This is a genomic window from Clostridium sp. Ade.TY (assembly GCF_000498355.1).
In the GTDB taxonomy this organism is placed as follows: Bacteria; Bacillota; Clostridia; order Clostridiales; family Clostridiaceae; genus Clostridium.
Genome location: NZ_AVSV01000034.1, coordinates 1 through 57533 on the forward strand (window position 1 = coordinate 1; position 57533 = coordinate 57533).

Genomic DNA, 57533 nt, shown 5'->3' on the forward strand with positions numbered 1-57533 from the left:
GCATAATCGAATAGTAATAAATCTTTTCTATAAAAATAGTAAGGGAGACGTCCCTTACTATTTTTTTTGTTTTTGTTTTAAAATTTTTACTTTGGATAAAATAATAAGAAAGTAAGTTAAAAGTTTACATTATAATAGAGAAATTTACTTTAAGAAAATACTTGCTATTTATATAAAATACTATTAAAATATAAAAAGCGAACTAATTCTAACACGGGAAAATAAATTGCATAAAATGTGATGAAAATTACTTGAAAAGTGGGTAAAATCATAGTATAATGTAGAAGTTGTAAAGCATGCGGCGATGAGTCAAGAGGTTGCCGGACTTCCGGGTAATTCTTGATGAGTATGTCAGGATCTAGAATCCGACGACAGGGATTCTATAATTTTGTCTAAAAAGTGTGAAACACCAGGAACAGTTTATAGAAGAACCGCTGTTGTGCGTTAGAAGTAAAGCGTACATGAAAAGGAGGGAAACCAAGATGTCAAAACAAAAAATAAGAATCAGATTAAAAGCTTTTGATCACACAATATTAGATCAATCAGCAGAAAAAATCGTTGAAACTGCTAAATCAACAGGAGCAAAGGTTGCAGGTCCAGTACCACTACCAACTGAAAAAGATGTTGTTACTATATTAAGAGCAGTTCACAAATATAAGGACTCAAGAGAGCAATTCGAAATAAGAACTCACAAGAGACTTATAGATATCGTTAATCCATCACCAAAAACTGTTGATGCATTAATGAGATTAAATCTACCAGCAGGTGTAGATATAGAAATAAAGCTATAATAGCAAATTACAATAAAGACATTGAACTATTATGATTGCAAGGCAATCCGCTAATAAGTTTGGGAGGTGTAGATACATGAAAAAAGCTATAATTGGTAAAAAAATAGGAATGACTCAAATTTTTGATGAAAATGGTAAAGTTCTTCCTGTAACAGTTGTAGAAGCAGGTCCATGTGTTGTAACTCAAAAGAAAACTATCGAAAACGATGGTTATGATGCAATACAAGTTGGTTTTGGAGAAATAAGAGAAAAATTAGTTAACAAGCCAGCTAAAGGACACTTCGCAAAAGCAGGAGTTTCATTAAGAAGAACTCTTAAAGAATTCAGATTAGAAGACACTAGTGCATATGAAGTAGGCCAAGAAATAAAGGCTGATTTATTTGCAGTAGGAGATAAAGTAGATGTATCAGGAGTTTCTAAAGGTAAGGGATTCCAAGGTGTTATTAAGAGATGGAACCAACAAAGAGGACCTATGTCACACGGTTCAAAATTCAAGAGAGCACCAGGTTCAATGGGAGCTGCTTCAGACCCATCAAGAACATTCAAAAACAAAAAGATGCCAGGACATATGGGAGCTGCTAACACTACAGTATTAAACTTAGAAGTAGTTAAAGTTATCGCAGAAAAGAACTTAATATTAATTAAGGGTGGAATTCCAGGTCCAAACAAGAGCACAGTAGTAATAAGAAATACAGTTAAGGCTTAATTTCTTAAGGAAAGGAGGAAGCAGGAATGCCTACAGTAGGATTATTTAATAAAGAAGGTAAACAAGTTGGAGATTTCCAATTAAACGAAAATATATTCGCAGTTGAAGTAAACGAAAATGCTATGCACCAAGTTGTTGTTGCATTATTAGCTAACAAGAGACAAGGAACTCAATCAGCTAAAACTAGAGCTGAAGTTAGAGGAGGCGGAATCAAGCCTTGGAGACAAAAAGGAACTGGTAGAGCAAGACAAGGTTCAATCAGAGCTCCACAATGGATCAAAGGTGGTATTGTATTCGCACCAAAGCCAAGAGATTACAGAATGGCTATACCAAAGAGCATGAAGAGAGTTGCTATGTTATCAGCATTAACAAGCAAAGTTCAAGAAGGACAAATGGTTGTTGTTGAAGATTTAGCATTCGATTCAATAAAGACTAAGAACGTAGTTAACATGCTAAAAGCAATGGAAACTAAGAAGACTTTAATCGTGACAGCTGAGTCAAACGAAGTTGTTTATAAGTCAGCAAGAAACATTGAGGGAGTAGCAGTTATGCCTGCAAACAACATCAACGTTTATGACTTACTTAAGTTTGAAAAAGTAGTTATGACTAAAGACGCTGTATCAAAGATTGAGGAGGTGTACGCATAATGAAATTAACAAGCCATGATATCATAAGAAAGCCTGTTATCACTGAAAAAAGTATGGCAGCAATGGCAGAAAACAAGTACACTTTCATAGTTCATATCAACGCTAACAAATCTCAAATAAAGAGAGCTGTTGAAGAAGTATTCAACGTTAAAGTTGCTAACGTAGCTACTTTAAGAACTATGGGAAAAACTAAGAGAATGGGCGTACATGTAGGAAAGAGAGCTGACTTTAAGAAAGCGATCATTACATTAGCTGAAGGCAGCACTATTGAATTCTTCGAAGGAATGCAATAGACGTCAATAAGGTGATTTATTGGTGTTTACACACCAGATAAGCTGAAAGAAGGAGGGAATTTAAATGGCAGTTAAAACATTTAGACCGATAACACCATCAAGAAGAAACATGACTATGCCAACATTTGAAGAAATAACTACAAATGAACCAGAAAAGTCATTATTAGTTTCTTTAAAGAAAACTGGTGGTAGAAATGCACAAGGTAAAATAACTGTAAGACACCACGGTGGTGGAGCTAAAAGAAAATACAGAATAATAGATTTCAAGAGAAATAAGGATGGTATTCCAGCAAAAGTTGCTACTATAGAATATGATCCAAACAGAACAGCATACATTGCATTAGTTGTATACGCAGATGGGGAAAAGAGATACATAATCGCTCCTGCAGGATTAAAAGTTGGAGATACAGTTGTATCAGGACCAGAAGCTGATATTAAACCAGGTAACGCATTACCATTACTTAATATCCCAGTTGGTACATTCATCCATAACATCGAATTACAAGTTGGTAAGGGAGCTCAATTAGTAAGAGCTGCTGGATTATCAGCACAATTAATGGCTAAAGAAGGTAAGTATGCTACATTAAGATTACCTTCAGGAGAAATGAGATATGTTAGAATCGAATGTAGAGCTACAATTGGAGCTGTATCAAACGCTACTAACGATATCGTTAAGATAGGTAAAGCTGGAAGAAAGAGACACATGGGAATCAGACCTACAGTTAGAGGTTCTGTAATGAACCCTTGCGATCACCCTCACGGTGGTGGAGAAGGTAAGTCACCAGTAGGTAGACCAAGTCCAATGACTCCATGGGGTAAACCAGCTCTTGGATACAAGACTAGAAAAACTAAGAAATACTCAGATAAGTTAATTATTAAGGGTAGAAATAAGAAGTAGTTTGAAGAGAATATTCATTCTCTTCAAGGCTAGAGCCTAAGAAATGAAGGGAGGCAAATATAGTGAGTAGATCAATTAAAAAAGGACCTTTCGTCCATGCAGGACTTTTAAAGAAAATAGAAGAAATGAACGCTAACGGAGAAAAGAAAGTTGTTAAAACTTGGTCAAGAAGTTCAACAATTTTCCCTCAAATGATAGGACACACAATAGCTGTTCATGATGGAAGAAAGCATATCCCAGTTTACATTTCAGAGGATATGGTAGGACACAAGTTAGGAGAATTTTCACTAACTAGAACATACAGAGGACATGATGATAAATCATCAAAAAGAAAGTAGTAAGAGCCTGGAAAGGAGGATCATAAATGGAAGCTAGAGCTATAGCTAAATATGTAAGAATGTCTCCAGTAAAGGTAGGAGCTGTTCTTGATTTAATAAGAGGAAAAGATGTAAGAGAAGCAAGTGCTATTTTACAATACACTCCAAGAGAAGCAGCAGTAGCTATTAACAAAGTGTTAAAATCAGCTGTTGCAAACGCAGAAAATAATAATGGATTAGAAGCTGATAGATTATACGTAGCAGAAGCATACGTAGGTCAAGGTCCAACACTAAAGAGATTTAGACCAATGGATCACGGTAAAGCATTCAGAATCAATAAGAGAACAAGCAACATTACAGTAGTTGTAAGAGAAAGATAGAAGAAGGAGGGAAATCGAAGTGGGTCAAAAAGTACATCCTCACGGACTTAGAGTAGGTGTTATCAAGGGATGGGATGCAAAATGGTACGCTAACAAGAAAGATTTTGCTGACAACCTAATTGAAGATAACAAGATCAGAGAATTCGTTAAGAAAGAACTTTTCACTGCTGGAATTTCAAAGATTGAAATTGAAAGAGCAGCAAAAAGAGTTAAATTAAACATATATACTGCTAAACCAGGAGTAATCATCGGTAGAGGTGGTTCAGGAATAGAAGCTTTAAAGAAAAAGCTTGCTAAGTTTATATCAGGAAAGAACATCTTAATCAACATCGTTGAAGTTAAGAATGTTGAAGCTGATGCACAACTAATGGCAGAAAATATAGCTGCACAATTAGAAAAGAGAATATCATTCAGAAGAGCTATGAAGCAAGTTATCCAAAGAGGAATGAAGCAAGGAGTTAAAGGAGTTAAAACTGCTTGTTCAGGAAGACTTGGTGGAGCTGAAATAGCTAGAACTGAGCAATATCATGAAGGTACAATTCCACTACAAACTTTAAGAGCAGATATCGATTATGGATTTGCTGAAGCAGATACAACTTACGGAAAAATCGGAGTTAAAGTTTGGGTTTATAATGGAGAAGTTCTTCCAACTAAAAAAGTTGAGAAAGAAGAAGCTAACGCATAAGAGTTAAGAAAGGAGGAATTAATCATGTTAATGCCTAAAAGAGTAAAGCATCGTAAGGTACAACGTGGTAGAATGAAAGGTAAAGCAACAAGAGGAAATTTCCTAGCTTATGGAGATTTCGGTATTCAAGCTACAACTTGTGGATGGATCACAAGCAACCAAATAGAGGCTGCCAGAATTGCTATAAATAGATACATTAAAAGAGGAGGAAAACTTTGGATAAAGATTTTCCCAGATAAGCCAGTTACTGAAAAACCAGCTGAAACAAGAATGGGTTCAGGTAAAGGTTCACCAGAGTACTGGGTTGCAGTAGTTAAACCAGGTAGAGTATTATTCGAATTATCTGGAGTTAATGAAGAAGTTGCAAGAGAAGCTATGAGACTTGCATCACACAAACTTCCTGTAAAAACTAAGTTTGTTACAAGAAGAGATTTTGAGGAAATGGGTGGTGAAGAATAATGAAGGCTAGAGAATTAAAAGATTTAAGAGCAAGTAATCCTCAAGATTTAAAAGCTAAATTAGCTGAACTTAAGGCTGAGTTATTCAACTTAAGATTCCAATTAGCTACAGGACAATTAGAAAATCCTATGAGAATAAGAGAAGTAAAGAAATCTATAGCCCAAATAAAGACCATCTTAAGAGAAGAAGAGTTAAGGGTTGTTGAACAGTAGATCTGGAAGGAGGTAAGCCTTAATGGAAAGAGGACTAAGAAAAAAGAAAGTTGGAAGAGTTGTTTCCGATAAAATGGATAAGACTATCGTAGTTGCAATCGAAACTAAAGTAAGACATCCGCTATATGGAAAAACTGTTAACAGAACAACTAAATTCAAAGTTCATGATGAAAATAATGAAGCTAAAGTTAATGATAGAGTATTAATAATGGAAACAAGACCTTTATCAAAAGATAAGAGATGGAGACTTGTTGAGATAGTTGAAAAAGCTAAGTAGTATAGCTTAAAGACTGAAAGGAGGGTAATCTAATGATACAACAACAAACTAGATTAAAAGTTGCTGATAACTCAGGCGCTAAGGAAATAATGTGTATCAGAGTATTAGGCGGATCTAAGAGAAAGTACGGTAACATTGGAGACATAATAGTTGCCAGCGTTAAAAGTGCAACACCAGGCGGAGTTGTTAAAAAAGGTGACGTTGTTAAAGCTGTTATTGTTAGATCAGTAAAAGGATTAAGAAGAGCAGACGGATCATACATAAGATTTGATGAGAATGCTGCAGTTATAATAAAAGATGATAAGCAACCAAGAGGAACACGTATCTTCGGACCTGTTGCTAGGGAGCTAAGAGATAAAGAATTTAACAAAATATTATCATTAGCACCAGAAGTTCTATAAGAGGAGGTGGCTGATTTGAAAATCCATGTAAAAAAGAACGACACAGTTGTAGTTATATCAGGAAAAGATAAAGGTAAAACAGGTGAAGTTTTAAAGGTATATCCAAAAACTGGTAAGGTACTAGTTCAAGGAGTTAATATAGTAAAGAAGCACCAAAAAGCAGGTAGAACTCAAGCTGAAAGTGCTATAATCGAAAAAGAAGCTGCAATAAACAGCTCAAAAGTAATGTTATATTGTACAAAGTGCAAAAAAGCTACTAGAATTAGCAATAGAATCTTAGAAGATGGTTCTAAGGTTAGAGTATGCAAGAAGTGCGGAGAAACATTCTAAAAACTGAAAGGAGGTTAACAATATGACAAGACTTCAAGAAAAGTATGAAAAAGAAATAATTCCAGCTATGATAGAAAAGTTTGGATATGAAAATATAATGCAAGTCCCAAGACTTGAAAAGATAGTAATCAACATGGGAGTTGGTGAAGCTAAGGACAATCAAAAAGTTTTAGAATCAGCTGTTAGCGATTTAACATTAATATCAGGACAAAAGCCTATATTAACAAGAGCTAAGAAATCAGTTGCTAACTTTAAGATTAGAGAAAATATGGCATTAGGATGTAAAGTTACATTAAGAAAGGCAAACATGTACGAATTTGCTGACAAGTTAATGTCAATTGCTTTACCAAGAGTTAGAGATTTCAGAGGAGTTTCAGCAAAATCATTTGATGGAAGAGGAAACTACTCACTAGGAATTAAAGAACAATTAATATTCCCAGAAATAGAGTACGATAAAATCGACAAAGTAAGAGGAATGGATATTATCTTCGTTACAACAGCAAATACTGACGAAGAAGCAAGAGAATTATTAAGATTCCTTGGTATGCCATTTGCTCAACAATAAGGAGGGATAAAGATGGCACGTAAAGCGATGATAGAAAAGTGGAATAAAACACCTAAGTATAAGACTAGAGCTTATACTAGATGCAGAATATGCGGAAGACCACATTCTGTATTAAAGAAATTCGGTATATGCCGTATCTGTTTCAGAGAACTTGCATATAAAGGCCAAATCCCTGGTTGTAAAAAAGCAAGTTGGTAATACTGAAGATATAGTGAAAGGAGGCACATTAAATGGTTATGACAGATCCTATAGCAGATTTGCTAACACGTATAAGAAACGCAAATGCTGTTAAACATGAAGTAGTAGAGGTACCTTCATCAAATGTAAAGAAGGCCGTTGCAAATATATTATTACAAGAAGGATACATCAAAGAAATTGATGAATACAATGATGGAGTAGTTCCAATGTTAAGAATAACTCTTAAATATGGAGCTAACAATGAAAGAGTAATCACTGGATTAAAGAGAATATCAAAACCAGGATTAAGAGTATACTGCAAGAAGGACGAAACTCCTAAGGTTCTTAACGGTTTAGGAATCGCTGTTATCTCAACATCAAAGGGAATAATGGTTGATAGAGAAGCTAGAAAGAACGGCGTAGGTGGAGAAGTTCTTTGCTACGTTTGGTAGTATTTAATTAAGATTATACAATCGATAGATTTTAACATATGTATGCAGATAGAGAAAACAGGAGGTGCAATTATGTCAAGAGTAGGTAGATTACCAATTGCTATCCCTGCTGGTATCACAGTTACAGTAACACCAGATAACGTTGTTACTGTAAAGGGACCTAAGGGTGAGTTAGTAGAAGCTATGCACAAAGACATTAATATTACGGTTGAAAACAACGAAGTTGTTGTAACTAGACCTAGTGACGTTAAAGAGCACAGAGCTCTTCACGGATTAACAAGAGCACTTATAAACAACATGGTTATGGGAGTTCAAAATGGATTCCAAAAGACTTTAATCTTAAACGGTGTTGGTTACAGAGCTCAAAAACAAGGAAATAAACTTGTTATGAACCTTGGATATTCACATCCAGTTGAAATAGAAATTATGGATGGTATCGAAATCGAAATACCTGAAAACACAAAAGTTGTTGTAAAAGGAATCAACAAGCAAAAAGTTGGAGAAGCAGCAGCTCAAATCAGAAAATGGAGAAAACCAGAACCATACAAGGGTAAAGGTATAAGATACGAAGGCGAAGTTATCAGACGTAAAGAAGGTAAAACTGGTAAGTAATAAAAGAAAGGAGTGAGCTTTATATGTTCAAAAAAGCAGACAGAAAAGCTAGCAGAAAGAGACGTCACTTAAGAGTGCGTAAGAAAGTTTTCGGTACTCCTGAAAGACCAAGACTTTCAGTATACAGAAGTGAAAAAAATATCTATGCACAAATAATAGATGATATAAACGCTGTAACAATAGTTGCTGCTTCAAGCTTAGAAAAAGATTTCTCAGCTAAAGGCGGAAACAAAGAAGGCGCTAAACTAGTTGGTGAATTAGTTGCTAAGAAAGCAGTTGAAAAAGGATTAACAGAAGTTGTTTTCGATAGAGGCGGATACGTATATCACGGAAGAGTTCAAGCATTAGCTGAAGGTGCTAGAGAAGCAGGCTTAAAATTCTAAGAAACGAGGAGGGAAATACATGAGAATCGATCCTAGTACACTAGACCTTAAAGAAAAGGTTGTTAACATAAACAGAGTTACTAAGGTTGTTAAAGGTGGTAGAAACTTTAGATTCGCAGCTCTAGTTGTTGTTGGAGACGAGAACGGACACGTTGGAGTTGGAATGGGTAAATCTATCGAAATACCTGAAGCAATCAAAAAAGGAATTGAAGACGCTAAGAAAAACTTAGTATCAGTTTCAATGGTAGGAAATACAGTTCCTCACGAAATCCACGGAAGATTTGGAAGAGGAGATGTTCTTATCATGCCAGCTAAAGAAGGTACAGGAGTTATCGCTGGAGGTCCAGCTAGAATTGTACTTGAATTAGCAGGAATAAAGGATGTTAGAGCTAAATCATTAGGTTCAAACAATCCTAATAACATGGTAAAAGCTACAATCAACGGATTAGCAAACTTAAGAACAGCTGAAGATATTGCTAAATTAAGAGGAAAATCTGTTGAAGAAATATTAGGTTAGGAGGGGAAATTGCATGGCTAAGTTAAGAGTTACTCTTGTTAAAAGCTTAATCGGTAGAAAAAAAGACCATATCGCTACTGCAAATGCCCTTGGACTTAAGAAAATAGGTAAAACAGTAGAGCATGAGGGAACTCCTCAAATCAACGGTATGATCAACAAGATAAGCTACATGTTAAAAGTAGAAGAAATATAATAAAGAGGAGGTGCAAGACGTATGAAACTTCATGAATTAAAACCAGCAGCTGGAAGCAGAAAAGCTCCTAAAAGAGTAGGAAGAGGAACTGGTTCAGGTTTAGGAAGAAACGCTGGTAAAGGTGAAAAAGGACAAAACGCTAGATCAGGTGGTGGAGTTAGACCAGGATTCGAAGGTGGTCAAATGCCATTATACAGAAGACTTCCTAAGAGAGGATTCACTAACATCTTCGCTAAAAAGATCGTTAGCATCAATGTAGATAGATTAAACATCTTTGAAGATGGTACAGAAGTTACTCCAGAAGTATTACTAGAAAGAAGAGTTGTTTCAAAAGTAATGGACGGAGTAAAAATTCTTGGAAACGGAAACTTAGAAAAGAACTTAACTGTTAAAGGATGTAAGTTCTCAAAATCTGCTATCGAAAAAATCGAAGCAGCTGGAGGAAAAGTTGAGGTGAAATAAGAATGCTATCAACCCTACGTAACGCCTGGAAGGTACCTGAATTAAGAAAGAGATTTTACTGGACAATATTTTTAGTGGCAATCTTTAGGATGGGAAGTCATATTCCTGTTCCTGGGATTAGCGCTGATTATTTGAAAAGTTTAACTCAATCAGGTAATTTAATGGGTTTCTATGATTTAATATCAGGAGGAGCCTTCAGTAGATTTAGTATTTTTGCTCTTGGTGTAATGCCATACATCAATGCATCAATTATAATGCAACTTTTAACAATAGCAATTCCTTCTTTGGAACAACTTCAAAAAGAAGGCGAGGAAGGTAGAAAGAAGATACAAAATGCTACCAGATACGTATCTATTGTAATTGCAATAATTCTTGCGTTTGGAATGTATGCTACTATTTCTCAAATGGGAGCAACTATTGGTATGAAAACTGTACAAATGATAGTAGTCATTTTAGCATTAGTTGTTGGATCTACATTCTGTATGTGGTTAGGAGATCAAATCACTGTTAAAGGTTTCGGAAATGGTGTTTCAATCTTAATCTTTGTAAATATAGTATCTAGATTACCAATGACACTTAAGTCTATGATGATTTTAGAAAACTCAGGAGAAATAAGTATTGTAGAAATAGCATTATTTATAGTGTTTGCTTTAGCAGCACTTGCAGGAGTAATATTCTTCTCACTTGCTGAAAGAAGAATTCCTGTGCAATACGCGGGTAAAGCAGTTGGAAATAAGGTTATGAAGGGACAGTCAACTCATATTCCTTTAAGTATTGTAGGATCAGCTGTAATAGCAATTATATTTGCTATGTCAGTGATGCAATTCTTACCAACAATTGCTGGATTCTTTCCACAACATGAGTGGGCAAAATGGGTTACTAGTAGTCCTTGGAGTATATTTAATAGTAAAACTTGGATGTATCCAATTGTTTATTCAATATTAACTATATTCTTTACATGGTTCTATACTCAAGTTACATTTAAGCCAGAAGAAATGTCAGAAAATCTGCATAAATCTGCTGGATTCATACCGGGTATTAGACCAGGTGAACCTACAACTTTATATTTTGAAAGTATTCTAAATAGAGTATCTTTCATAGGTGGAATATTTGCAGCACTACTTGCTGTAACACCAATAGTTATAAATAACTATACTGCATTCAAAGGAATACAATTTGGGGGAACAGCACTTCTTATTGTAGTGAGTGTTGCTCTAGATTTCACAAGAAAACTAGAATCACAAATGATAATGAGACACTACAAAGGATTTCTTAAATAAGATTAAATAATGGAGATGATGCCCGTGAAAATTATTTTACTAGGTCCTCCTGGAGCAGGAAAAGGAACACAGGCAAAATCAATTAGTAATAGATATTCAATTCCACACATTTCAACAGGAGATATTTTTAGAAAAAATATTTCAGAAAATACTCCTTTAGGAATTGAAGCTAAAAAATATATGGATAACGGACAATTAGTACCGGATTCAGTAACTATAGATATGGTTAAAGATAGACTTCAAGAAGAAGACTGTAAAAATGGATACCTATTAGATGGTTTTCCAAGAACAGTTGCTCAAGCTGAAGCTCTACAAGAATTCTTAGATAGTAGAAACGAGGGATTGGATACAGCGCTATGTATTGAAGTTCCAAGTGAATTTATACTAGAAAGAATGACTGGAAGAAGAGTATGCCCAGCATGCGGAGCAAGTTATCACGTAAAATTCAATCCACCAGCGATTGAAGGAAAATGTGATCTTTGTGGTAGTGATATAGTACAAAGAAAAGATGATACAGAAGAAACTGTAAAAGAAAGACTTGACGTATACGAAAAGCAAACTCAACCACTAATTGATTTTTACAGAGAAAAGAATTTACTTTCAACAGTTGATGGAACAAAAGCTATTAACGAAGTATTTGAAAGTATCTGCGAAATCTTAGGGAGCGCTAAATAATAATGATTCAAATCAAAGATGATTTAGCACTTAACCTGATGAGAAAAGCAGGAAATATAGTAGGAGAAACACTTCTATTATTAGAAAAAAATATTAAACCAGGTATAAGTACTAAAGAATTGGACACAATAGCAGAAAAGTTCATAATTGAGCAAGGAGCTGTACCATCTTTCAAAGGATTATATGGTTTCCCAGCAACATTGTGTATTTCTGTTAATGACCAAGTAGTTCATGGTATACCAGGAGGCTACACGTTAAGAGATGGCGATATAGTCAGTATTGATTGTGGAGCTTGCATTAATGGATATCATGGCGATGCAGCAAGAACTTTTCCAGTAGGAAATGTTTCAGAAAGTGCAAAAAAGCTTATACAAGTTACAAGAGATTGTTTCTTTGAGGGAATTAAATTCGCTCAAATTGGAAATAGATTATCAGATATATCGCATGAAATACAAAGTTATGTTGAAGCAAATGGATTTTCAGTTGTGAAGAACTTTGTAGGACACGGGATAGGCAGAGATCTACATGAAGATCCTGAAGTACCAAATTTCGGTAGACCAGGTAGAGGTCCAATACTTACAAAGGGCATGGTTTTAGCTATAGAACCAATGGTTAATGAAGGATCCTTTAGAGTAAGAACTTTAAAAGATAATTGGACGGTTGTAACAAGTGATGGAAAACTGTCAGCACATTACGAAAATACAGTTGCAATTTTACCAGATGGTCCCGAAATATTAACACTAGTTAAATAAAGTGTTGCTTAGTTATAAATTTGCTTAAGTTATTGAAGCGATTTATTACTAAGGTAATCATCGAGGTGAAAAATTTGCAAAACAATGACTTGATTGGGAAAGTAGTACTTTCTTTAGCTGGTAGAGATAAAAATCATTTATATGTAATAACGGATGTAATTGATGATAAGTTTGTGTTATTATCTAATGGTGATACAAAAACAATCAATGAACCTAAGAAAAAACGGGTTAAGCATTTGAAAGTTTTAGAAAATATAGATGAAGAAATAAAATCAGCCATTGTCAGCGAAAGAAAAGATACTGACTTAAAAATTAAGAGATTTTTAAAATTAAAAGGCATTGTTAAGGAGGGTTGATTACCTTATGTCAAAAGATGATGTTATAGAAATGCAAGGAGTCGTTTTAGAGTCCTTACCTAATGCTAACTTCCAAGTTGAACTTGAAAGTGGCCACAAAATTCTAGCACATATATCAGGAAAATTAAGAATGAACTTCATAAGAATTTTACCAGGAGACAAAGTTACAGTGGAGCTTTCTCCATATGACTTAACAAAAGGTAGAATTACTTGGAGAGCGAAATAAGATAGAAATAGTCTATCAAATATTACAAGGAGGGTTAGCGATGAAAGTAAGACCATCAGTTAAGCCTATTTGCGAAAAGTGCAAAGTAATTAAAAGAAAAGGAAGAGTAATGGTAATCTGTGAAAATCCAAAGCACAAGCAAAAACAAGGCTAATATAAATAAATATTAGACAAAAAATACAAATTAGGTATTTAAAATTTATTGACTTTTTTGTCAAAGTCAAATATCATTATATAGGCATTTAATTAAATAATTAGATTTTAGGAGCGGCTGATAATAGAGAAAAATTTCTCTATTACCTAAAATTTTATTATATATATATTCATATCTTCGATTTGAAGATAATAAACTTTTAGGCATTTCAATTACCAGGAGGTGTAAATTTTAATGGCAAGAATAGCAGGTATAGACCTACCAAGAGAAAAAAGAGTTGAAATAGGTTTAACTTATATTTATGGAATAGGATTATCTACTTCTCATAAGATATTAGCAGCTACAGGAATAAATCCAGATACAAGAGTTAAGGATTTAACTGAAGACGAAGTTAATGCTTTAAGAACTTACATTAAGGATCTTACTATCGAAGGAGACTTAAGAAGAGAAGTGGCTTTAAACATCAAGAGATTAGTAGAAATCGGATGTTATAGAGGAATTAGACATAGAAAAGGTCTTCCAGTAAGAGGACAAAAAACTAAGACTAATGCAAGAACTAGAAAAGGTCCAAAGAAGACTATCGCAAACAAAAAGAAATAGTTAGGAGGGAAAGCAATGGCAAAGGTTAAAAAAACTAGAAGAAAAAAAGATAGAAAAAATGTTGAACATGGTGCAGCACACATCAAGTCAACTTTCAACAATTCAATAGTTACTTTAACAGACGCTCAAGGAAATGCGTTATCATGGTCAAGTGCTGGAGCTCTAGGTTTCAGAGGATCAAGAAAAAGCACTCCATTTGCAGCTCAAATGGCAGCAGAAACTGCAGCTAATGCAGCAATGGAACACGGTTTAAAGAGCGTTGAAGTATATGTAAAAGGACCTGGTGCTGGAAGAGAAGCAGCTATCAGATCATTACAAGCAGCAGGATTAGAGGTAACTTTAATAAAAGACGTTACTCCAATCCCACACAACGGATGTAGACCACCAAAAAGAAGAAGAGTCTAGTATTTGATTCATACAGGAGGTGTAATTAATGGCAAGATATACTGGAGCTACATGTAGATTATGTAGAAGAGAAGGCATGAAATTATTCCTTAAAGGGGATAGATGTTATACAGATAAATGTGCTTTCACAAGAAGAAGTTATGCACCAGGACAACACGGAGCAGCTAGAAAGAAATTATCTAACTACGGTGTACAACTTAGAGAAAAGCAAAAAGCTAGAAGAATATACGGAGTGTTAGAAGGTCAATTCAGATCATACTATGAAAAGGCTGAACACATGAAGGGTATCACTGGTGAAAACTTATTAATGTTATTAGAATTAAGATTAGATAACGTTGTTTATAGATTAGGATACGGTGCTTCAAGAAAAGAAGCAAGACAATTAGTTAACCACGGACATTTCTTAGTAAATGGTAAGAGAGTTGACATTCCTTCATACAGAGTATCAGTTAACGATGTAATAACTGTTGCTGAGAAGAGCAGAGGAAGCGAAAAGTTCAAGACTTTCGTTGAAAATCCAAAGACTTTACCAAAATGGTTAGAAGCTAACGTTGAAAACTACGAAGGCAAAGTAGTTGCTGAACCAACAAGAGAAGATATTGACGTACCAGTTAATGAAACTCTTATCGTTGAGTTATACAGCAAATAATTGTAGTATTTGTTAGAGCAAATAAACTTATAACAAATATAGAATCAGTTGCCCTCAGAATAAGGTTGCCATTTTAAAAATAAGGAGGGTTCGTATGTTAGAAATCGAAAAGCCAATAATTGAATGTGTAGAGGCAAATGAAGACGGTACTTATGGTAAGTACGTTGTTGAGCCATTAGAAAGAGGATATGGTATTACATTAGGAAATGCCCTAAGAAGAATATTATTATCATCATTACCTGGAGTTGCAACTACTTCAGTTAAAATTGATGGTGTACTTCACGAGTTTTCTACAATACAAGGAGTTAAAGAAGATGTTACAGAAATAATTCTTAACATTAAAGCTTTAGCTTTAAGAATGAATGGTGAAGGTCCAAAGACTATATATATAGACGCAAAAGGACCTGGTGTTGTTACAGGAGCAGATATAAAGACTGACGGAGATGTTGAAGTTGTTAATAAAGATTTACATATAGCAACTTTAGATAACGACGGAAGACTTTATATGGAGTTAACTGTAAATAGAGGTAGAGGATACGTTACTCAAAATAAAAATAAGAGTGAAGACCTACCAATATCAGCAATAGCTGTTGATTCAATATATACACCAGTTAAGAGAGTTAACTTTAAAGTTGAAAATACTAGAGTTGGTCAAATTACTGACTACGATAAGTTAACACTTGAAATTTGGACTAATGGAACTATCAAGATTGATGAAGCTATAAGCTTATCAGCAAAAATCTTAATAGAACATTTTAAATTATTCATGTCATTAACAGATGAGACTAATGATGTTGAAATTATGATAGAAAAAGAAGAAGATAAAAAGGAAAAAGTACTAGAGATGACTGTAGAAGAGCTTGACTTATCAGTTAGATCATATAACTGTTTAAAGAGAGCTGGTATTAATACAGTTCAAGAACTTGCTAACAGATCAATGGATGATATGATGAAAGTAAGAAATCTAGGAAAGAAATCCTTAGAAGAAGTTGAAAAGAAGCTTAAAGAGTTAGGCTTAAGCTTAAAGCTAGGCGACGAGTAAGGAGGTAAATCCATGGCAGTTAATCGTAAGTTAGGTCTTTCATCAGACCAAAGAAGAGCTATGCTAAGAAACTTAGTTACTAGTTTTTTAAAGCATGGTAAGATTGAAACAACTGAAACTAGAGCAAAAGAAACTAGAAGTTTAGCTGAAAAAATGATCACTCTTGCTAAAAGAGGAGATCTTCACGCTAGAAGACAAGTATTAGCTTTTGTTCAAGAAGAAGCTGTAGTACAACATTTATTTGATAATATAGCTCCACAATACACTGAAAGAAACGGTGGATATACAAGAATGTATAAAAAAGGTCCTAGAAGAGGAGACGGAGCAGAAATGGTTATACTTGAATTAGTTTAATCATTTTGATGGGGATTAAGATATAATCTTAGTCCCCGTTTTGTTATATAAAAAAGTAAATTATATAGAAGCGTAATGGTTTAAATATTCTGAATACAGTTGAAAGTTGAAATTTATGGTATATAATATTCTTAAGTGTATATACAGTAGAATTACGCTTGTATATAGTATATTATTTAAATAGCGAATTAAAATCTTTAAGATAATTTTATGGAGGACCAAATGAGTCAAGAAATGATAAAATGTGAGAATTTAGTTTTTAAATATACATCACATGAAGAGGGTATTGAAAAGTATGCTATTAATGGAGTTGATTTGACAGTTAAAAAGGGTGAATTTTTAGTTGTATTAGGACATAATGGTTCAGGCAAGTCAACACTTGCTAAACATATGAATGCTCTTTTATTACCTACAAATGGTGTTATATATGTTGATGGAATTAATACAAAGGATGAAGATAAAGTATGGGATGTTAGAGCTAAGGCTGGTATGGTATTTCAAAATCCAGATAATCAAATGGTAGCGACAATAGTTGAAGAAGATGTTGCTTTTGGCCCAGAAAATTTAGGAGTTGATCCTAAAGAAATAAGAAAGCGTGTTGACGAAAGCTTAGAAAAAGTAGGAATGAGTGAATATAAAAGGCATGCTCCACATCTTTTATCAGGTGGTCAAAAACAAAGAGTGGCTATAGCAGGTATATTAGCTATGCAACCAGAATGCATAATATTTGATGAACCAACAGCAATGCTTGATCCATCAGGAAGAAAAGAAGTTATAAATAATATAAAAGAGATAAACAAAGAGTATGGTATTACGATAGTTCTAATAACTCACTATATGGATGAAGCAGCAGAAGCTGATAGGATAGTAGTTATGGATGATGGAAAGCTTATTATGGGTGGAACTCCAAAAGAAGTATTTTCTCAAGTAGAGCTTATGAAGAAAATTGGATTAGATGTGCCACAAGTAACAGAATTAAGTTATGAATTATCAAAAGAAGGTATAGATTTAGATAGTAAAATAATAAATGTAGATGAGATGGTGGATGCGTTATGTCAATTAAAATAGAGAATTTAACACATGTATATATGCAAAATGGACCTTTTGAGAAAAAAGCGTTAGATGATGTTAATATAGATATTAAAGATGGTGAATTTGTTGCATTAATAGGTCATACTGGTTCAGGAAAATCAACATTAATACAACATATGAATGGGCTATTAGAAGCAACTTCAGGTAGGATTATTGTTGATGGTGAAGATATAACAGCAGAAGGTGTTAAGCTTTCAGATGTTAGAAAAAAAGTTGGATTAGTTTTTCAATATCCGGAATATCAGTTATTTGAAGAGACTATTGAGAAAGATATATCATATGGTCCAACAAATTTAGGATTAGATAAAGAAGAAATACATAGACGTGTAGTAAAAGCAATGGAAATGGTTGGACTTGATTATGAGTTTTATAAAGATAAATCTCCATTTGATTTAAGTGGAGGTCAAAAAAGAAGAGTAGCTATAGCAGGGGTTATTGCTATGGAACCTAAAACTCTAATTTTGGATGAGCCTACAGCTGGACTTGATCCAAAAGGAAGAGACGATATATTAGAGCAAATAAAGATTCTTCATGAGAAATATAATATGACAATAATACTTGTAAGTCATAGTATGGAAGATGTAGCAAAGATAGCAGAAAAAGTAATAGTTATGAATAAAGGAAAAGTAGCACTTAAAGGTACTCCTTCAGAGGTGTTTAAAGAAGTTGATACACTAGAAAAAATAGGACTTGGTGTTCCACAAGTTACTTATCTTATGAGAGAGCTTAGAAATAAAGGATTTGATGTAAGTGATGAAGTGTATACAATCGAACAATGTAAAAAAGAGTTATTAAGAATATTTAAAAACAAGAAAAATAGTGAAGGAGTGAAATAGGTGATAAAAGATATAACTATAGGGCAATATGTACCTGGAGAATCATTTACGCATAAATTAGACCCTAGAACAAAGATATTGATATCATTACTATTCATAGTATCTTTGTTTATAATAGATAAATTTGTAGGTTATATTTTTGTTGTAGCTTTTATTGCAGCAGTAATTATAAATTCAAAGGTACCACCAAAATTTATATTAAAAGGGTTAAAACCTATCATATTTTTAGTAGCGTTTACGTCAATATTAAATATATTTATGATAAGGGGAAGTGAAGATACTTTATTATTCCATTTTGGATTTTTAAGAGTTTATACAGAAGGAATTAGAACGGCTATATTTATGGCCCTTAGATTAATATTCTTAGTTGTTGGAACATCACTTCTTACTTTAACAACATCACCTATAGAGTTAACAGATGGTATAGAAAGACTTCTTAGACCTATAGGAAAGGAATTAGCACATGAATTAGCTATGATGATGACTATAGCTTTAAGATTTATACCAACATTAATGGATGAAACAGATAAAATAATGAAAGCGCAAAAAGCTAGAGGTGCAGATTTTGAATCAGGTGGAGTAATTCAAAAAGCAAAAAGTTTAATTCCGCTATTAGTTCCTTTATTTATTAGTTCTTTTAGAAGAGCTGATGAACTTGCTATGGCTATGGAAGCAAGATGTTATAGAGGTGGCTCAGGAAGAACAAGAATGAAACAATTAAAATTTACAAAAAATGATGCTATAGCTTGGGTGATATTTGGTATTTTATTTGTAATTAGTATAGTTATTAGGATTTACTAGTAAAGGTGATTTAAAAATGAAAAATATAAAACTTACAATTGAATATGATGGAACAAATTATTTTGGTTGGCAGAAACAAAAGAGTAATAGTAAAACTATTCAAGAGACAATAGAAAAAGCTATACAAAAAATTGTTAAAAATGAAGTTTCATTAACTGGAAGTTCTAGAACTGACTCAGGGGTACATGCAAAAGGAATGGTTGCTAATTTTTTTACTGATAGTAGAGTACCAGCTGAGAAGTTTAGGGAAGCTATAAATACAAAACTTCCTGATGATATTGCAATAATAAAATCAGAAGAGGTTAATGAAGAATTTCATTCAAGATATGATAGTAAAGGAAAAACATATTGTTATACTATTATAAATAGATTAGAGAAAGTTTCTTTATATAGAAATTATTCTTATCATGTAAGAGAAGAATTAGATATAGATGAAATGAAAAAGGCTTGTAATTACTTTATAGGTAAACATGATTTTAGTGCTTTTAAGAGTAGTGGAAGTTCTGTAAAAACATCTGTTAGAACTATTAAGGATTTACATATAGAAAATAATAATGAATTAATAAAAATATATGTAACTGCTGATGGATTTTTATATAATATGGTAAGAATAATAGTAGGAACTTTAATTGAAGTTGGAAGAGGAAAAATAGCTTCAGATGAGATAAAATCAATAATAGAAGATGGAAAAAGGGAGCGTTCTGGCTTTTGTGTTCCGGCAAATGGGCTTCTTTTAGAAAAAGTTTATTATTAATGAAAAAAAATAAATAAATACATTGACACGCCCGTGAGCGTGTATTATAATAGTGTATGTTTGTTAGAATATTTATGTATATAAGATCCGGATAAAGAGATCTTAACATAAATGCAATATTACATATTGCTAATCGTAAGTTCAAGGAGGGAAACATAGATGAAATCATACATTGCAAAAGCACAAGAAGTTGAAAGAAAATGGTATGTTGTCGATGCTGCTGGTAAGCCACTAGGAAGAGTTGCTAGCCAAGTTGCTTCAATCTTAAGAGGAAAAAATAAGCCAACATTTACACCAAATGTTGACTGCGGAGATTTCGTTATCGTAATCAATGCTGAGAAAGTTGTTTTAACTGGTAAGAAGTTAGATCAAAAAATGATGAGAAAGCACAGCTTATACGTTGGTGGATTAAAAGAAATCCCATACAGAGAAGTTCTTGACAAGAAACCTGAGTTCGCTTTCGAAGAAGCAGTTAGAAGAATGCTTCCAAGCGGAGTTTTAGGAAGAAAAATGTTAAAGAAATTAAATGTATACAGAGGCGAAGAGCATAACCATCAAGCTCAAAAACCAGAAGTATTAGAATTAAGATACTAATAACGGAAACTCGGGAGGAGGATTTAAAATGGCAAAAGTTCAATACATGGGAACTGGTAGAAGAAAAAAATCAGTTGCAAGAGTAAGACTAGTACCTGGAAATGGTAAAGTAGTTATAAATAAGAGAGAAATCGAAAACTTCTTTGGTTTAGAAACTTTAAGAGTTATCGTAAACCAACCTTTAGTTTTAACTGGAACTAAAGATAAGTTTGACGTATTAGTTAATGTTCACGGTGGAGGATTCACAGGTCAAGCTGGAGCAATCAGACACGGAATAGCTAGAGCATTAGTTAAATCAGACGAAGCTTTAAAATCAGAATTAAAGAAAGCTGGATTCTTAACTAGAGACCCAAGAATGGTTGAAAGAAAGAAATACGGTCTTAAAAAAGCAAGAAGAGCTCCACAATTCTCAAAGAGATAATATTTGGAGTACGGATATCAGAAAAGAAGAGTATATACTCAGTATATACCCTTCTTTTTTTTACATAAAATTTGTATAGAAAGCAATTATAGAATTTGATTTGTAAAAAAATGTAATGTTATATTAAATCTACGTTAAAAAACTTTTATAAATCTTAACAAATGTTAAGAAATAATGTACACTTAAGTCATAAAGTTAAGAATTTAAATAAAAGATTAATAAATAATTTGTAGATGGAGGAGACAGGATTGAATTCTATAGTTACAACGGTTATAACTCTAATGGGTGGACTTGGATTATTTCTTTACGGAATGAAATTAATGGGGGATGGTCTTGAAAATGCCGCTGGAGAAGGATTAAAAAAGATTCTTGAAAAAGTTACATCAAATCCAATAGTTGCAGTTTTAGTTGGTGCTGCAGTTACAGCAGTAATACAAAGTTCTAGTGCAACAACAGTTATGGTAGTTGGATTTGTTAATGCAGGTTTAATGAATTTAGCACAAGCTGCTGGTATAATAATGGGAGCTAATATAGGTACAACTATAACTGCTCAGTTAGTTGCGTTTAAGCTTGATGATATAGCTCCAATTTTTGTTTTTGTTGGTGCAGCTATTGTAATGATGGCAAAGGCTCAAAAGAGAAAAGAAATTGGACATATAATTTTAGGATTTGGTATATTATTTACTGGAATGGGAATGATGAGTGATGCAATGAAACCACTTGCAGCATCACCAATGTTTGAGCAATTAGTAATGGCTATTGGAGATAACATGTTTATAGGTGTTATAGCAGGTGCAGCGATAACTGCTATACTTCAAAGTTCATCAGCAACAACAGGTATACTTATAGCTCTTGCAACAGCAGGTGCAATAAATATAGATGCAGCTTTACCAATATTATTTGGTTGTAATATAGGTACATGTATAACAGCAATGCTTGCAAGTATAGGAACAAATAAAACAGCACATAAAGCAGCATTAATACATTTAATATTTAATGTTGGAGGAACTATTATATTCTTACCATTCTTAGGAATGATTGGTCAATTAGTAACTCAAATTAGTCCTGGAGATGTTGAAAGACAAATAGCAAATTCACATACAGTGTTCAATATAGCAAATACACTAATTATGTTACCACTTAGAAATTACTTGATAATGGCGGTAAATAAATTAGTACCGGGAACAGATGAAGTTGAAAAAGTTGGACCTAAGTATATTGATGATAGGTTACTTGAAACACCAGTTATAGCAGCTGGACAAGTTATTAAAGAGACAATAAGAATGGCTAATAAGGCAAAACAAAACCTTGAGTTATCAATGAGTGCTTTCATGAATGAAGATGAAGAGCAAGTGAAAAAGGTTTATGAAAATGAAATTATAATAAACACTTTAGAAGAAGCTATAACAACATATTTAGTAAAATTATCAAAGTGTGAATTATCAGATAAAGAAAAGAGCATAGTTGCATCAACTTTCTATATAGTAAATGATATTGAAAGAGTAGGAGATCATGCTGAAAATATAGCTGACCTTGCTGTTCAAAAATCAAATAAGAAACTACAATATAGTGAAGATGCAATTAAGGAATTAGAAGAAATTTATAATTACACAACAACAGCTTTAGAAATAGCAATAGAAAGTTATGAAAATAGAGATGTTAAAAAAGCAAGAACTCTTGAAAATGTTGAAGAAAGAATTGATTCATCACAAAAAAAATATAGTGAAAAACATATTAAGAGATTGTATGATGGAAAATGTAATGCTTATGCGGGAGCTATATTCTTAGATTTAATATCTAACTTTGAAAGAATCGGAGATCATGCAAAAAATATTGCTGAAAGCGTAATTGAAGGTAGTGAACTTTAATATTATTAAGAACTAGATTTATCTAGTTCTTTTTTATTTAGTGAAAAATTTTAAATAGGGTTAAATGTATAATAAATTTTATTAGTAAAAAGTATTTAAATTAAAGTTGTATAGTAAAGATAACTTTAACTAAGATTAAAATAGCTAATTTTTAATATTAATTAAAGTTAAAAATGTATATTATAATTGAATTTATTTTTATTAATAATTAAACATATAAAATTTAATGTTAATAGAAATCATTACAAGAATAATTAATAACGTTAGTTGCATAATAAAACTATAAGTGTTAATTTAGGAGGAAAATTTATGAGGTTTCTAAAAAGCATAGTTATAGCATTGATGTTTTTTTTACTAGGAACAACTGGAGTAAGTGCTTTAGAAAATGATAATAGTAATTATAAAATATTAATAGATCCAGGACATGGTGGATATGATGGTGGAACAAAGTCTAAAAGTGGAATATTAGAAAAAGATATAAATCTTCAAATATCATTAAAACTTAGAGATTTATTACGTAGTAAAGGATATAAAGTCGATATGACAAGAGAAGAAGATATATCATTATCTAATAAGAAGACAGAGGATTTAGATTTAAGGTGTAAAATGAAAAAGGAAACAGAATGTGATGTATTTATATCAATACATCAAAATGCTTTTAGGACAGTAAACAGCAAGGGATTACAAGTATGGTATTCAAGTAACGAAAAAAGTAAAAGAATAGCCGAGTCTATACAAGTATCTGTTAGAGAAAATCTTCAAAATAATAATAAGAGAGTTGCTAAAGATGCAAAGAATGATTATAAAATTTTAAGAGATGGATATGATTGTGGAAGTGTAATAGTTGAATGTGGGTTTCTTTCAAATTATGAAGATGAACAAAATCTTCAAAGTGATGAATATCAAAATAAGTTAGTAGAGGCAATAACCATTGGAGTAGAAAAATATTTTAATGAAAAACCTTCAGAACCAATATTAAAATAGAAGTCATATTTCCGAGGAAATTAGGGATTAATGTAAAAAACATTAATCCCTTTAAAAATAAATGACTAAATATATTTATTAATATATTGTAAATTAAGTTAAAACTTTATAAACTATAAATTGGGAGGGATTTTATGAGAGAAATAAGTGTAAATGTTGTAAGAGATAAGGTGAAGGAATTATGCATATCAGCAAATTACTACATAGGTGATGATGTAAGAGAGAGGCTTACATATTATAGAGATAATGAGAAATATGAAATAGCAAAAGATGTTTTGGGAAAAATAATTGATAATTCTAATATTGCAAAAAATGAGAATATGCCTATGTGCCAGGACACTGGAATGGCTTGTGTTTTTTTAGAAATTGGACAAGATGTGCATTTTGTAGATGGGAATCTTGAAGATGCTATAAATGATGGTGTTAAACTAGGTTATGATGAAGGATATTTAAGAAAGTCAGTAGTGAAGGATCCGATTGATAGGGTTAATACTAAGGACAATACACCAGCTATTATTAATTATAATATAGTTAGTGGAGATAAAGTTAAAATAACAGTTGCACCTAAAGGATTTGGGTCAGAAAATATGAGTAAGATAGCTATGTTAAAACCTTCAGATGGGTTAGAAGGAGTAAAAAAGTTTATATTAAAGACAGTAGAAGAGGCAGGTCCTAATCCATGTCCACCAATGGTAGTTGGAGTTGGAATTGGAGGAACATTTGAAAAGGCAGCTTTTCTTTCTAAGAAAGCTTTACTTAGAAATCTTAATGAAAAAAATAAAGATGAATTTTATGAGAATTTAGAAAATGAACTTTTAAAGGAAATAAATAAAATGGGTATAGGACCGCAAGGCTTTGGTGGACTTACTACTGCAATTGGAGTAAATATTGAAACTTATCCAACACATATAGCTGGACTTCCTGTTGCAGTAAATATAAGTTGCCATGCAACAAGGCATAAGGATGCGGTAATATAAGGAGGATATATGGTTAAGAAGATAACAACACCTTTAACAATTGAAAAAATCAAAGATTTAAAATGTGGGGATTCTGTTCTTTTATCAGGAACTATATATACAGCAAGAGATGCAGCTCATAAAAGACTTATAGAGCTTGTGGATAAAGATGAAAAATTACCTATAGATATAGAAAACGAAATAATATATTATGTAGGTCCAACACCAGCTAAGGAAGGTCAAGTTATAGGCTCGGCAGGTCCAACAACAAGTTATAGAATGGATGCTTACTCTCCAAAGCTTTTAGAGTTAGGACTTAAAGGTATGATTGGAAAAGGACTAAGAAATAATGAAGTAATTGACTCAATAAAGAAAAATAAAGCAATTTATTTTGGAGCAATTGGCGGTGCTGCTGCACTTATAGGGAAAAGTATAGTAAAATCAGAGATCATATTATATGAAGATTTAGGTGCAGAGGCAATAAGAAAATTAGAAGTTAAAGATTTTCCTGTAGTTGTTATAATAGACTCAGAAGGAAATAATCTTTATTTAGAAGGACGAGAAAAATATAAGAGATTATATTGTAAATAGTATAAATCAATAAAAGGTAAGAGATAATTCTCTTACCTTTTTTATTTATACTGTTTTAAAGCCTTTACCTTTTACCTCGGATGTATCCATTATAGTTATAAATGCCATTGGATCAATTGCATAAATTTTATTTTTTAAAGTTACCATTTCTCTAGTTTTTACAACACAATAAAGCATTTTTGCTTTTTTATGAGTATATTCACCTTCAATAGGAATTGAAGTAACACCTCTATGAATATCTTTAATTACAAAATCTATAACATTTTGACTTTGGCTAGTAATTATAAGCATTAGTTTTTTACTATCTAAACCTCTAAGTACTCTATCTAGAACAACACCTTGTATAAAGATAGAAAGTAATGTATATAGTGCTTTAGGTATTCCGAAAATTATAGCACCTACAATAACTATTATACAGTTTAATATAAATCCAAGCTTACCAATTTCAAAATTAGAGTATTTCTTTCTAATAAGCATAGTTATAATATCAGTTCCGCCTGTAGAACCATTTCTTAAAAATACTATTCCATATCCAGCACCACAAAGAACACCACCATAAATACAATATAGTAAAATATCATTAACTACTATAAGAGATGAAAGTGGTTTTGTTATAATAAGTGCTAAGGATAATGATAACATTCCTATAGCGGAATAAAGTGTAAAAGATTTACTAAGTTTTTTGTAGCTTAATAAAAATAGTGGTACATTTAATAAAAATACAACTATACCTGCTTGGACGCCAGTTAGGTATTGAAATATAAGAGCAACACCAGTAGCTCCGCCACTTAATAATTTAGCATGAGTTAAGAATAAGTTAACTCCAAGTGAAGCTATTATACATCCAATAAAAATTAAAATTACATCCAGTAAAAAAGTTCTACTTTTCAATAGTTTAATCATAAAAATTCTCCTAAAAATTTATCATAAAAATATACAAATACCTTCGTATATTATATATAAAATTTACAATAAAGTTAATGTGTAAAAAGCAGTGCAATTAGCTGGATTTTATGATAATTTACTAATACAGTTAATGTAATCATTAATAGTATTAATACCTTTAAATATAAGGAAATATCTATAGTATGTAATGATAATTTATAGACAATATTATTTAAATAAAACATAATTAAAATATATTATAAAAAGAAAGGGCAATAATAGCATGAATAGAGTTAAATTACCAGGAAATTTAAAGATAAAAAAGATTATATTATTCATATTGGTTATAATATGTATTGGGATTTTAGTAAAAACTTCTATTATTAATAAAAATTCAAATAATAATAATAAAATAGACGTAGAAACTAAAATACAAAATAAATAGTTTAATATTTTCGTAACAAAGGCACATGTTTTTTTATGCTAATTTACGATAATATAAATATAGGGAAGGAGTGTCATTACAATTATGTATAATATCTTAGTAGTAGATGATGAAAAAGAAATAAGAGATGCAATAAATATTTATTTAAGAGGAGAAAACTTAAGTGTATTTAATGCGAGCAATGGTATTGAAGCATTGGAAATTTTAGAAGAAAAGAATGTACATTTGATAATTCTTGACATAATGATGCCTAAACTAGATGGAATAAAGACTTGTTTAAAAATTAGAGAAAATAATAATATTCCTATAATAATGCTTTCAGCTAAAGGCGAAGATTCAGATAAAATATTAGGTTTAAATGTAGGAGCAGATGATTATATAACAAAGCCATTTAATCATTTAGAGTTAGTAGCAAGAGTAAAATCACAGCTTAGAAGATATGAGAACCCATTGTCAGTTGATAATAAAGACTTTATAAAGGTAAAAGATTTAGAAATAGATACTATAGCTAAAAGTGTTAAAGTCAGAGATGAAGAGATTAAAGTTACAGCAACAGAATATAAGATACTTGTACTTTTAGCATCAAATCTTGGAAGAGTTTTTTCAATAAAAGAAATTTATGAAAAAGTTTGGGAAGAGCCTTTTTATAAAAGTGAAAATACAGTAACAGTTCATATTAGAAGAATAAGAGAAAAAATTGAAATTAATACAAAGGACCCAGAATATATAAAGGTGGTATGGGGAATTGGATATAAGATTGAGAAATAAAGTTAAAAAGTACTTTAATAATGTATGGCTTATAGAAATATTATTAGTGCTAGTAATAACAGGAATATGTATGGACTCATTAATAAAATATAGAAATAGTCCAAATACTAAAGCAGGTACTGGTGTTATAGAGGCCGTTTTTGATAGAAGTACATTTTGCAAAAACTCATTGAAAATAGATAGTAAGGCTCTAAGTAAGGATATATATGATAGAACTGATGGCTTGAAGAAGCTACTATATTCTACAGAACAACAAAAAGATGAAATAAGAAAAGAAATTTTCAATAACAGTTTTTATTCAAAAGATAATTCAGGAAATGGTTTGCCAGAAGGAATTTATTTTGTAATAAGAAATAAATATAATGATGATATTTTTACAAATGACCCTTTTTTTGAAGGAGTAAAAAAAGTTCAAGGGGATAGTCTTTATAAAGTTATTGAAGAAAAATATAAGGGTGATCATATAATTACATATAGTTGTAATAATGTTAATGTATTTAATGATTTAATTAATAATCCTGATGATAATATACCAGAATATTCAGGGAAAATACTTAAGAATTTTGAAGAGATATATTATACAAGTGAAATTAAATATGTAAACAAAATAAATTCATATACAAAAGAATTTATTTTATTTGTAATAATGTTTATTATAGACATATTCTTAATATTTAAAATATTATATGTATTTTTAAGCAAAAAGGGAAAAGTAGTAATAAGGGGTAACATAATAAAAGATATAATATATGTATTTAAACATGTATTTAAATATAAGGGACCTAGAAGAACATTAATTACTGCTATAGTTATAAGTATAATTTTTTATATAGTTTATTTATATCTTTTAGCTATTGGAGGAACTGAGAAGAATATTATAGTAAACTTCTTTGCAGCATATCCATTCAAAGGTAGTTTCTTGCTTATAGCATTACAAATGATAGTATTGTTATATTCAATAAAGACAAATATAGAAATTGGAATGGTTAAAGATGACCTTAAAATAATAAATGATGGTAACTTTGAACATACAATAAAAGAGATGGGTGGAGTAGAAACAAAAGAATTAATTGATAACATAAACAAAATGAAAGATGGATATAATATAGCTGTTGAAGAGGCCCTTCAAAATGAAAGGTTAAAAACAGAGCTTATATCAAATGTATCACATGATTTAAAGACTCCATTAACATCAATAATAAATTATGTTAATATTCTTCAAGATGATAGAATATCTGATGAAGAAAGAAAAGATTACTTAAAAATATTAGAGAAAAAATCAAATAAATTAAAATCACTTATAGAGGATTTATTTGAAGTATCAAAAATAAATTCCGGAAAGATACAACTTAAAAAAGAAAAGATAGATATAGTATCATTAATTTATCAAGTTATTGGTGAATATTCATCATTATATGAAGATAAAAAAATTGAATTTAAAGTAGATTGCGAAGAAGACGAAATAATAATGGATTTAGATGGAATAATGATTTCAAGGGTTATTGAAAATATAGTAATAAATGCACTTAAATATTCTCTTAAAGAAACAAGAGTATATGCTTCAATAATCAAAGAGGAAAATGGAGTATTAATTTCATTTAAAAACGTAGCAAATTATGAAATGGAATTTGATGAGACAGAGATGTTTGAAAGATTTGCAAGAGGAGATAAATCAAGAACATCAGCTGTTGAAGGATCAGGACTTGGTCTTGCTATAACAAAAAGTATAGTAGAACTTCATAATGGTGTAACTAGAATAAAAAGAGACGGTGACTTATTCAAAATATATGTTTTCTTGCCATTTGAAGAAAATGATAATATAAAAATAGATGAGATTAATTAAAATATGTGGTATAGTAATAATTAATATTAAGTAATATTGATTTAGAGGAGAGATAATATGAGATATTTATTTGTTGAATACCCAAAATGCACAACTTGTAGAAGAGCTAAAAAATGGTTAGAAGAAAATAAGATAGATTTTGAAGATAGAGATATAAAACTTAATAATCCAAGTAAAAAAGAATTAAAGGAATGGCTTGAAAAAAGTAACTTAGATATAAAAAAATTCTTTAATACAAGTGGTGTTTTATATAGAGAAAAGGGAATGAAAGATAAAGTAAAAGTTTTATCAGAAGATGAACTTTTAGATATATTATCAGAAGATGGCATGATGGTGAAAAGACCATTGGTAATAGGTGAAGATAAAGTTTTAGTTGGCTTTAAAGAAGCTGAATGGGAAGAAAAATTAAAGTAGTTAAAAAAGATCCATATTTTATGGGTCTTTTTTATATTGTTAGTTAAATAATTAATATTTAATAGTTTGTATTGTCAAAGGATAAAGGTTATTAAAATAGTGAGAATTTTAAAGATTATTAAATAAAAAGAGGTAATATAAGAGTATAGTAACCTTTATAAAATTTTACACATTCAATTATAAAAACTATAATATATTAGTCAATATATTGTGTTGGTTTGGAAAAAATACAATATACATACACTATATATAGTTGGAGGGAAGTCTAGTGGAGATGATACGTGAACTTTGTGAGATAGGATTAAAATCAATTAACGATAGAGCGGATATATATACAATAGAAAGATTGGAAGAAAAATTAAATTTAATAATAAGACCTAATATGGATTATAGTGAGATAAGAAACTCATTAATTCAAGTATCTTTAGAGCTTACTACAGATATGGAACCAGATTGGCAAAATGTAGCTTCAAGATTATATGTTCATAGACTTTATGATGAAGTGAAAAATAATAGAGATTTAAAAGATAATGAAAATCCATATAATAATTTATATGAGTTTATAAAAAAGTTAACGGAAGAAAAGTTATATGGTAAGTATATACTTGAAAATTATTCAAAAGAAGATATATACGAATTAGAAAGAGAAATTAAGCCAGAGAGGGATTTTCTTTTTACTTATAGCGGAATCAAGTTATTAAGCGAAAGATATTTAATAGAAAATTTTAATAGAAAAGTATTAGAGTTACCACAACAAATGTTTATGGGAATAGCTATGCACTTAGCGATACCAGAAAAACAAGAAAATAGAATATATTGGGCAAAAAGATTCTATGATGTTTTAAGTTCATTAAAAGCAACAATGGCAACTCCAACAATGGCAAATGCAAGAAAGCCTTTTTATCAATTAAGTTCATGTTTTATAGATACTGTAAATGATAGTTTAAAAGGTATATATAAGTCATTAGATAATTTCTCAGAAGTTTCAAAATTCGGTGGTGGAATGGGAATTTATATAGGTAAAATAAGAGCTCTTGGTTCACCTATTAGAGGATTTAAAGGAGCATCAGGCGGAGTAATACCTTGGGTTAAACTATTTAATGACACAGCAATTGCGGTGGATCAGCTTGGCGTTAGAAATGGATCAGTTGCTATATGGCTTGATGCTTGGCATAAAGATATACCAGAATTTTTACAAGTAAGAACTAATAATGGAGACGATAGAAAAAAAGCTCATGATATATTTCCAGCGCTTTGTTATCCAAATCTTTTTTGGAGACTTGCAGAGGAAGATATAGATGCTAATTGGTACATGATGTGCCCTCATGAGATAAAACAGGTTAAAGGATATTCTTTAGAAGATTTTTATGGGGAAGAATGGGAAGAAAGATATTATGACTGCGTTCATGATGATAGAATAGATAAACGTATAATGAAAATTAAGGATATTGTACGTTTAATAATAAAAAGTGCTGCTGAAACTGGAACACCATTTGCATTTTTTAGAGATGCAGCAAATAAAATGAATCCAAACAAGCATAAAGGAATGATATATTCATCAAATCTTTGTACAGAAATAATGCAAAACATGAGTGCTATGGATATAAGACAATCAGAGATAACTGATGAAAATGGAGAAAAAATTGTAGTTGAAAAAACTAAATCAGGAGACTTCGTTGTATGTAATCTTTCATCAATAGTACTTGGAAATGTTGATGTTACAAGAGAAGAAGAGATAGAATATGTTGTTGAAACACAAATAAGAGCTATGGATAATGTTATTGATTTAAATTATTATTCAGTGCCTTATGCAGAAATAACAAATAAAAAGTATAGAGGGGTAGGACTTGGAACATCAGGTTACCATCATATGCTTGCAAATAATAGTGTTCATTTTACTGCTGAAGAACATAGAGAGTTTGCCGATAAAGTTTATGAAAATATAAATTATTATGCTATAAAAGCTAGTATGAAGATAGCAAAAGAAAAAGGAAGATATAGTGAATTTGAAGGTTCAGATTGGGATAATGGAGATTACTTTAAGCTAAGAGGATATACTTCAGACAAGTGGAATAGACTAAGAGAAGAAATAAATACTTATGGTATGAGAAATGGATATCTTATGGCAATAGCACCAAATGGTTCAACTGCAACTTTGGCTGGAACTTCAGAAGGAGTAGATCCTGTAATATCAAGATTCTGGCTTGAGGAGAAAAAGGGAAGTATAGTTCCAAAGACTGCACCAAATCTTTCAGAAGATACTTATTGGTATTATAATTCAGCTTATAATATAGACCAAAAGTGGTGCATAGAGATGAATGGTGTAAGACAAAGACATATAGACCAAGGTCAATCATTTAATCTTTATATAACAACTAATTATACAATGAGACAAATAATGAACCTTTATATAAGTGCATGTAAGGCAGGAGTTAAATCAATATATTATGTAAGAAGTAAATCACTTGAAGTATCAGATTGTGAAAGTTGTTCTGCATAGAATTTTAGGAGGGTAATACTAAATGTTTGATATAAATAAAAAGCCATTATTTAATGAATTTGGAGATACAGAAACTTCAAAAAAGAAAATGATAAATGGCAATACTACAAATCTTAATGATTTTAATAATATGAAGTATACTTGGGTATCAGATTGGTACAGACAAGGTATGAATAATTTTTGGATTCCAGAAGAAATAAATTTAGCACAAGACTTAAAAGATTATAAGAAGTTAACAGAAGAAGAGAGAACTGCTTATGATAAAATATTATCATTTTTAATATTTTTAGACTCAATTCAAACAGCAAATCTTTCTAATATAAATAACTATATAACTGCTAGTGAAGTTAATCTTTGTTTAACTATTCAAGCTTTCCAAGAAGCTGTTCATTCACAAAGTTATAGTTATATGCTAGATACTATATGTTCACCAGAGAAAAGAAATGAAATATTATATCAATGGAAAGATGATAAAATACTTCTTGAAAGAAATAAGTTTATTGGAGATCAATATAATAAATTTTTAAATGAACCAACAAAATATAATTTATTAAGAACAATAATGGCTAACTATATATTAGAAGGAGTATATTTTTACTCAGGATTTATGTTCTTCTATAACTTAGAAAGAAACGGAAAGATGCCAGGTTCAGCTCAAGAAATAAGATATATAAATAGAGATGAAAATACTCATCTTTGGTTGTTTAGAAATATTATAAGAGAACTTCAAAAGGAAGAGCCAGAAATATTTACAAAAGAACTTAAAGAAGAGTTAGTTGAAATGATGAGAATAGGTGTAGAAAATGAAATAGCTTGGGGACATTATGTAATAGGAGATAATATTCAAGGTATAAATAAAAATCTTATTGAAAGTTATATAAAATATTTAGGCAACATGAGATTAACTGCAATTGGACTTCCTAAATTATATGATGGATATGATGAAAATCCAGCAGAATGGGTTGATAGACAAGCGAATGCAAATTCAGTTAAAACTGATTTCTTTGAGGCAAAATCAACTGCATATGCAAAGGCAGCAACACTTATTGATGATTTATAAAATATATTTTAAGTTTATAAAAGAAACTACGTTAGTATTTATAGCGTTAGTTTCTTTTTATTTTAATTATAAATGTTTTAAATAAAAAATAGTCACAGGAATAAACAAGTTATCCACAAGAATAATAGTTTTTACTGTTAATAACACTGAAATCTGTGAAATTTTTTTACTTATATAAATAGTATAAAAATATTTGTTCTAAAAATATAAAAGTAGTTACATAAAAATAATCATTTATAATATAAAAATTATATTTATAAATGATAGTTATTTTTGTAACCCAAAAATACTATTTTGCAACTTATAAAATTTGATTAATTATCAATAAAAGAAGTAGTTACGTTAAAATAATTTTAATGTAATTACTTCTTTTTGATTATTAAAAATTAATACATTAATTTAATAATATTTTGATAAAATTTTATGTTATTTCATTAAATTTTTATTTTATTAAGAAAATTTAAATTTAATGAAATTAAAGTGTATTGAAAATAAACATTCAAAGAAGCTTGAAAAATTATTAATATTTTATGTTTAAATATAAAATAGGATACGATTTCAAATTATTATATATAAATTGGGGGAATAATTATGAGCGAAGGTAATGGTAAAAAATTAACACTAGTATCATTGATATTAATGATATTCACATCAGTTTTTGGGTTTACAAATATAGCTAGAGCATATTACCTTATGGGATATGCTGCAATTCCTTGGTACATATTATCAGCAGTAACGTTCTTTATACCATATGCATTTATGATGGCAGAGTATGGTGCTGCATTTAGAAAAGAAAAGGGTGGAATTTATTCATGGATGGATAGATCTGTTGGACCTAAATATGCGTTTATTGTTACATTTATGTGGTATGCATCAAATGTAATATGGATGGTTTCAGTTTCATCATCAATATGGGTTCCTTTATCAAATTTGGTGTTCGGTATAGATAGAACTTCAACATTATCTATATTTGGATTAAGTGCACCAAAAACAATGGCATTATTCGCAGTTATCTTATTACTTGTAATTACACTTACTGCATCAAAGGGATTAAATAAAATAGCAAAAGTTACATCTGTTGGAGGTGCTTTTTCAGCATTTGCTAATGTATTATTATTTATTATTTCAATAGTAATATTAGCATTGAATGGATTTAAAGTTGCACAACCAATTACACCACAGGCTTTTGTATCATCTCCTAATCCAGTCTATCAATCACCAATAGGAGTTTTAGGATTTCTAGTTTTTGCAATATTTGCTTATGGTGGTATTGAGGTTATCGGGGGATTAGTTGACCAAACTAAAGATGCTAAGAGAACTTTTCCTAAAGGAATAAAAATTTCAGCTATTGTTATTGCAACAGCATATTCAGTAGAAATTTTATGTGTAGGATTTTTTACTAATTGGAATATAACTTTAAATGATACAACAGTTAATATGGCAAATGTGGCATATATAGTAATGGGTAATTTAGGATATGCATTAGGACAAGCACTAAATTTATCATTATCAACATGTCATTTACTATATAGTATATTTGCAAGATTTATAGGACTTTCAATGTTCCTAGCTTTAATGGGAGCATTCTTTACAATTATATATTCACCACTTAAACAACTTATAGAAGGAACTCCAGAAGGAATATGGCCAAAATCATGGGTTAAGCTTGATAAAAATAATATGCCAAAGAACGCTATGATAATTCAATGTGCCATAGTAATTGCAATAATATTAATTACATCTTTTGGTGGTAAGTCAGTTTCTAAATTCTTAAATTATTTAATACTTATGGGAAATGTTGCAATGACAATACCTTATGCATTTATAGCATTAGCATTTATACAATTTAAGAAGAAGAAAGAAATAGAAAAGCCTTTTGAAGTTTTTAAAAGTCATAAGTCAACTACTATATGGACAATAATAGTTGTTGCGACAATAACATTTGCAAATATATTTACTATAATACAACCTATTATAGAATCAAAGGATTATGTAGCTACAATATTCCAAGTAGCAGGGCCAATAGTATTTGGAGGAATCGCATTGATTCTATATGATAGATATGAGAAAAAACAAAATAAAGTAAATTAATTTAAACTAAGGCATATAATAAAAATTTATTATATGCCTTTTAAATTTTTTAGGAAAATATTTATTGATTTGTATCAAAATTTTTACATTAAAAATATTAAATTGAGAAAAATATAATAAATATGAAAATAAAAATAAGCTATAATTAATACATAAAAAAGAAATAAAGAATATATTTTTTAAATATTGCATTAATTTAAAAAATAAAATAAAAATGTATAAAATATAAAATAAAGAATAAAATGTAATTATTTACAATAAAAAATAGAAAAAATATCGTATTAAACGACAAAAAAAACTATATTAACTCTTAACAAGTCAAATAATTATGGTATAATTATTAAAGGTTGTACTTAACATTGTAAAAGTTATCACGAAACTAGTTATTAAATAACAGTTTTTTTTATGTACTTAATTTTCAGAAAAGTAACATAATTAAGGAGGATTTTATTATGAAAAAAGGGATCGCTGCTTCAAAAGGATACGCTATAGGAAAAGTATTCTTACAAGAGCATGAAGAGATAGTAATAACAGATGAGAAAATAGCAGATGTAGTCGCAGAAAAAGAAAAACTACAAAAAGCATTAGATGCTGCTAGGGAGCAGTTAGAAGGAATCAAAGCTAAAGCTGCTGTTGAAATGGGAGAAGAGAAAGCTGCTGTGTTTGAAGCACATATCACTTTACTTGATGACCCAGAATTTACAGGCGCTATGGCTATGGAAATAGAAAATAATAGCTTAAATGCAATGAAAGCTGTTGAAAATGTAACAAATACTTTCGTTATGATATTTGAATCAATGGAAGATGCTTACATGAGAGAAAGAGCAGCTGATATAAAAGACGTTTCAAAAAGAATAATTTCAAATTTAGCTGGAAGAGGTGGAGATGCATTTGCAATAACTGAAGGAAACACTATAGTTGTTGCTGAAGATTTAACTCCATCAGACACAGCTCAATTAGATAGAAGTAAAGTTGTGGCTTTCTTAACTAACATCGGAGGAAGAACTTCACACTCAGCTATCATGGCTAGAACATTAGAAATTCCTGCAATTGTTGGTCTTGGAGATATAACAAGTTCAGTTAAAACTGGAGATTCAATAATCGTTGATGGTATTGAAGGAATTGTTATTATAAATCCAGATGAAGCTACAGTTAAGGAATATGAAGCAAAAAGAGAAGCTTTCTTAAAGGAACAAGAAGAACTTAAGAAGTTAATTGAAGTTAAAACAGTAACTAAATCAGGAAAAAGAATAGAAGTTTGCGGAAACATCGGAAAAGCAGAAGACGTTGAAGGTGTTCTAGCTAATGGTGGAGACGGAATCGGACTATTCAGAACTGAGTTTTTATATATGGATAGAGACAATGCTCCAACAGAAGAAGAGCAATATGAAGCATACAAATATGTTTTAGAAAGAATGAATGGAAATCAAGTTGTTATAAGAACACTTGATATCGGTGGAGATAAAACTTTACCATACTTACCATTACCAGAAGAAATGAACCCATTCTTAGGATATAGAGCAATTAGACTTTGCTTAGATAGAAAAGAATTATTTAAGGTTCAATTAAGAGCATTACTTAGAGCTTCAGTATACGGAAAACTTGCGGTAATGTTCCCAATGATTTCAGGAATTCAAGAATTCAGAGATGCTAGAGAAGTTGTTGAAGAGTGTAAAGCTGAACTTAAAGCAGAAGGAAAAGAATTCTCAGATTCAATCCAATGGGGTATCATGGTAGAAATACCAGCTGCTGCTGTTATGGCTGATGAATTAGCAAAAGAAGTTGATTTCTTCTCAATAGGAACAAATGACTTAATTCAATATACATTAGCTGCAGACAGAATGAGTGAAAAGGTATCATACCTTTACAACCCAATGCATCCAGCTGTACTTAGATTAATAAAAATGACTATAGATGGAGCACACAAACATGGTAAATGGGTTGGAATGTGTGGAGAAATGGCAGGAGATGAAGCTGCTATACCAACATTAGTAGAATACGGATTAGATGAATTCTCAATGAGTGCATCATCAATATTAACTGCTAAAAAAATTATCTTAGAACAAGAATAAGATTTTTTGAAAATAAATAACACAATTACCCAAAATTTAAACGTGGACGAAAGTCCACGTTTTTTTATATTTTAAAATAGATTATTTACTCATAATTATAATAAGGTGTGATAAAATATGTGTATATTTAAATGGTTATGGAGGGAATTTTGTGGATAAAATTTTAAAGATGTTTATTGCTTTTTTTAAGATAGGAGCATTTACCTTTGGTGGCGGTTATGCAATGATTCCTATAATTGAAGAGGAAGTAGTAAATAAACAGGGTTGGGTATCTAAAGAGGAATTTATGGATATGCTAGTTGTATCACAAAGCTTTCCAGGTGCGATGGCTGTAAATTGCTCTATTTTTATTGGTTATAAAATTTCAGGTGTAATTGGAGGGGTAGTTGCATTACTTGGAGTAGCATTACCATCTTTCTTAATCATACTTTTAATAGCAACTTTATTTATGCAATTTAGACATAATTATTATGTGAATCTTGCTTTTAAAGGTATATCAGCAGCAGTTCCAATTTTAGTTTTAACTGGAGTAGTAAGTTTAGCTAAAGGAGTAAATCGTAATTTAAGAAATGGAATAATATTAGTATTAGCATTATTGGCATTAACAGTATTTAAAATTAATCCAATAATAGTAATAGTAGTAGCTGCTATATATGGTGCCGTATTTTTAAGAAAGAAGGTGGAGTAGTTTGAACTTAGCTTTACAATTATATTTAGTATTTTTAAAGATTGGTGCTGTGAGTTTTGGTGGCGGATATGCTATGATACCTTTTATTCAAAGAGAAATAATATATAATCATAAATGGATAGATGGAAGTCAATTTATGGATATAATTGGAATATCGCAAATGACTCCAGGACCAGTAGCTATAAATTCAGCTACTTTTGTTGGATTTAAAGTTTATGGAGTTATAGGAAGTATAGCAGCAACATTAGGTGTTGTTACAATGTCATTTATATTAGTATCTATTGCATCAAAAGCTATGGAAAAATTTAAAGAGTCTAAAATTTTAAAGGGTGCATTACTTGCTATGAGACCTGTACTTATAGCATTAATAATACAAGCGTTTTTAGATTTAGCAAAGGATGCATATGTGGATGTAAAATCAGTAATTATAACTCTTATAATAGGTGTTTTATTATTTTCTAAGAAAGTTCATCCAATTATAGCTATAATACTTTCAGCTGTATTTGGAATCGTGATATATTCGAATTTTTAACATAAAATCACCATGATTAACACAAGGTAAACGAATTATTAATTAACAATTATTGTTGAGTAACTGTAAGAAATATATAAGAAATTCAGTGAAAAACATCTATAAACAGTAATTTCTAAATAATTTAATAAAATAATAGAATTGAATAATTTATATTAAAGTAATATGATTTAGCCATATTAGGGATAGACATTAAGCATAGTTTAAATATAAATTTAAAGTTTAAATTGTTAGGAGGTTGTTTTTCATGGATACTTTTATGAAAGATATAAAAAAGAATAGTGACGTATTACATGATGTTGCTGAAAAAACAGGGTTTTTAAGAGATTTACTTGATGGAAATATTACAAGAGAAAGTTATTCAGAATATTTATTTAATCTTTATGAAGTATATAAAACTATAGAGTTTAATTTAGAAAAATATTCAGATAATGAAATAGTCAAAGAATTTGCTATTAAAGAAGTATATCGTTCTGAGCAAATATATAGAGATTTAAGATTTTTATTAGGTGAAAAAGTAAAGTCAATGAAGATGCTTGCATCAACAAAAGCTTATATAGAAAGGATTAATGAACTTGGAAGAGAAAATCCAGAGCTTTTAGTTGCACACGCTTATACAAGATATTTAGCAGATCTTTTTGGTGGCAGAACTATATATGCTATGTTAAAAGAAGCATATAAAATAGAAGAAGATGGTTTAAATTATTATGTATATGATTCATTAGATGAGGGAGAAAGTATGAGAGCCTTCATTATGAATTATCATAATAAATTAAATAATATTAATTTAAATGAAAAATTAAAAGAAAAATTTATAGACGAAGTATCTAACTCATATGTTTATAATATTGCAATTTCAAATGAATTAATATTTTCAAAAAAATAAAAATACTTTATAAATTTAAGGGATAATCTAATTTAGATTATCCCTTTTTGTATTATAAAAAAATATAGAAATTATAAAATATGAGTTGCATAATGATTTTTAAAACAAAAAGAAAATTAAGTATTTTAATAAAACTACTTTTTTATTTTTAATAAATTATAAATTGGTAAAACTAAAAATATAATTTATGAGGAGTGATAATTTTATGATTAAAGTTATAAAAAATATAGAAGTGTATAATCCAGAAAAGTTAGGGAAGAAGGATATTGTTATAGTAAACAATAAAATAGAAGGAATATATGATAAAGTTTCTATACCTAAAAATTTTGTAAATATTGATGTTTATGATGGAGAAGGCAAGTATTTATTTCCGGGGTTTATAGATGCTCATGTACATTTAATTGGTGGTGGCGGTGAAGGTGGTTTTAAAACAAGAACACCAGAACTTCAGCTTAGTAATTTAACAAGAGCTGGTATAACAACAGTTAATGGATGTATTGGAACAGATGGAGTATGTAGAAATATGAGATCATTAATTGCTAAAGTTAAATCACTTAATGAAGAAGGAATAACAGCTACTTGTTATACTGGTTCTTATGAAGTTCCAGTAAAAACAATGACAGACAGCATTAAAGGTGACTTAATGCTTGTCAATGAAGTAATTGGGGTTGGAGAAATTGCTCTTTCTGATAATAGAAGTTCTCAACCAACAATTGATGAATTTATAAATTTAGTTGCTCAAGCTAGAGTTGGTGGACTTTTATCAGGAAAAGCTGGAGTTGTTAATGCTCATTTAGGAGGTGGAGCAAGAAGATTAGAGTTTTTATTTAAGATGTTAGATGAATCAGAGATTCCAGCAACACAAGTTATTCCAACTCATATGAGTAGAACAAGAGAACTTTTAGATGCCGGTATTGAATGGGCCAAAAGAGGTGGATACATAGATCTTACAACAAGTTCAGATCCAAACCATTTAGAGAAAGGTGAGATGATAGCTTCAGATGCTTTTGAGTATTTATTGAATAATGGTGTTAAAGTAAATCAAATAACTTTTACTTCAGATGGCAATGGAAGTATGCCACTTTTTAATGAAGCAGGAAAGTTAGAAGGATTGGGGATTTGTAGTGTAGACAGCCTTTATGATGAAGTAAAAAAGATTATTAATAAGGGAAATATAAATATAGAAGATGCAATTAAAGTTATAACATCTAATGTTTCTGATGCACTTAAGTTAAGCAATAAAGGAAGAATAGAAAAAGATAAAGATGCAGATTTAGTTATAGTGAATAAAGGTGATTTATCAATAGATAAGGTTTTTGCTAAAGGCAAATTAATGGTTGATTGTGGAGAACCTATTTTACGTGGAACTTTTGAGGAAGCTATAGAAAAAGCTTTTTATATAAAAAAATAAAATGGTATAATTAGGAAAGGGGGGGAGCGGTATGAGGATAAATAAAATAAGTGAAATTTGGGTTATATGGGTATTGGGTGTTTTAATTATATTTAGTGGGTATTTTACGAATAAAAATTTTAGTTTTATATGTATTGGTATATTGATTTTAGATTTAATAATTAGAACCTTAAGAGGAACAGTTATTAGAAATAGAAGGATAAAATATAGTAATGAAGTGGTAGGTGAATTTAGTATTAATAAAGACTCATTTATTAAGTATTTATCTTTAATAATTATTATTATATGTTTAGTATTTATAGGAGAAATTCCAGAAAAAAGTTTTACTATAAGTGAGTATTTTTTAGAGAATATAGGTATATTAGGAGTTTTGTATTTAATAATTTATTCGATTTTAGAAAATATATTTTTAAAGAATAACAATGTTATATTGACTAATGAAGGAATAATTTTTCCAACTGGAACTTTTTTTAAGTATTCTAATATAAAAACTGTAGAAGTAATACCATATATTGAAATGCATAGAGTGAATATTAAGGCAAAGGGAGCTTTTGGATATTTGGAATTTCGTATACCAAATGAAAGTTTAAATGGGGTTAAAAAGATTAAAGAATTTTCTTTATCTAATTTTAAATAATATAAAATTTCACTGAAATAGTGTAAATATGTACTTTAATTGAGGGTTAAACTTTTAACTAAAAAAGAGATATTTACACTTTTTTATATTAGCGAATATTAAGTTTTATAAAGAATAAATTTACACAAATTTATCCACATACAGTTAGTATAAAATCCTAATTATTAAGACTTTATGTGGATATATTTAATAAATAACTTAAGATTTATAAAAGTAGTGGTTGGTATAAAGTATAAAATAATTAAAAATATTATAGAGATAGAAATTTGAATTTATAAGTTAAAAGATAAAATAGAAGTTTTAAACTATATATAACCTTATGAAAATTTTATATTTAGTTATATAAGAAAAATAAATTTAAGTTAAATTATATAATTATTTTCATTGTATTCATTATAATATTAATATTTTTAAGTATATTATTATAAAAGAAGAAATTTTATAATTTAATTGTTATAAGGAAAGTAAAGCTTTAAATAGACAATAATCTTTTTATATTTTTAATCAATATATTGTTTTATAGGTTGTTACTTATAATAATCATAAAAAATATCTTTTTTACATGCCAAAATAAAGGGAGTAAAATCAATACTAGAGTTTAAAAATTGAAAAAACAATATTAGAGGTGAAGTAAAGTGAATAGATTAAATGAGATATTAAGAGAAGAAATCATTCAGTTTAGAGAAAATGGACATAAGTTCTTAAATAAAGAACTTAATGTAGCACAATTTAAGGGATTATCAGGCGGAATGGGTGCATATGCTCATAGAGGTGGTAAGGAGTTTATGATAAGATTAAAAACTCCTTCAGGTAGAGCATCAAAAGAAGATTTAGCAAAAATATATGAATGGGCAAGTAGATATAATTTAGAATGGGTGCACCCAACAACAAGACAAGCGGTTCAATTACATGGTTTAGGAATAGATGATGTGTGTGACATAATGGAAGAAGCATTAGATTATGGAATATATACAAGAGGTTCAGGTGGAAACTTCCCAAGAAACGTTGCTATATCACCTCTTTCAGGTGTTGAAAAGGGAGAAGTATTTGATGTAACTCCTTATGCAGAAGCATTAAATAAACATATAATGCAAAATGTTTATACATATAAATTACCAAGAAAAATAAAAGTTGCTATGTCAACAAATACTCAAGATGCACCACATGTAACTGCTACAGATTTAGGGTTCTTAGCAGTAAATAAAGATGGAGAAAAGTTTTTTAAAGTTTATTTAGCAGGTGGACTTGGTAGAAATCCAAGACTTTCAATTGAATATGATGAACTTATAAAGCCAGAAGATGTTATATATCATTTTGAAGCAATGAAAAATTTATTTATTGCTGAAGGAGATTATGCAAATAAAAATAAAGCTCGTATAAGATATATTGCAGAAAGAATGGGCGATGAAGAATTTATTAAGTGTTATAAAAAGCATTTAGAAGAAGTTAAATCACAAGATTTAAAAATAGATGTAAAAGAAATAGAAATAAATAAAAAAGGTTCAAAGACAGAAGCTAAAGATGCTAGAATTATAGAACAAAAGCAAGATGGACTTTATAGTGTTTATTTCCATCCATTTGGCGGAATATTAAAAATGGAAGATTTAAAAGCTATAATAGATGCAACAAAAGATATGGAAGCTGTAGATTTTAGATTCACAATGGAAGAAGGTCTTTTCATAAGAAATCTTAATGGAAAAGAAGCTGAAATCTTATTAGAACTTACTAAAGGTAAGGGTGGAGAACTTAAAATAATGCAATCTGTATCATGTATTGGAGTTCCAGTATGCCAAATGGGATTAAGAAACAGTCAAGCATTATTGAAAAATATATTAGATAAATTTGCAGAAGAAAAAGTTTATAAAGATTTATTACCTTTAGTTAATATATCAGGATGTCAAAATTCATGTGGTGTACATGAAATTGGAAGCATAGGATTTACAGGAAAAACAAAGAGAGTTGATGATGCTCCAAGAAATTGCTTTGAATTACATGTTAATGGTAGTTTTGAAGTAGGAAGTACAAGACTTGGAGAAGTTTATGGAGATATTTTAGAAGAAGAAATTCCAAACTTCTTATATGATTTATATTTAGAACTTGAAAAAACTAATAGTGAATTTAATTCATGGTATAAGGATAATAAAGAAGAATTCAAAAAAGTTGTAGACAAATATTTAGTTTAATAAATGTTATAAAAGGCAGACAAATAGTCTGCCTTATTTTTATATAACTATTTTTTTATATAAAAATAGTTATATAAAAACTTCATATAGAAATAATAAATAATAGATTAAAAAACTTTTAATTCTTATCTTTTTAATAAGAATTAAGTAGAAAAACTTTTAATTTTATAATATAATTAATAACAAATATTAATAGAAATAAATTATTAATGGAGGTGTATTATGTTCATACAAGAAATAGACGGTAAAAAAGTTTATGCTAATTTAAAAAATGGTAAATGGGAAATTGAAAATAAAGATAAATTAATAGAAATAAAGTCACCAATAAATGATGAAACTGTAGGGTATGTTGAAGCTATGAGTAAGGATGCTGTAGATGAGGCAATAAGTATAGCTAAAAAAACACAACAAAGTATTTGGAGAGATGTTCCAACAAATCAAAAATCAAGGTTGCTTCATAATGTAGCTGATCTTTTAGAAGAAAGAATTGAAGAAATGGCAGATATCATGGTTCTTGAAATAGGTAAAGACAGAAAGAGTTGTATGTCAGAAATAAAAAGAACAGCAGATTTAATAAGATTTACTGCAGATACTGCTGAAAATATAAAGGGTGAATCAATTCCTGGAGATTCATTCCCAGGATTTAAAAATGATAAAATTTCAATAGTTACAAGGGAACCATTAGGAGTTGTTCTTGCTATATCACCATTTAATTATCCTGTAAATTTAGCTGCATCAAAAATTGCACCAGCACTTATGGCTGGGAATACAGTTGTATTTAAGCCTGCAACTCAAGGAAGTATTTGTGGATTATATTTAGCAAAAGCTTTTAATGAATCAGGAATACCAAGTGGAGTATTAAATACAATAACAGGTAAAGGTAGTGAAATTGGTGATTATGTTGTAACACATAAAGATATTGATTTTGTAAACTTTACTGGAAGTAGTGAAGTTGGTAGAAGAATATCAAAAATTACTGAAATGAAGCCACTTTTAATGGAACTTGGTGGTAAAGATGCTGCAATAGTATTAGAAGATGCTGATTTAGATTTAGCGGCAAAGAATATTGTTGCAGGAGCTTTTTCTTATTCAGGTCAAAGATGTACTGCTGTTAAGAGAGTTCTAGTTATGGAAAATGTAGCAGATGAATTATCTAAAAAAGTATTAGAGCAAATGAGAGGATTAACAGTTGGTAATCCATTAGAAGGAGATTTTATTGTTGGACCTTTAATAAGTTCTAAAGCGTGTGATTTCGTAGAAGGATTAATTGAAGATGCTAAAAATAAAGGTGCTAATCTTTTATTAGGTGGAGATAGAAAAGGTAATATTATAATGCCAACATTATTTGATAATGTAACAACTGATATGAGAATTGCTTGGGAGGAACCATTTGGTCCAGTACTTCCTATAATTAGAGTTAAAAATGAAGATGAGGCAATAAAAATTGCAAATGAATCAGAATATGGACTTCAATCATCTGTATTTACAAAAGATATAAATAAAGCATTTTATGTTGCAAATAGATTAGAAGTGGGTACAGTTCAAGTGAATAATAAAACAGAAAGAGGTCCTGATCATTTCCCATTCTTAGGAGTAAAATCATCAGGTATGGGAACACAAGGAGTTCAATATTCAATTGAGGCTATGTCTAGACCAAAAGCTACAGTAATAAACTTAAAATAAAAATAAAGAGATTCCTATAAAGGAACCTCTTTTTATTTTTTGAAAAATGTATGATTACCTATTGTTTTACTATCCTTTTTTGATGTTTCTTTCATCCATGAGCAAGTTGCTATTGAAGGATTATAAAAGAATAAAGCTTCGTTAGTTGGATCTTTACCTTTTATAGCTTCGTAAACTGCATCATAGCATGCTTTAGTAGGATTAGCTTCTAACTTCCCATTTGTAACGCATGAAAATGCATTCTTTTGAAATATTACACCACTTATTGTATTTGGGAATTTAGGGTTCATAACTCTGTTTAAAACAACAGATGCCACCGCAACTTGACCCTCAAATGGTTCTCCACGACTTTCGCAATAAACTAGCTTAGCCATTAAGTCAATGTCTGTTTTGGATATAGCTAATTGAGTACCATTTTGGTTAAAAACTTCTATATTATTGTTTGAATTTTTTTTATTATCTTTAGCATTTGTTTTGCTTGCATCTTTAGCTTTTAAATTTTTAGAAGTATCCTTATTAGTATTACTTGCGGCTAAGTCTAATTTTTCATCTTGTAATGATATATAATCGAATAAATTAATTACGGAAGCGTGTGCTTCTACGGATGATATCATCATTAAGGAAAATAATATAAGACTTATAAACTTTTTCATAAATAACCTCCTTTTACAAGCCAGTCGAATAATATTATTGCCTGAAAAAAGAGGTTTTATACTTAATTTCTTTTAAATAAATCTAAATTTTGAGTAAAAGTATCAAAAGAAGTTATAAATTTATTGTAATTGTTAAAACATTCATCATAACTAGATAAAGGTAGTTTATTAGTTTCTTTTAAATCTTTATATAACATGGTTTCTAATGAGGAATAATAAGTATCATAATATTTAACTGTTTCCTTTAATAAATCATGTATTTTAATAGCCTCTTCAGGAATGCTTAATGTATACAAATCATTTTTAATATTCTCAAAAATTAATTTTTTATTCTCCAAGTCTTCTATTAAAACATATAAACTTCTGTTGTTGTTTTTTATATCTTCTAATGCAGGTTTTAAATCTTCTTTTATTTCAAGAAACTTATTTAAAGTTTTTTCTACAGCTAAAACATAATCAGAATTTTTTTCTTTAGTAATATCTTTCATTATGTTAATTTTAATCATAGTATTAAAATAAGAAGTTGATTTATCAAAAAATTCAAGTGAATCTTCAGATATTACTTTATTTATTCTAAAGTTAGATAATTTTAAGTTATTATCTTTGAATTCATCTAATTTTGATTTATACTGTGATAATTTATCATTTAATTTATTGTTAGATGGATTCATAAATATAGAAAGACTTTGTTCACATACTGATATATTTAAATTTAATGTAGTAAGTAATTGCTCTTTAGCTAAATTTACTTCATTTGGGACATCAATTGTTTCAAGTGGTATTTTTATATTATTTAAGTTAACTATTGCTAAAGAAAGAGAGCTTTTTGCAGAGTCTGTATTTATTCCTGACTCTTGTACTGATTTTTTAAAAGTATCATTTATTGATGAAATTTCTTTTGAAAATTTATTAAGCTTTCCAATACTTCTGCTAGAAGGAGTCATTTTGGTTATAATAAGCAATATAAGTGGTGTTAACATAATTATTAAAAAAATTATTACAAGTTTCTTTTTGGTTTTGATGTATTCTAGTAATTTTTTGAAGGTTAAAACTTCATTATTTTCCATTTAGATACCTCCTTTTCATAATCTAAATAAAGTAATCTTTAAATTATATTAGGAAAGGTTTTAAATTATTATTAAAAATACAAAAAAGTAAAAGACTTGTTATATTAAGCTTTATATATTTGGTGTATAATTTATAAAAGATACAAGAAAAAAAGGGGTGAAACTGATGCAAGATTTTTTTGTTGGAGCAATGAATTCAATAAGACATATGTCGATTTGGTCTGTAGTTGATATATTAGTTGTTTCATATATCTTTTATAAAGGCTATATGTTAATAAAGGAAACTAGGGCTGAACAATTATTAAAAGGTATAATTTTAATAATAGCATTAATTCCAATAAGCTATATTTTAAGATTAGATATGCTATATTTCATATTAAATAAAACTTTAACTATAGGAGTTCTTTCAGTTGTTATTATATTCCAACCTGAAATAAGGCGTGCTCTTGAACATTTAGGTAGAAGTGCATTTGATGAAACACATAATATTAGGGACGTTCAAGAAAGAGAAAAAATAGTAGATGAAATTGTAACGGCAGTACAAGATTTAGCTGAGACAAAAACAGGAGCATTAATAGCAATAGAACAAGGAACTGGTCTTGGAGAGGTTTTAGCCTCAGGAACAATTATAGATGCTATTGTAAGTTCAGCACTTTTAGAAAATATATTTGTTGTCAATACACCTCTTCATGATGGTGCAACAATTATTAGACAAGATAGAATATATGCTTCAGGATGTGTTCTTCCACTTACAAATAATAATTCTATAAATAAAAAATTAGGTACTAGACATAGAGCTGGAATTGGTCTTTCAGAAAATTCCGATGCTTTAGTAATAATAGTTTCAGAAGAAACTGGAACAATTTCTCTTGCTTTAAGCGGAAGATTAACAAGAAATTATAATAAGGAAAAATTAAAAACAACATTATTAGCTATAATGGAAAATAACGAGAATAGAAAAGTAAAATCAGCTGGTGAGAGGGTGAAAACATGGATAAAAAGGATAAAAGACAAAAAATAATAGTAAAACTAGTATGTGTTTTACTATCCTTTGGTCTATGGATATATGTAACGAATATCCAAAGTTCTATACGTACTTACACATTGAAAGATGTGCCAGTTAGACTACTTAATACAAAATCTTTAAATCAATTTAATTTAGCAATATCACCAGGACAAGATTTTACTGTAGACCTTAAAATAGAGGGAGATTCAAAATATATATATTCAGTAACTAAAGGAGAATTTTCATTAGTTGCAGATATGGGAGAATATGCTTTAAAAACAGGGGTTAATAATATACCTGTTCAAGTAGTAAATTCACCAAGTCAAGTTAATATACAAAATGATAGTAATCTTATAGTATCAGTTAAGTTGGAAAAGTTAGTTAGTAAAGAATTTAATACAGTATCGAATGTAAATGTAACTTATGCAAATGGAGTTTATAAAAAAGAAGAAAGCTTTACATCAGAAAAGGTTCAAGTTTCAGGACCAGAAAGTTCAGTTAATAAAGTAGAGAGAGTAGCATTAGTTGGGCAATTAAATAATGTAAATGGAAACATAACAAAACAATTTCCACTTGAGGCATTAGATTCAAATGGAGAGGTAGTTCAAGGTGTTATATTAAGCAAAAGTACAGGAAGTATTAGTGTTGCTGTAAATAACGGGAAATCTATAAATATAGAACCAACTGTTACTGGAAATTTACCAAGTGGATATACATTATCTAAAGTAATATCAGATATAACAGCGGTTCAGGTAGTAGGTAATCAAAATATAATATCTAATTTAAAATCATTGAAAACAGAGCCCATAGATTTATCAGGTATAACAGAAACAACAGAAAAAAAGGTTAAAATAATTTTACCAGATGGTGTTAAATTAGCTACTGGTGATGGATATACAAATGTAAAAATAGAAGTTTCTAAAGACGAGGGGAAAAAAGATGAGTCTGAAAAAAATATAACAAAAAATTTTGATGTTAATATTAAATATACAGGCTTAAATGATAAATTAGATATTTCAAATAATACTCCTACAATTAATATTACTGTAAGTGGTAAGCAAGGTGATGTAGATAGTTTAACTAGTGGGGATTTTACTGGTATATTTGATTTAAGCTCTTATAGTAAAGCAGGTACTTTTGAAAAGGAGCCTAATGTAAAGTTAAATAAAAATGTTAATGTTACTATACAAAATATAGGTAAGGTTAAATTTACATTAAAGGAAAAGGATACAACAACTTCAACTGATAACAATAAAAACAATGAAGATAATAGTAAAAAAACAACTTAGGAGAAAATGGTATGGCAATAAGAATTAATGGAGTTGCTTTAAATATAGATGAAGATAAATCATTATTAAAAAATAAAGTAGCTAAAAAATTAAAAATAAAAGAAACTGAAATAAAAGAATTAAAAATAATAAAAGAAAGCTTAGATGCTAGAAAAAAGGATAATATAAAGTTTAATTATTGTGTTGATATAAAGTGCAATAATGAGAAGAAGATAGTTAATAAAATTAAAAATAATAATATAAAAATTGAAGAAGACATAAAAGAAGAAGTTTTTATATATGGTGATAAGAAACTAAATTCAAGACCTATTGTAATTGGTCTTGGACCAGCAGGCTTATATGCAGCATTAACTCTTGCAAAGCATGGATATAATCCAATAATATTTGAAAGAGGAGAAGATGTTGATAGTAGAACAAAAACTGTTGAGGAGTTTTGGGAAAATAGAAAGCTTAATATAAATTCAAATGTGCAATTTGGAGAAGGTGGTGCAGGTGCCTTTTCAGATGGAAAGCTTACAACTAGAATAAAAGATAAAAGGTGTTCATTTGTTTTAGAGGAGCTTGTTAAAAATGGAGCTCCAGAAGAAATTACTTATATGGCAAAACCTCACGTTGGAACTGATATATTAAAGACAGTTGTTAAAAATATAAGAGAAGAAATAAAAGCATTAGGTGGAGAAGTTTATTTTAATTCAAAATTAGAAAATATAAATATAGAAGACGGAAAAATAAAAAGTATTATTGTAAACGGAAAAGAAGTTGATTGTGAATGCTTAGTTTTAGCAATAGGACATAGTTCAAGAGATACATATGAAATGCTTCATGAAAGTGGAGTTAAAATGGAACAAAAAGCTTTTGCAATAGGTGTTAGAATAGAGCATCCACAAGAAGTTATAAATGAAAGTCAATATGGAGAATATGCAAATCATCCAAAGCTAAAGGCGGCAGAATATAGACTAGCATATCAAAGTGAAGAACAAAATAGAGGTGTTTATTCTTTCTGTATGTGTCCAGGAGGAGTAGTAGTTGGAGCTGCATCAGAAGAAGGAAGATTAGTTTCAAATGGAATGAGTTATCATGCTAGAGATTTAGATAATGCAAACTCAGCACTTGTTGTGACCGTTGGACCTGAAGATTTTGAAGGAAATCATCCACTTGCAGGTATGGAATTTCAAAGATATTATGAAAGTCTTGCATTTAAAGTTGGTGGAGAAAATTATAATGCTCCAGTACAATTGGTTGGAGATTTTTTAAATGACAGAGTATCAACTAAGATTGGAAGTGTTATTCCAAGTTATAAGCCAGGATATGTTTTTAAAGATTTAAGAGAATGTCTACCTTCATATGTAGTTGATACAATAAAAGAAGGAATACATGTATTTGGAAAAAGAATAAAAGGCTATGATATGGATGATGCTGTATTAACAGCAATAGAAACAAGAACATCAGCACCAGTTAGAATGCCAAGAAATGAAAAGCTTGAAAGTATAACTGTTAGTGGTTTATATCCTACAGGAGAAGGTGCAGGATTTGCAGGTGGAATAGTATCTGCAGCCGTTGATGGAATAAAAGTAGCTGAAAGAATAATGGAAGAATATTTTATAAAATAAAATCAAAAAAAAGTAGTTTTTTAAGCTACTTTTTTTTCAACTAAATTTTCTGACAATTTAACTTTTGAAGTAATTATCTGATACAATGTAAATATAATTTGTTATAAAATTAACGATAAAAATTCCCGCGAATAGTATGAAAAGTACATTAAATCAATGATTTTAAAATATAAAAGGTAAGAGGTGCGTTAAATGAGTAAGAATTTTGAAGATTTATTATCAAAGGTTAAAGAAGTTGAACCAAAAAAAGTAGCTGTAGCTGTAGCGCAAGATGAACCAGTATTAGAAGCAGTAAAGTCAGCTAAAGATCAAGGAATAGCAGATGCTATATTAGTTGGAGATAAGCATGAAATCAAAAAAATAGCTGATAAAATAGGAATGGATTTATCAGGATATGAAATAGTACATGAAAAAGATACTAGAAAAGCAGCTTTATTTGCAGTACAACTAGTGTCAAGCGGAAAAGCTGATATGGTTATGAAAGGATTAGTAGATACTGCTACATTCTTAAGAAGTGTATTAAATAAAGAGGTTGGATTAAGAACTGGAAAGCTTATGTCACACGTTGCAGTATTTGAAATCGAAGGAATAGAAAGATTAATATACTTAACAGATGCAGCTTTCAACACATATCCAGATTTAAAAGCTAAAAAGCAAATAATAGATAATGCAGTTTCAGTAGCTCATGCTTGTGGATTAAAAATGCCAAAAGTAGCACCAGTTTGTGCTGTTGAAGTAGTAAATCCAGATATGCCAGCAACATTAGATGCTTCATTATTATCAAAAATGAACGATAGAGGACAAATAAAAGGTTGTATAGTTGACGGACCTTTAGCACTTGATAATGCATTATCAGAAGAAGCAGCTCATCATAAAGGTATAACAGGACCAGTAGCTGGAAAGGCTGATATAATAATGCTTCCAAATATAGAAACAGCTAATGTTATGTATAAGTGTTTAACATATACTTCTAACTCAAGAAATGGTGGTTTGTTAGTTGGAACATCAGCACCAGTTATATTAACTTCAAGAGCAGACTCATTCGAAACAAAAGTTAATTCAATAGCTTTAGCAGCTTTAGTTGCAGAATCATTAAAGTAGAATTTATTGGGAGGTAATAAGAGATGGCATATAAATTATTAATTATAAATCCAGGATCAACTTCAACTAAAATTGGGGTTTATGAAGATGAAAGAGAAATATTAGAAGAAACTTTAAGACATTCATCAGATGAAATAGCAAAATATGCTACAATATTTGATCAATTAGGTTTTAGAAAAGATGTTATATTAAATGTATTAAAAGAAAAGAACTTTGATATAAATACATTAGATGCTGTAGTTGGTAGAGGTGGAATGCTTAAACCAATCCCAGGTGGTACTTATAAAGTTACAGATGAATTAGCAGAAGACTTAAAAATTGGAGTTCAAGGACCACATGCTTCAAACTTAGGTGGAATATTAGCAAGAGAAATCGGTGGAGAATTAAATGTACCATCATTTATAGTTGATCCAGTTGTTGTAGATGAATTAGATGATGTAGCAAGAATTTCAGGGGTACCAGAATTACCAAGAAGAAGTAAATTCCATGCATTAAACCAAAAAGCAGTAGCAAAGAGATTCGGAAAAGAAAGCGGAAAAGGATACGAAAACTTAAACTTAATAGTTGTACACATGGGTGGTGGAGTATCAGTTGGAGCTCATAAACATGGTAAAGTTGTTGATGTAAATAACGCATTAGATGGAGATGGTCCATTTTCACCAGAAAGAGCTGGAGGAGTTCCATCAGGAGATCTTATAAAGATGTGTTTCAGCGGAAAATATACTGAAAAAGAAGTTTATACTAAATTAGTAGGTAAAGGTGGATGCGTTGCTTATCTTGATACAAATGATTTTAGAGATGTTAGAGATGCAGCTCTTAAAGGTGATAAAGAATCTAAATTAATATATGATGCATTTATATATCAAGTAGCTAAAGAAATAGGAGCAATGGCAACTGTTTTAGAAGGAAAAGTAGATAAAATAATTTTAACTGGTGGTATAGCTTACTCAGAAGAAGTTGTAAGAGATATAAGTAAAAGGGTAGATTGGATTTCAGAAGTTAAAGCATATCCAGGAGAAGATGAGTTATTAGCTTTAGCTCAAGGTGCTATAAGAGTATTAAGCGGTGAAGAAGAAGCTAAAGTTTATTAATGAAAATATAAATATAAGAATTTTAAAGAAAGTGTTTTAATAACACTTTCTTTTTTTATGTAATTTATTTAAAGGTATTAAGTTATTTAAATAAATTCCGTATAATAAAATTATAAAGGCTTTGAGGTGATATAGTGATAAATAGAATTAATAGTATGGATTTAAGTGGTATAAATACTTTAAGTGGACTAGAAAATTTTGATAGTGGCTCAAAAAGTGGGATTTTTGAAACTGTTATGATAAGTTTATTAAGTGCTATAAGTGATAAGAATAAAACTGTTACTAATCCAAAGGATATGGTTTCTATAGATGATATAATGGAATCTTTAAATAAATATAAGTTAAACGATATGGACTTTAAAAATAATAATTTTGATAAAAAAGTAAATTTAGATGATATTAATATTAGTAATTTAAGTAAAAAAGATAGAATAAAAAATGCTATAAATAATTGTGGAGAAAAATATGGCGTAGATAAAAATTTAATTAAGGCAATAATTAAAGTAGAGTCTGATTTTAATCCCAATACTGTTTCATGGGCAGGGGCAAAAGGTCTTATGCAACTTATGCCTGAAAATTGTGTGAGCTTTGGTGTAACTGACCCCTTTAATATTGAACAAAATGTAGATGGTGGAGTAAGACATATTAAAGAATATATAAATAGGTATAATGGAGATGTTAAAATGGCATTGATTGCTTATAATGGAGGCCCGACTAGGATGATTAATAGAGGAGTTAAGTCTATAGATGATTTATATAAAATGCCTAAAGAAACTCAAAATTATGTTTCAAAAGTAATGAATTATTATAAAGGATTGAATAATGAAGATTAATGGTATAAGCACAAAGAAAACTATAAGCATTAAAGAAAAATCTAGTACAATGAAAAATGATTTTTCAGATAGTTTTATGAAATCATATAAGTCTTCAAGTAAAGAAGAACTTGAAAATTATATAAAAGAAATTAAGAAAAAAGGTACTAGATTAGTAGTTAGTAAAAATTATGCTGATGTAAAAAGTTATAAAAATACAATAAAAAAATATTTAGAGGCGATTGTTCAATATACATATACTCTTAATAAAAATATTGGTTTTTTTGAAAATACATATTATTCAACAGTTGAGACTATAAATGAAAAATTAGAATCATTAACTGCAAAAGTATTAAAAGAAGAAAAGGAAAATTTGGATATAAGTTCAACAATAGATAATATACAAGGTCTTTTGGTCGATTTATATAGATAAAGGAGAAAATTATGATTGAAGAAAAAAAGGAAGATTTATATGAGGTAGAATTTGATACTTTAAAACAAAAGGAAGTAGAAAATTTTGAAGATAAAACAATTTTGTTAAATTCTAAATTAGATGTAAGTGTAACAATAGGTAGTAGTCAAAAAAGTATAAAGGAAATATTATCTCTTAAAGAAGGAGATGTAATAGAGCTTGAAAAAACTATTGATGAAGATTTAGATATTAATGTTAATGATGAAATGATAGCTAATGGAGAGAGTATTAAATTAGGAAATAAAATTAGTGTAAAATTAAGCTCTTTGAAAAAGAATAAATTAAAGATATAGGTGTAGAAAAAATATAATCTACACCTATTATTTTGTGATAAATACGAAAAAGGCTAAATTATTTATTAAACTAGCCGATAATTATTAATATATGAAATAAAAAGTTGGGGGCATAATATGAAGATAGATTCTATTAGAACTAATAATATGATAAATGTATATAAACAGCAAAAACGTTATGAAAATGTAAATGTAACAAAAAAAGAAATAAAAGATAAAGTAGAAATATCTGATGCTGCTAAACATTTAAATAAAATAAAAAATGATAATGAAAATGTTAATTTAGATAAGATTAATGAAATAAAAAATAGAATAAATAATGGAACTTATAATGTTGATAGCAAGAAGTTAGCTAAAAAAATTATTGAAATTATAAAAGGAGAATAATTTAAATGGATTCTGGTTTAAAAATAATAATTTTTGAAGAAAAAAAGATTTTACAAGAATTAATGGAATTATTGGACAAGCAGTATAATTTAATCTTATCTAATGAAGTATTAGAATTAGATAAATTAAATGAGGATATAGAATTAATAGGCAAAAAGTTGGCAACTATTGAAATCAAGAGAAGAGATATAGTTAAAGACAATAATTTCAAAGAACTAATTGAAAATAGCAATGATAAGCATATTGAAGATGTTTATGAGGAAATTAAGAGTCTACTTAGAAATATAGAGTTACAGAAAGATACTAATCATATTCTTATAAAACAAAGATTATTTTTTACAAATAAAATGATAAATGTTATAAAGCCTTCAAAAAATATAGGTACATATAATTCATATGGAAATGTAAGATAGGAGATTATTATGTCAGGTTTATTAGGAACTTTACAAACAGCAAAATCAGGAATGGCTGCAAGTCAAATAGCAATACAAACAACATCACATAATATAGATAATTTAAATACACCAGGATACTCAAGACAAAGAGTGGAACAGGCAGCTAGTAGACCTTATACTTCAATTGGTTATAACAGTCATAATGGACCAGGTCAAATTGGAACAGGTGTAACTATTAATGATGTAACAAGAATAAGAAATACTTTTTATGATTTTCAATTTAGAAGCGAAAGTCATGTATATGGAGAAGTAAAGGTAAAGAATGAGTATTACAGAAATATGGAGAATATTTTTGATGAGCCATCAAAAAATTCTATATCAGCATCTATTAATGATTTTTTTAATGCTTTAAATGAATTATCTAAAGATCCAAATAGTGATGGAGCAAAAAATGTAGTAATAGAAAAGGCAAAGTTTTTAAGTAACAATATTAATAGTGTTAATTCTAAACTTGAAATATTACAGGAACAATTAAATTCTCAGACAAATAATATTGTATCAGATATAAATAACAAAATTTCATCAATAAAAGAATTAGATAAGAATATAAAGTTAATTCAAGGGGCAGGAAAATCACCTAATGATTTATTAGATCAAAGAGATAATCTTATGGATGATTTAAGCTTTAAAATAAATGTTAATGATGACTTAGTAAAAGCAGTATTTGATGTTGAAGGAAAGGATTCTAACGTTCAAGATGCCGATTTAAATGCCTTAAAAGCTAAAATAGGAGAAAAAAGCTTAGGTGGTGAATTAGGCGGAACTAAATTTATGAATGATGAAATAGAAAAATATAAAAATAAATTAAAAACATTGGCTAATACTATAATTACTAATATAAATAATGTATATAAAGGTTCAGATAAATCAAAATTAGATATATTTGTAACAGGAAGTAATGGCAAACTTATTGATGTAAATTCTAATATTTCAGAAGATGTAACTAAATTAGAAATGACATCTAATAAAGCTTTAGAATTACATAGTTTACAAAATAATAAAGTAGATATAGATGGAAAAAATATTACGGTAGGTAGCTACTATAATAGTACTATTCAAGAATTAGGACAATCTTCACAAAGGGCAATAAAAGAAGAAATTAATAATAGTAAGCTTTTAGCTAGTATAGATAAATCTAGGATGAGTGTTTCAGGTGTTTCTATGGATGAAGAAATATTAAATTTAGTTCAGCTGCAACATGCTTACAATGCAAGTGCTAAGGTAATTTCAACTATAGACTCATTACTAAATGTAGTGATAAATGGATTAATTAAGTAGGGGGATAATATATGAGAATAACAAATAACAGTATTATGAGCAGTTATTTAAGGGATGTTCAAAATAATCTTCAAAATATGGATAGAATAAACGAAAAATTAAATACGGAAAGACAGGTTAATAAAATATCTGATGATCCATTTAAAACAGTGAAAATACTTAATATACAAAATGAGATACAAAACAATGAAAAATATAATTATAACTGTGATGAAATTACAGGATGGCTTGATATTACAGATGAATCTTTAGATAGGATAGCTAATTTAAGTAGCGATATTAAAACTAAGTTGACATCTATAAGTGGAGCTTTTGGAAAAAATGAAATAGCAGCTGTTAGAGCAGAGGTTAATGAAAAGATTAAACAAATAGGAGAAAATTTAAATACAACTTATGCTGGAAAATATATTTTTGGGGGACAACTTACAGATTCTAAACCTATAAATACAAATATAGATGAAAATGGTATTGTTTCATTATCAATAGAAAATAAAGATGATGATAAATTGAATAAGAAGCTAACAAGTGCAATTTCTAGTGGTCTTAATATAAATTATAACCTTACAGTTAATGATATAACTGGAGGAGAAGAAGGTTTAAAATTATTTAAAGATTTAAGTGCAGCTTTAAATGGAGACTCAGTAGATATTGATAAAATAGGTAAACTATCTACAAAAATAGATAATTATATGAATGATATATTAAATAATAGATCAATTGTTGGAGCTAGAACTAATACAATTGATAAAGTAAAGGATACTAATGATCAAAATA

General features: G+C 29.5%; 72 protein-coding genes (1 of these 72 running past the window's edge). 69 read left to right on the forward strand and 3 right to left on the reverse strand.

Annotated elements, in window-relative coordinates:
* The first annotated feature begins 482 nt into the window (after positions 1-482).
* The 42 genes from rpsJ to O212_RS0113530 all read left to right on the forward strand — a co-directional run bounded on the left by rpsJ (position 483) and on the right by O212_RS0113530 (position 25147).
* Positions 483-791 carry a 30S ribosomal protein S10 gene (gene rpsJ, locus O212_RS0113325; protein WP_021876938.1) on the forward strand — a complete coding sequence of 103 codons (309 nt, stop codon included), beginning with the start codon at positions 483-485 and terminating at the stop codon, positions 789-791.
* A gap of 76 nt (positions 792-867) precedes the next feature.
* Positions 868-1497 carry a 50S ribosomal protein L3 gene (gene rplC, locus O212_RS0113330; protein ID WP_024615595.1) on the forward strand — a complete coding sequence of 210 codons (630 nt, stop codon included), beginning with the start codon at positions 868-870 and terminating at the stop codon, positions 1495-1497.
* A gap of 26 nt (positions 1498-1523) precedes the next feature.
* Positions 1524-2144: a 50S ribosomal protein L4 gene (gene rplD, locus O212_RS0113335; protein ID WP_024615596.1), complete on the forward strand. Its 621-nt coding sequence runs from the start codon at positions 1524-1526 to the stop codon at positions 2142-2144.
* Complete coding sequence (rplW, locus tag O212_RS0113340; RefSeq protein WP_024615597.1) at positions 2144-2437, forward strand: 50S ribosomal protein L23; 294 nt, start codon at positions 2144-2146, stop codon at positions 2435-2437. The genes rplD and rplW overlap by 1 nt, the downstream gene beginning before the upstream one ends.
* 64 nt (positions 2438-2501) lie before the next feature.
* Positions 2502-3335, forward strand: coding sequence for a 50S ribosomal protein L2 (gene rplB / locus O212_RS0113345; RefSeq protein ID WP_024615598.1), 834 nt, complete (start codon positions 2502-2504; stop codon positions 3333-3335).
* A 62-nt stretch (positions 3336-3397) separates the two neighbouring features.
* Positions 3398-3673, forward strand: a complete 276-nt coding sequence (gene rpsS / locus O212_RS0113350) for a 30S ribosomal protein S19 (protein ID WP_024615599.1) — start codon at positions 3398-3400, stop codon at positions 3671-3673.
* A gap of 26 nt (positions 3674-3699) precedes the next feature.
* Positions 3700-4032: a 50S ribosomal protein L22 gene (gene rplV, locus O212_RS0113355; protein ID WP_024615600.1), complete on the forward strand. Its 333-nt coding sequence runs from the start codon at positions 3700-3702 to the stop codon at positions 4030-4032.
* 19 nt (positions 4033-4051) lie between these two features.
* A complete protein-coding gene (gene rpsC, locus O212_RS0113360) occupies positions 4052-4717 on the forward strand; it encodes a 30S ribosomal protein S3 (protein ID WP_024615601.1) in 666 nt (221 codons plus the stop codon).
* Positions 4718-4741: 24 nt separating this feature from the next.
* Positions 4742-5176, forward strand: coding sequence for a 50S ribosomal protein L16 (rplP, locus tag O212_RS0113365; RefSeq protein ID WP_029699407.1), 435 nt, complete (start codon positions 4742-4744; stop codon positions 5174-5176).
* Positions 5176-5388: a 50S ribosomal protein L29 gene (gene rpmC / locus O212_RS0113370; RefSeq protein WP_024615603.1), complete on the forward strand. Its 213-nt coding sequence runs from the start codon at positions 5176-5178 to the stop codon at positions 5386-5388. The genes rplP and rpmC overlap by 1 nt, the downstream gene beginning before the upstream one ends.
* 22 nt (positions 5389-5410) lie before the next feature.
* A complete protein-coding gene (gene rpsQ / locus O212_RS0113375) occupies positions 5411-5665 on the forward strand; it encodes a 30S ribosomal protein S17 (protein WP_024615604.1) in 255 nt (84 codons plus the stop codon).
* A 32-nt stretch (positions 5666-5697) separates the two neighbouring features.
* Positions 5698-6066, forward strand: coding sequence for a 50S ribosomal protein L14 (gene rplN, locus O212_RS0113380; protein WP_024615605.1), 369 nt, complete (start codon positions 5698-5700; stop codon positions 6064-6066).
* Positions 6067-6081: 15 nt separating this feature from the next.
* Positions 6082-6396, forward strand: a complete 315-nt coding sequence (gene rplX / locus O212_RS0113385) for a 50S ribosomal protein L24 (RefSeq protein WP_024615606.1) — start codon at positions 6082-6084, stop codon at positions 6394-6396.
* A gap of 22 nt (positions 6397-6418) precedes the next feature.
* Complete coding sequence (rplE, locus tag O212_RS0113390) at positions 6419-6961, forward strand: 50S ribosomal protein L5 (RefSeq protein ID WP_024615607.1); 543 nt, start codon at positions 6419-6421, stop codon at positions 6959-6961.
* A 12-nt stretch (positions 6962-6973) separates the two neighbouring features.
* Entirely contained in the window at positions 6974-7159 is a 186-nt protein-coding gene (locus O212_RS0113395) for a type Z 30S ribosomal protein S14 (protein ID WP_024615608.1), read from the forward strand.
* Positions 7160-7191: 32 nt separating this feature from the next.
* The gene (gene rpsH / locus O212_RS0113400; RefSeq protein WP_024615609.1) at positions 7192-7590 is read left to right on the forward strand and encodes a 30S ribosomal protein S8; all 399 of its coding nucleotides are present in this window, start codon (positions 7192-7194) and stop codon (positions 7588-7590) included.
* Positions 7591-7662: 72 nt separating this feature from the next.
* On the forward strand, positions 7663-8202 hold the full coding sequence (gene rplF / locus O212_RS0113405) for a 50S ribosomal protein L6 (protein WP_024615610.1): 540 nt from the start codon (positions 7663-7665) through the stop codon (positions 8200-8202).
* 23 nt (positions 8203-8225) lie between these two features.
* Positions 8226-8585, forward strand: coding sequence for a 50S ribosomal protein L18 (gene rplR, locus O212_RS0113410; RefSeq protein ID WP_024615611.1), 360 nt, complete (start codon positions 8226-8228; stop codon positions 8583-8585).
* Between the two features lie 19 nt (positions 8586-8604).
* Positions 8605-9102: a 30S ribosomal protein S5 gene (gene rpsE, locus O212_RS0113415; RefSeq protein ID WP_024615612.1), complete on the forward strand. Its 498-nt coding sequence runs from the start codon at positions 8605-8607 to the stop codon at positions 9100-9102.
* Between the two features lie 13 nt (positions 9103-9115).
* The gene (gene rpmD / locus O212_RS0113420) at positions 9116-9295 is read left to right on the forward strand and encodes a 50S ribosomal protein L30 (RefSeq protein ID WP_024615613.1); all 180 of its coding nucleotides are present in this window, start codon (positions 9116-9118) and stop codon (positions 9293-9295) included.
* Between the two features lie 21 nt (positions 9296-9316).
* Positions 9317-9757, forward strand: coding sequence for a 50S ribosomal protein L15 (gene rplO / locus O212_RS0113425; protein WP_024615614.1), 441 nt, complete (start codon positions 9317-9319; stop codon positions 9755-9757).
* A 2-nt stretch (positions 9758-9759) separates the two neighbouring features.
* Positions 9760-11037 (forward strand): preprotein translocase subunit SecY, encoded by a 1278-nt coding sequence (gene secY / locus O212_RS0113430; protein WP_024615615.1) that lies wholly within the window; start codon positions 9760-9762, stop codon positions 11035-11037.
* Between the two features lie 24 nt (positions 11038-11061).
* On the forward strand, positions 11062-11712 hold the full coding sequence (locus O212_RS0113435) for an adenylate kinase (RefSeq protein ID WP_024615616.1): 651 nt from the start codon (positions 11062-11064) through the stop codon (positions 11710-11712).
* Positions 11713-11714: 2 nt separating this feature from the next.
* Entirely contained in the window at positions 11715-12464 is a 750-nt protein-coding gene (gene map / locus O212_RS0113440) for a type I methionyl aminopeptidase (protein ID WP_024615617.1), read from the forward strand.
* Positions 12465-12538: 74 nt separating this feature from the next.
* The gene (locus tag O212_RS0113445; RefSeq protein WP_024615618.1) at positions 12539-12820 is read left to right on the forward strand and encodes a KOW domain-containing RNA-binding protein; all 282 of its coding nucleotides are present in this window, start codon (positions 12539-12541) and stop codon (positions 12818-12820) included.
* A 7-nt stretch (positions 12821-12827) separates the two neighbouring features.
* The gene (gene infA, locus O212_RS0113450; RefSeq protein WP_024615619.1) at positions 12828-13046 is read left to right on the forward strand and encodes a translation initiation factor IF-1; all 219 of its coding nucleotides are present in this window, start codon (positions 12828-12830) and stop codon (positions 13044-13046) included.
* Positions 13047-13086: 40 nt separating this feature from the next.
* Positions 13087-13200, forward strand: coding sequence for a 50S ribosomal protein L36 (gene rpmJ / locus O212_RS0113455; protein ID WP_003373491.1), 114 nt, complete (start codon positions 13087-13089; stop codon positions 13198-13200).
* Positions 13201-13434: 234 nt separating this feature from the next.
* Positions 13435-13800 (forward strand): 30S ribosomal protein S13, encoded by a 366-nt coding sequence (rpsM, locus tag O212_RS0113460; RefSeq protein WP_024615620.1) that lies wholly within the window; start codon positions 13435-13437, stop codon positions 13798-13800.
* 15 nt (positions 13801-13815) lie between these two features.
* Positions 13816-14205 (forward strand): 30S ribosomal protein S11, encoded by a 390-nt coding sequence (rpsK, locus tag O212_RS0113465; RefSeq protein WP_024615621.1) that lies wholly within the window; start codon positions 13816-13818, stop codon positions 14203-14205.
* A 28-nt stretch (positions 14206-14233) separates the two neighbouring features.
* Positions 14234-14854, forward strand: coding sequence for a 30S ribosomal protein S4 (gene rpsD / locus O212_RS0113470; RefSeq protein WP_024615622.1), 621 nt, complete (start codon positions 14234-14236; stop codon positions 14852-14854).
* A 94-nt stretch (positions 14855-14948) separates the two neighbouring features.
* Positions 14949-15896, forward strand: coding sequence for a DNA-directed RNA polymerase subunit alpha (locus O212_RS0113475; protein ID WP_024615623.1), 948 nt, complete (start codon positions 14949-14951; stop codon positions 15894-15896).
* 12 nt (positions 15897-15908) lie between these two features.
* Positions 15909-16250: a 50S ribosomal protein L17 gene (gene rplQ / locus O212_RS0113480; RefSeq protein WP_024615624.1), complete on the forward strand. Its 342-nt coding sequence runs from the start codon at positions 15909-15911 to the stop codon at positions 16248-16250.
* 222 nt (positions 16251-16472) lie between these two features.
* Entirely contained in the window at positions 16473-17318 is an 846-nt protein-coding gene (locus O212_RS0113485) for an energy-coupling factor transporter ATPase (protein ID WP_024615625.1), read from the forward strand.
* Positions 17303-18178, forward strand: coding sequence for an energy-coupling factor transporter ATPase (locus tag O212_RS0113490; protein WP_024615626.1), 876 nt, complete (start codon positions 17303-17305; stop codon positions 18176-18178). The genes O212_RS0113485 and O212_RS0113490 overlap by 16 nt, the downstream gene beginning before the upstream one ends.
* Positions 18179-18979: an energy-coupling factor transporter transmembrane component T gene (locus O212_RS0113495; RefSeq protein ID WP_024615627.1), complete on the forward strand. Its 801-nt coding sequence runs from the start codon at positions 18179-18181 to the stop codon at positions 18977-18979.
* Positions 18980-18995: 16 nt separating this feature from the next.
* Positions 18996-19733 carry a tRNA pseudouridine(38-40) synthase TruA gene (gene truA, locus O212_RS0113500; RefSeq protein ID WP_024615628.1) on the forward strand — a complete coding sequence of 246 codons (738 nt, stop codon included), beginning with the start codon at positions 18996-18998 and terminating at the stop codon, positions 19731-19733.
* 159 nt (positions 19734-19892) lie between these two features.
* Positions 19893-20327 (forward strand): 50S ribosomal protein L13, encoded by a 435-nt coding sequence (gene rplM, locus O212_RS0113505; protein ID WP_024615629.1) that lies wholly within the window; start codon positions 19893-19895, stop codon positions 20325-20327.
* A gap of 28 nt (positions 20328-20355) precedes the next feature.
* Positions 20356-20748, forward strand: coding sequence for a 30S ribosomal protein S9 (gene rpsI, locus O212_RS0113510; RefSeq protein WP_024615630.1), 393 nt, complete (start codon positions 20356-20358; stop codon positions 20746-20748).
* A 248-nt stretch (positions 20749-20996) separates the two neighbouring features.
* Positions 20997-22616, forward strand: a complete 1620-nt coding sequence (locus O212_RS0113515; protein ID WP_024615631.1) for a Na/Pi cotransporter family protein — start codon at positions 20997-20999, stop codon at positions 22614-22616.
* 309 nt (positions 22617-22925) lie between these two features.
* On the forward strand, positions 22926-23600 hold the full coding sequence (locus O212_RS0113520; protein WP_024615632.1) for an N-acetylmuramoyl-L-alanine amidase: 675 nt from the start codon (positions 22926-22928) through the stop codon (positions 23598-23600).
* A 134-nt stretch (positions 23601-23734) separates the two neighbouring features.
* On the forward strand, positions 23735-24577 hold the full coding sequence (locus O212_RS0113525) for a fumarate hydratase (RefSeq protein WP_024615633.1): 843 nt from the start codon (positions 23735-23737) through the stop codon (positions 24575-24577).
* Positions 24578-24586: 9 nt separating this feature from the next.
* The gene (locus O212_RS0113530) at positions 24587-25147 is read left to right on the forward strand and encodes a Fe-S-containing hydro-lyase (RefSeq protein ID WP_024615634.1); all 561 of its coding nucleotides are present in this window, start codon (positions 24587-24589) and stop codon (positions 25145-25147) included.
* A 45-nt stretch (positions 25148-25192) separates the two neighbouring features.
* Here O212_RS0113530 and O212_RS0113535 read toward each other — a convergent pair whose 3' ends face one another.
* Entirely contained in the window at positions 25193-26050 is an 858-nt protein-coding gene (locus O212_RS0113535) for a YitT family protein (RefSeq protein ID WP_024615635.1), read from the reverse strand.
* Between the two features lie 265 nt (positions 26051-26315).
* On the opposite strand from O212_RS0113535, the gene O212_RS16715 reads away from it, so the two are divergent.
* The 15 genes from O212_RS16715 (at position 26316) to O212_RS0113610 (ending at position 45245) form a co-directional block, all read left to right on the forward strand.
* Entirely contained in the window at positions 26316-26477 is a 162-nt protein-coding gene (locus O212_RS16715) for a hypothetical protein (protein WP_160166420.1), read from the forward strand.
* An 84-nt stretch (positions 26478-26561) separates the two neighbouring features.
* Positions 26562-27245 (forward strand): response regulator transcription factor, encoded by a 684-nt coding sequence (locus tag O212_RS0113545; protein ID WP_024615636.1) that lies wholly within the window; start codon positions 26562-26564, stop codon positions 27243-27245.
* A complete protein-coding gene (locus O212_RS16975) occupies positions 27223-29088 on the forward strand; it encodes a histidine kinase dimerization/phospho-acceptor domain-containing protein (RefSeq protein WP_024615637.1) in 1866 nt (621 codons plus the stop codon). The genes O212_RS0113545 and O212_RS16975 overlap by 23 nt, the downstream gene beginning before the upstream one ends.
* A 57-nt stretch (positions 29089-29145) precedes the next feature.
* Positions 29146-29502, forward strand: a complete 357-nt coding sequence (locus O212_RS0113555; RefSeq protein ID WP_024615638.1) for an arsenate reductase family protein — start codon at positions 29146-29148, stop codon at positions 29500-29502.
* A 274-nt stretch (positions 29503-29776) separates the two neighbouring features.
* The gene (locus O212_RS0113560; protein WP_029699410.1) at positions 29777-32002 is read left to right on the forward strand and encodes a ribonucleoside-diphosphate reductase subunit alpha; all 2226 of its coding nucleotides are present in this window, start codon (positions 29777-29779) and stop codon (positions 32000-32002) included.
* Between the two features lie 22 nt (positions 32003-32024).
* Positions 32025-33062 (forward strand): ribonucleotide-diphosphate reductase subunit beta, encoded by a 1038-nt coding sequence (locus tag O212_RS0113565; RefSeq protein ID WP_024615640.1) that lies wholly within the window; start codon positions 32025-32027, stop codon positions 33060-33062.
* Between the two features lie 591 nt (positions 33063-33653).
* Positions 33654-35153: a glutamate/gamma-aminobutyrate family transporter YjeM gene (gene yjeM, locus O212_RS0113570; protein ID WP_024615641.1), complete on the forward strand. Its 1500-nt coding sequence runs from the start codon at positions 33654-33656 to the stop codon at positions 35151-35153.
* A gap of 452 nt (positions 35154-35605) precedes the next feature.
* Positions 35606-37225: a phosphoenolpyruvate--protein phosphotransferase gene (ptsP, locus tag O212_RS0113575; RefSeq protein ID WP_024615642.1), complete on the forward strand. Its 1620-nt coding sequence runs from the start codon at positions 35606-35608 to the stop codon at positions 37223-37225.
* A 151-nt stretch (positions 37226-37376) separates the two neighbouring features.
* On the forward strand, positions 37377-37913 hold the full coding sequence (locus O212_RS0113580) for a chromate transporter (RefSeq protein WP_024615643.1): 537 nt from the start codon (positions 37377-37379) through the stop codon (positions 37911-37913).
* 1 nt (position 37914) lies between these two features.
* Positions 37915-38445: a chromate transporter gene (locus O212_RS0113585; protein WP_024615644.1), complete on the forward strand. Its 531-nt coding sequence runs from the start codon at positions 37915-37917 to the stop codon at positions 38443-38445.
* 247 nt (positions 38446-38692) lie between these two features.
* The gene (locus O212_RS0113590) at positions 38693-39331 is read left to right on the forward strand and encodes a biliverdin-producing heme oxygenase (RefSeq protein ID WP_024615645.1); all 639 of its coding nucleotides are present in this window, start codon (positions 38693-38695) and stop codon (positions 39329-39331) included.
* Positions 39332-39536: 205 nt separating this feature from the next.
* On the forward strand, positions 39537-40742 hold the full coding sequence (iadA, locus tag O212_RS0113595) for a beta-aspartyl-peptidase (RefSeq protein WP_024615646.1): 1206 nt from the start codon (positions 39537-39539) through the stop codon (positions 40740-40742).
* 31 nt (positions 40743-40773) lie between these two features.
* A complete protein-coding gene (locus O212_RS0113600; RefSeq protein WP_024615647.1) occupies positions 40774-41379 on the forward strand; it encodes a hypothetical protein in 606 nt (201 codons plus the stop codon).
* A gap of 635 nt (positions 41380-42014) precedes the next feature.
* Positions 42015-43562: a nitrite/sulfite reductase gene (locus tag O212_RS0113605; protein ID WP_024615648.1), complete on the forward strand. Its 1548-nt coding sequence runs from the start codon at positions 42015-42017 to the stop codon at positions 43560-43562.
* Positions 43563-43784: 222 nt separating this feature from the next.
* The gene (locus O212_RS0113610) at positions 43785-45245 is read left to right on the forward strand and encodes an NADP-dependent glyceraldehyde-3-phosphate dehydrogenase (protein WP_024615649.1); all 1461 of its coding nucleotides are present in this window, start codon (positions 43785-43787) and stop codon (positions 45243-45245) included.
* 32 nt (positions 45246-45277) lie between these two features.
* On the opposite strand, the gene O212_RS0113615 is transcribed toward O212_RS0113610, so the two are convergent.
* Together O212_RS0113615 and O212_RS0113620 are read right to left on the reverse strand one after the other, a co-directional pair.
* Positions 45278-45898, reverse strand: a complete 621-nt coding sequence (locus tag O212_RS0113615) for a cell wall hydrolase (RefSeq protein WP_024615650.1) — start codon at positions 45896-45898, stop codon at positions 45278-45280.
* Positions 45899-45960: 62 nt separating this feature from the next.
* On the reverse strand, positions 45961-46965 hold the full coding sequence (locus O212_RS0113620) for a hypothetical protein (protein ID WP_024615651.1): 1005 nt from the start codon (positions 46963-46965) through the stop codon (positions 45961-45963).
* A gap of 166 nt (positions 46966-47131) precedes the next feature.
* Here O212_RS0113620 and cdaA point away from each other — a divergent pair, with 166 nt between their 5' ends.
* From cdaA to O212_RS0113680, 12 genes are all read left to right on the forward strand, one after another.
* Complete coding sequence (gene cdaA, locus O212_RS0113625) at positions 47132-47986, forward strand: diadenylate cyclase CdaA (RefSeq protein WP_024615652.1); 855 nt, start codon at positions 47132-47134, stop codon at positions 47984-47986.
* Positions 47956-49260, forward strand: a complete 1305-nt coding sequence (locus O212_RS0113630; RefSeq protein WP_024615653.1) for a CdaR family protein — start codon at positions 47956-47958, stop codon at positions 49258-49260. The genes cdaA and O212_RS0113630 overlap by 31 nt, the downstream gene beginning before the upstream one ends.
* An 11-nt stretch (positions 49261-49271) precedes the next feature.
* Positions 49272-50870 (forward strand): FAD-dependent protein, encoded by a 1599-nt coding sequence (locus O212_RS0113635; RefSeq protein ID WP_024615654.1) that lies wholly within the window; start codon positions 49272-49274, stop codon positions 50868-50870.
* Positions 50871-51062: 192 nt separating this feature from the next.
* Positions 51063-51971, forward strand: a complete 909-nt coding sequence (gene ptb, locus O212_RS0113640) for a phosphate butyryltransferase (protein WP_024615655.1) — start codon at positions 51063-51065, stop codon at positions 51969-51971.
* 23 nt (positions 51972-51994) lie between these two features.
* Positions 51995-53062, forward strand: a complete 1068-nt coding sequence (gene buk, locus O212_RS0113645) for a butyrate kinase (protein WP_024615656.1) — start codon at positions 51995-51997, stop codon at positions 53060-53062.
* 134 nt (positions 53063-53196) lie between these two features.
* Entirely contained in the window at positions 53197-53895 is a 699-nt protein-coding gene (locus O212_RS0113650; protein ID WP_242829578.1) for a lytic transglycosylase domain-containing protein, read from the forward strand.
* Positions 53885-54307: a YaaR family protein gene (locus O212_RS0113655; RefSeq protein ID WP_024615658.1), complete on the forward strand. Its 423-nt coding sequence runs from the start codon at positions 53885-53887 to the stop codon at positions 54305-54307. Before O212_RS0113650 ends, O212_RS0113655 begins: the two co-directional genes overlap by 11 nt.
* 11 nt (positions 54308-54318) lie before the next feature.
* A complete protein-coding gene (locus tag O212_RS0113660; protein WP_024615659.1) occupies positions 54319-54639 on the forward strand; it encodes a FliM/FliN family flagellar motor C-terminal domain-containing protein in 321 nt (106 codons plus the stop codon).
* Between the two features lie 117 nt (positions 54640-54756).
* Complete coding sequence (gene flgM, locus O212_RS0113665) at positions 54757-55026, forward strand: flagellar biosynthesis anti-sigma factor FlgM (RefSeq protein WP_029699411.1); 270 nt, start codon at positions 54757-54759, stop codon at positions 55024-55026.
* 5 nt (positions 55027-55031) lie between these two features.
* Positions 55032-55439 carry a flagellar protein FlgN gene (locus O212_RS0113670; RefSeq protein ID WP_024615660.1) on the forward strand — a complete coding sequence of 136 codons (408 nt, stop codon included), beginning with the start codon at positions 55032-55034 and terminating at the stop codon, positions 55437-55439.
* Positions 55440-55448: 9 nt separating this feature from the next.
* Positions 55449-56759, forward strand: coding sequence for a flagellar hook-associated protein FlgK (gene flgK / locus O212_RS0113675; protein ID WP_024615661.1), 1311 nt, complete (start codon positions 55449-55451; stop codon positions 56757-56759).
* 11 nt (positions 56760-56770) lie between these two features.
* A protein-coding gene (locus tag O212_RS0113680) for a flagellin (RefSeq protein WP_024615662.1) crosses the window boundary here: on the forward strand, positions 56771-57533 show its 5' portion. Its footprint extends 152 nt past the window's final position; the window shows 763 of its 915 coding nt (coding positions 1-763); its start codon is at positions 56771-56773; its stop codon lies off the right edge, out of view.

Bases quoted from the DNA above. Each gene is read 5' to 3' on its own strand.
- rplM (WP_024615629.1), top strand. From the start codon at position 19,893: ATGAAATCATACATTGCAAAAGCACAAGAAGTTGAAAGAAAATGGTAT.
- iadA (WP_024615646.1), top strand. From the start codon at position 39,537: ATGATTAAAGTTATAAAAAATATAGAAGTGTATAATCCAGAAAAGTTA.
- O212_RS0113670 (WP_024615660.1), top strand. From the start codon at position 55,032: ATGGATTCTGGTTTAAAAATAATAATTTTTGAAGAAAAAAAGATTTTA.
- O212_RS0113620 (WP_024615651.1), bottom strand. From the start codon at position 46,965: ATGGAAAATAATGAAGTTTTAACCTTCAAAAAATTACTAGAATACATC.
- O212_RS0113615 (WP_024615650.1), bottom strand. From the start codon at position 45,898: ATGAAAAAGTTTATAAGTCTTATATTATTTTCCTTAATGATGATATCA.
- secY (WP_024615615.1), top strand. From the start codon at position 9,760: ATGCTATCAACCCTACGTAACGCCTGGAAGGTACCTGAATTAAGAAAG.
- O212_RS0113485 (WP_024615625.1), top strand. From the start codon at position 16,473: ATGAGTCAAGAAATGATAAAATGTGAGAATTTAGTTTTTAAATATACA.
- O212_RS0113525 (WP_024615633.1), top strand. From the start codon at position 23,735: ATGAGAGAAATAAGTGTAAATGTTGTAAGAGATAAGGTGAAGGAATTA.
- O212_RS0113530 (WP_024615634.1), top strand. From the start codon at position 24,587: ATGGTTAAGAAGATAACAACACCTTTAACAATTGAAAAAATCAAAGAT.
- ptb (WP_024615655.1), top strand. From the start codon at position 51,063: ATGAGTAAGAATTTTGAAGATTTATTATCAAAGGTTAAAGAAGTTGAA.
- rpsQ (WP_024615604.1), top strand. From the start codon at position 5,411: ATGGAAAGAGGACTAAGAAAAAAGAAAGTTGGAAGAGTTGTTTCCGAT.
- rpsJ (WP_021876938.1), top strand. From the start codon at position 483: ATGTCAAAACAAAAAATAAGAATCAGATTAAAAGCTTTTGATCACACA.
- O212_RS0113600 (WP_024615647.1), top strand. From the start codon at position 40,774: ATGAGGATAAATAAAATAAGTGAAATTTGGGTTATATGGGTATTGGGT.
- ptsP (WP_024615642.1), top strand. From the start codon at position 35,606: ATGAAAAAAGGGATCGCTGCTTCAAAAGGATACGCTATAGGAAAAGTA.
- O212_RS0113635 (WP_024615654.1), top strand. From the start codon at position 49,272: ATGGCAATAAGAATTAATGGAGTTGCTTTAAATATAGATGAAGATAAA.
- O212_RS0113660 (WP_024615659.1), top strand. From the start codon at position 54,319: ATGATTGAAGAAAAAAAGGAAGATTTATATGAGGTAGAATTTGATACT.
- truA (WP_024615628.1), top strand. From the start codon at position 18,996: ATGAAAAATATAAAACTTACAATTGAATATGATGGAACAAATTATTTT.
- rpmC (WP_024615603.1), top strand. From the start codon at position 5,176: ATGAAGGCTAGAGAATTAAAAGATTTAAGAGCAAGTAATCCTCAAGAT.
- rpsH (WP_024615609.1), top strand. From the start codon at position 7,192: ATGGTTATGACAGATCCTATAGCAGATTTGCTAACACGTATAAGAAAC.
- O212_RS0113490 (WP_024615626.1), top strand. From the start codon at position 17,303: ATGTCAATTAAAATAGAGAATTTAACACATGTATATATGCAAAATGGA.
- rplQ (WP_024615624.1), top strand. From the start codon at position 15,909: ATGGCAGTTAATCGTAAGTTAGGTCTTTCATCAGACCAAAGAAGAGCT.
- O212_RS0113475 (WP_024615623.1), top strand. From the start codon at position 14,949: ATGTTAGAAATCGAAAAGCCAATAATTGAATGTGTAGAGGCAAATGAA.
- rpsK (WP_024615621.1), top strand. From the start codon at position 13,816: ATGGCAAAGGTTAAAAAAACTAGAAGAAAAAAAGATAGAAAAAATGTT.
- O212_RS0113520 (WP_024615632.1), top strand. From the start codon at position 22,926: ATGAGGTTTCTAAAAAGCATAGTTATAGCATTGATGTTTTTTTTACTA.
- O212_RS0113590 (WP_024615645.1), top strand. From the start codon at position 38,693: ATGGATACTTTTATGAAAGATATAAAAAAGAATAGTGACGTATTACAT.
- rplR (WP_024615611.1), top strand. From the start codon at position 8,226: ATGTTCAAAAAAGCAGACAGAAAAGCTAGCAGAAAGAGACGTCACTTA.
- O212_RS0113565 (WP_024615640.1), top strand. From the start codon at position 32,025: ATGTTTGATATAAATAAAAAGCCATTATTTAATGAATTTGGAGATACA.
- O212_RS0113655 (WP_024615658.1), top strand. From the start codon at position 53,885: ATGAAGATTAATGGTATAAGCACAAAGAAAACTATAAGCATTAAAGAA.
- rplD (WP_024615596.1), top strand. From the start codon at position 1,524: ATGCCTACAGTAGGATTATTTAATAAAGAAGGTAAACAAGTTGGAGAT.
- O212_RS0113560 (WP_029699410.1), top strand. From the start codon at position 29,777: ATGATACGTGAACTTTGTGAGATAGGATTAAAATCAATTAACGATAGA.
- O212_RS0113630 (WP_024615653.1), top strand. From the start codon at position 47,956: ATGGATAAAAAGGATAAAAGACAAAAAATAATAGTAAAACTAGTATGT.
- rpsD (WP_024615622.1), top strand. From the start codon at position 14,234: ATGGCAAGATATACTGGAGCTACATGTAGATTATGTAGAAGAGAAGGC.
- rpsI (WP_024615630.1), top strand. From the start codon at position 20,356: ATGGCAAAAGTTCAATACATGGGAACTGGTAGAAGAAAAAAATCAGTT.
- O212_RS0113555 (WP_024615638.1), top strand. From the start codon at position 29,146: ATGAGATATTTATTTGTTGAATACCCAAAATGCACAACTTGTAGAAGA.
- rplP (WP_029699407.1), top strand. From the start codon at position 4,742: ATGTTAATGCCTAAAAGAGTAAAGCATCGTAAGGTACAACGTGGTAGA.
- O212_RS0113545 (WP_024615636.1), top strand. From the start codon at position 26,562: ATGTATAATATCTTAGTAGTAGATGATGAAAAAGAAATAAGAGATGCA.
- rplE (WP_024615607.1), top strand. From the start codon at position 6,419: ATGACAAGACTTCAAGAAAAGTATGAAAAAGAAATAATTCCAGCTATG.
- cdaA (WP_024615652.1), top strand. From the start codon at position 47,132: ATGCAAGATTTTTTTGTTGGAGCAATGAATTCAATAAGACATATGTCG.
- rplV (WP_024615600.1), top strand. From the start codon at position 3,700: ATGGAAGCTAGAGCTATAGCTAAATATGTAAGAATGTCTCCAGTAAAG.
- rpmD (WP_024615613.1), top strand. From the start codon at position 9,116: ATGGCTAAGTTAAGAGTTACTCTTGTTAAAAGCTTAATCGGTAGAAAA.
- flgM (WP_029699411.1), top strand. From the start codon at position 54,757: ATGAAGATAGATTCTATTAGAACTAATAATATGATAAATGTATATAAA.
- map (WP_024615617.1), top strand. From the start codon at position 11,715: ATGATTCAAATCAAAGATGATTTAGCACTTAACCTGATGAGAAAAGCA.
- yjeM (WP_024615641.1), top strand. From the start codon at position 33,654: ATGAGCGAAGGTAATGGTAAAAAATTAACACTAGTATCATTGATATTA.
- rplW (WP_024615597.1), top strand. From the start codon at position 2,144: ATGAAATTAACAAGCCATGATATCATAAGAAAGCCTGTTATCACTGAA.
- flgK (WP_024615661.1), top strand. From the start codon at position 55,449: ATGTCAGGTTTATTAGGAACTTTACAAACAGCAAAATCAGGAATGGCT.
- O212_RS0113610 (WP_024615649.1), top strand. From the start codon at position 43,785: ATGTTCATACAAGAAATAGACGGTAAAAAAGTTTATGCTAATTTAAAA.
- rpmJ (WP_003373491.1), top strand. From the start codon at position 13,087: ATGAAAGTAAGACCATCAGTTAAGCCTATTTGCGAAAAGTGCAAAGTA.
- O212_RS0113535 (WP_024615635.1), bottom strand. From the start codon at position 26,050: ATGATTAAACTATTGAAAAGTAGAACTTTTTTACTGGATGTAATTTTA.
- O212_RS0113395 (WP_024615608.1), top strand. From the start codon at position 6,974: ATGGCACGTAAAGCGATGATAGAAAAGTGGAATAAAACACCTAAGTAT.
- rplO (WP_024615614.1), top strand. From the start codon at position 9,317: ATGAAACTTCATGAATTAAAACCAGCAGCTGGAAGCAGAAAAGCTCCT.
- buk (WP_024615656.1), top strand. From the start codon at position 51,995: ATGGCATATAAATTATTAATTATAAATCCAGGATCAACTTCAACTAAA.
- O212_RS16715 (WP_160166420.1), top strand. From the start codon at position 26,316: ATGAATAGAGTTAAATTACCAGGAAATTTAAAGATAAAAAAGATTATA.
- rplB (WP_024615598.1), top strand. From the start codon at position 2,502: ATGGCAGTTAAAACATTTAGACCGATAACACCATCAAGAAGAAACATG.
- infA (WP_024615619.1), top strand. From the start codon at position 12,828: ATGTCAAAAGATGATGTTATAGAAATGCAAGGAGTCGTTTTAGAGTCC.
- rplF (WP_024615610.1), top strand. From the start codon at position 7,663: ATGTCAAGAGTAGGTAGATTACCAATTGCTATCCCTGCTGGTATCACA.
- rpsM (WP_024615620.1), top strand. From the start codon at position 13,435: ATGGCAAGAATAGCAGGTATAGACCTACCAAGAGAAAAAAGAGTTGAA.
- rplN (WP_024615605.1), top strand. From the start codon at position 5,698: ATGATACAACAACAAACTAGATTAAAAGTTGCTGATAACTCAGGCGCT.
- rplC (WP_024615595.1), top strand. From the start codon at position 868: ATGAAAAAAGCTATAATTGGTAAAAAAATAGGAATGACTCAAATTTTT.
- rpsE (WP_024615612.1), top strand. From the start codon at position 8,605: ATGAGAATCGATCCTAGTACACTAGACCTTAAAGAAAAGGTTGTTAAC.